This is a genomic window from Ruminococcus flavefaciens (assembly GCF_900116855.1).
Taxonomy (GTDB): domain Bacteria; phylum Bacillota; class Clostridia; order Oscillospirales; family Ruminococcaceae; genus Ruminococcus; species Ruminococcus flavefaciens_R.
This window is the reverse complement of the sequence record NZ_UETD01000007.1, coordinates 115343-158975: the sequence shown is the minus strand read 5'-3', so window position 1 is coordinate 158975 and position 43633 is coordinate 115343. Positions and strand designations below refer to the sequence as shown.

Sequence of the window (43633 nt, the reverse complement as noted above, 5' to 3'; positions counted from 1 at the left end):
GGTCTCTCCTCAAACTCCTCCCCTAAAACTTTCAGCATTTAATTTAGCCCAGACAGGGCGCTCCCAGTATTATACTGGTTTTCACATCTTGTGTGGAGCGCCCTGTCTGGGCTAAATTCAGTTATAAAGTCTTTGGAAAAGGGGTTCGGGGAAAGAACCTTTCCTCAGAAAGGTTTTTCCCCGATAATTTGCTATAATATTCTATATGAGTGTAGCCCTTATGGTACAGCCTTTATTTTTATGCATTCGGGTCAAGAGAAGGTCTCAGGTGGAGAAGATACTCCTGAATAAAGAGGGCGTCATTTGCAGTAAGACCCACGGTGGACTTGTCAACGTCTGCATTGGCTCTGCCAAGTTCTGTAATGGTGTATCTGTTGGGATTGGAGAGCACCTGCATGATGAAGATAGCGTCTGCAAGCTCAACATTGCCGTCAACGTTTGCATCGCCCCACAGCTGAGCTGTTACGTCTTTTGCAGTGGTAGTCGTGGCGGCAGTTGTTGTTGTCGCTGTCGTGGTCGTCTCTACCTGAGACCTCTTTATGACCACATCCGATACAAAATCACCATGAGGGTCGCCAATAGCTGCTGTTCGCTCAAAATAGACAATAACACCATCTTCAGGAGTTACTATCTTACAGTCCTTGAGATCGATCCTGCTGAAACCTGTGACAGCCTCTTGGTTCTTACTGTTGGCATTGACATCTGAATTGATCATATCCAGTACTGCCTTGCGGCTAAAGCCCTCAATTGCACCTGACTGTGCATCGATGACCAGATCTGCGTCTTTTATGTTCACCTCTCCCCATGAACCTATACCAACTTCTCCTGCTAAAACAGAGAGCTTTCCATTAGTTGTCAATGTAATATCGCCGTGATTGTAGATAAACCATGCATTAATACATGAAATAATAGAATCAGCAGCAGTGGTAATTGTAAGACCGTTTATATCATTCTGGATGACCGAAAAGCTTGAATCAGTCTGGTAATTACCCTTTATGGTAAGAGTTTTGGTCTTTTCGTCATAGCTGAAAACTCCGTCCCCCAGTATGTCATCCTTGTTTGAGTCATACACCCTCTGTTCGACGATCTGAAGATCGTAATATCTCTCTATCAATATATCCTGCACATTATTCTTGCCTGCATCGACGATCGAACCCTTTGCGGTTTTCAGGACTGTCCTTTCTCTTGCGTCAGGAACAACAGGCTCACAGCCCACAAAAAGGATATCCTTTTTAAAGCCCGAAACAGCAGACAGCTGCTTGTTTTTCTCGTTCTTGGCTGTAATGTGGGAATCAATGATCTCCAGCGAGCATTCTGTCGGCGGATCCGCTGTAGTATCACTGTCTGTACCGCCGATAGCAGCTGCATTATGGTCTGTATTGGTGTTCAGAGCGTTCAGGGTCGCGTTCTTGACAGTGAGGCGGCAGCTGTTGACCGAGATGGTCCTTATACCGCCTTCGACGTTCAACACTCCCGGACCTGTGATAATAGTATTTTTCATTATCGAAATAACAGGATTGACAAAGGGCTGAGTAAGGGTAGAATCCTTCTCAACGTAGATGGTCAGGTCTTCAATTCCGTCATTTGAAAGGAGAACGGTAGGCATCTTGGTCTTGCATTCAAGGTCTCCCCTGACAGTCAGAGTCTTTGTCTCGTTATCATAGCTTAAATTGCCGTCCCCCATGATATCGGCTGCATTTTCGCTTGTGACCTTTGTTCCGCATAGATACAGCGGATATTCCTCGGCTGCGACCGCTTTCTGCGGCGGCATAAAACCAAATATCACAGCGAGCATGAAAATTGCTGTCAATATGCACTTACATCGTTTTGTCAGCACTTTGATATTGGTAGTTCCGCTTTCCTTCATAATAATACCTCATTTCCCGTATAATATCATATGCAGGTCTGTTCTTCGCAGTCCAAAACAGCACACAGACTGCAAACGCAACTGAAAGCCTGTACTTACGAAAAGTATATCATGAGGCATATTTGAAGTCAATGCAACTTACCACCCGAAAAATGCAGCTTACCTATCCGAAAGCGCAACTTACCCGAGTTTATATGCAAGATGGCTCTCGGAGCCGGTTCCTGCCGATTTTAAGCCTTATCTTGTGGACGACTTGGCATACATGGCGAGTATCTGAGAGGCGTCGACCGCATTTACAAGGTCGTCGCCGCTGACCTCCGCCTTTGCTCTCTGTGATGAACTGAGGGTGTAGGAACGTCCCGACATTACCGACGCATAGTCCTCCAGAACCAGAGAAGCGTCCACGGCGTCCACCCTGCCGTCGCTGTTGACGTCGCCGTAATACTGAACGGAATAGGCTTCGGGGTGGTTGTCGGTAGTGCCGATGAAGTACTGAGTCCAGTAAAGAATGCCCTTGGACTCACACACGCCGACGCCGATATACTGGTAATCAGTGCTGAGGATGTTGGCGCGGTGGCCATCGGATCTCATCCAGCCGTTCACTACAGCCTGCGGCGAGTTATGACCGTAGGCGATATTCTCGCCAATGTGATCCCAGCCTATACCTATCTCATTGCAGACTGTGGAAATACTTCTGCCGTCGGGGCGGACATGGTCCCAGACCACAGAGGTCTCCTGAGCGCGTACCATTGCAGCCTTGCTCAGTCTCGGGAACATTCTCAGCTCCTTCAGACCTCTGCTTGACCTCTCCTTATTAACAAGTCTGACGACCTCGGCTGTAAAGCCTATTGTGTCGGTAGCCGTTACGTTATTATCAGAAACAGGTGAGATGACCATTTCTGTCGAGACCGCTGAAGCTGCTGTGGGAACTGTAAGTGATGCCGCAATAAGAACGGCACTTAGTAAAGCTGTTATTTTTTTCATAGTAAAACCTCCTTGACTCGCAGCATTTCGGCTGCCGCAAGCCTGACGATAGCAAATATCCATCTGAATATATTATAGTATATAGGCAATGCGTTATGCTATAATTTCCCGATCACAGGGCGCAGATCTCTGATCTGCGTATCTGCAAGGGCTTTCAGATAATTTATAATGAATGCTTTGCATTCATTATAGCATATAAGCGCAGCGTTATGCTATAATTTCCCGATTGCAGGGAGCAGATCTCTGATCTGCGTATCTGCAAGGGCTTTCAGATAATTTATAATGAATGCTTTGCATTCATTATAGCATATAGCACTGTGCAAGTCAACAAATGTGATGATTTTGAAACATTTTCCACAAAGAGCAGTAAGACTGCTTGACACAATAGACAAAGGACCGCACCATAGGTACGGTCCCGTCTGAAAACATCAAAGTAATTAATATTACTTGATCTCGATTGTAGCGCCAGCCTCTTCAAACTTAGCCTTGAGCTCGTTAGCCTCAGCCTCAGAAACGCCTTCCTTGATAGCCTTAGGAGCAGACTCAACTACTTCCTTAGCCTCCTTGAGGCCAAGACCGAGAACTTCCTTAGCAACCTTGATAACAGCCATCTTAGCGTCACCGAAGGAAGCAAGGATTACGTCGAACTCTGTCTTAGCAGCAGCAGCGCCGCCAGCAGCAGCGCCGGCAGCAGGAGCAGCATTGATAGCAGCTGTTACGCCGAATTCCTCCTGGATTGCGTCTACAAGCTCAGAAAGCTCGAGAACTGAAAGAGTCTTGATATCTTCAACAAATTTTGTGATCTTCTCAGAAGCCATGATAATAATCTCCTTTTTAATAATATTTGCCCATTGGGCGTTTGATTTAAGCTGCGGAGCCTGTCTCCGCAAATGTGTAGTGAAGGTTCAGGCAGCTATTAAGCAGCTTCCTCTTCCTTCTTCTTGTCTGCAACAGCGTTGAGTGTAGCTGCCAGCTTCTGAAGGGGACCCTGCAGAGAGCCAACGAGCTGTGCGAGAAGGGTATCCTTTGAAGGGATCTTGGAAAGAGCAACAACTCCAGCCTGATCGTATACCTCACCCTCAACGTAGCCAGCCTTGAGATTGAACTTGTCGTCGCCTGCCTTCTCAGCGAACTTACCGAGGATTCTTGCGGGAGCAGTCTGATCGTCGTTAGAAACAGCGAGAGCAGTTGTGCCGTTGAGAGACTCCTCAAAGCCCTCGATACCGCATTCCTTGAAAGCACGGAGAAGCATTGTGTTCTTCTCTACGAAGTAGTTGACACCGGCCTCACGAAGCTCCTTTCTGAGCTTTGTATCCTCCTCAACGGTGATACCCTTGTAGTCAACGAGAACGCCTGAAACGGAGTTCTTGATGATCTCGGCGAGCTTCTCGACCTTAGCCTTCTTAGCTTCGAGTACTGCATTGCTTGGCATAGTGTGTATTCACCTCCGAATGAATTATGATCGTATTCAGAGAGAGCAATAAAAATGCCCATTCCGACAGCGCAGAATGGACAATGATACTTCTATCGATTGCTATTCCTCGGCGGGACTTACTGAGCTTTCGCTCTGCCAGCTGTCTTTAGAATACGATGCTGTTATTTCACAGCTTGATTATTATATCACATAATTTCCCTTTTGTCAAGGGTTTTCTTCAAAAAAAGCGGAGCATTTTCTGCTCCGCTTTACTTTGGGTGTTATTATCAATATACAGCCACAAGCCTCGGATTTCTTGCGCCGCATTTACCGCATATATAGACATCATAGCAGTATATGCGTCCGTTCTGTTTGAAGGAATAGCTGTATGAGTAATTATACCTGTGGTTACCTGCTCCGCAGAACGCTGCGTGTGCGGTAATGGTATTGTTTTTAGCCGACTTTGTATTTGCTGCAGCTGCGCCGCCTGCACCGAGGAGGACTGCTGCCATAGCGAATGCTGAGACTTTTTTGATGATGTGTTTCATTTGTGCCACGTCCTTTACAATATTGAATTTTAAATTTAGATCGGCCAATCTATATATTTATAATATACCGTTAACCACGGTTTTGTCTATGCAATTATTGCGGTCTTACTCCTGTCAAACGACAAAAAACTCCGCCTAACCGTGGTGCTTATATAGCAGCTTATGCGTAATTATGGGGAGAAAACCTTTCTGAGGAAAGGTTCTTCCCCCCATACCCCCTTTTCCAAAGACTTTTAACTGAATTTAGCCCAGACAGGGCGCTTCACGAAAAATGTGAAACCCGATAGTATTACCGGGAGCGCTCTGTCTGGGCTAAATTTAATGCTGAAAGTTTTAGGAAAGGAGTTTGAGGAAGAACCCTTTTTCAAAAGGGTTTTCCTCAATATCACCTATAAAACTGCTGTACGAGTATCACGGTTAAGCGGAGCTTTTATTGTCATTCGATTATATCCGACAGCATTTTGCCGTTTTTTTCCGCATAGATCACAGGGAAGTAATTTCCTATGCTGATGCGCTTGTTTGGCAGGAATGTGTGCTTGCCGGTATGCATCTGTCCGTAATTGTCTGTGAATGAGTAATCGCAGACGCACTGAGTAAATCCGTCTCGTCCGCCGCCCTTGACTGCCACGTTGGTGATGGTACACTGTCCGTGAGTGCCGTTCTTGATGAGATAGCCCTGAACGCCGCGTTTCAGCAGCATCTTTATCACAATAATGATACCTGCGATAAGTGAAGCGGCTGCGCCCAGAAACATAAGTATCGGAAGCAGGTCGTCATCAGGCTCTCTGTACACCTCGAAGGGATTATCCTCATAGACATAGCACTGAACGTGTTCGCCCACGGAAACAGACCTGCTGCCAATTCCGTTGGAAATACGGGCATTTATGGTCTTGCCCTCGGCGTTGACGTAGTCAACATTGACGTCGCTTGTCCTGCCCACTATGACATAGTCCGAGACAACGCAGTCCGTAAGAACACCGCCGTCAGGCACGGTCATTGCATTAAGCACCATGAACAGAAGTGCTCCGGGCAGCAGGACTATAAGGATAAGTCCGACGATAATAGGTCCTGCCAGTGAATCTTTTTTCATATCATTTCCCCCTTGAAAGAAAATAAGATAATTCGGCTTACGCCGTAAACATATTAATATAATACATCATTTAGTGAGATTTGTCAATAACTATTATTATTTTTGTACAAGACGTAAATCATAATTTTGCGGAGCAAAATTATGATTTGAGCCCTTAGCCCTTAGCCATTAGCCGTTAGCCTGATGTAGGGGCGGCGTTCCGCCGCCCGATAATAAAGCGGCGAAGCCGCTTCCTAATGGCTAAAAGCTAAAGGCTAAGGGCTTCGGAATTTAACACCGAAGGTGTTAAATTCCGATTTAGTTCAGCAGTAAAAAAACATAATGCCCCCGGGTGCTATAAAGCACTCAGGGGCAAAACTTTTATATCGGTATCTGTATGAGCCCGAATTGCTCGTATTCTCAAGGACTACTTCTTGAGAGCAGCCTTTACTGTCTTTACGATGTTCTCAGCAGAGAGACCGAACTCCTTGAGCAGGTCTACTGCGGGACCCGAATGGCCGAACTCGTCGTTTACGCCTATCTTTACAACGGGAACAGGACAGCACTCTGTAACTGTCTCAGCAACTGCTGAGCCGAGACCGCCGATAATGCTGTGCTCCTCAGCTGTTACGATGAGACCTGTCTCCTTGGCGCACTTGCAGATGAGCTCCTTGTCAAGGGGCTTGATAGTGTGGATATTTACCACTCTTGCGGAAATGCCCTCAGCCTCGAGAGTCTTTGCAGCCTCTACAGCCTCGTTTACCATAAGACCTGTTGCAACGATGGTAACGTCCTTGCCGTCCTTCATAACAACACCCTTGCCAAGCTCGAACTTGTAGCTTGCAGCGCCATTGATAACGGGCACAGCAAGTCTGCCGAAACGCATATAAACGGGACCGTTGAAGTCCAGTGCAGCCTTTACGGCAGCCTTAGCCTCTACATCGTCGCAGGGGTTGATGATAGTCATGCCGGGAATAGTTCTCATGAGAGCGATATCCTCGTTGCACTGATGTGTAGCGCCGTCCTCACCAACAGAGATACCTGCGTGTGTAGCGCCGATCTTTACGTTGAGGTGGGGATAGCCGATGGAGTTTCTTACTATTTCAAAGGCTCTGCCTGCTGCGAACATAGCGAATGTGCTTGCGAAGGGTATCTTTCCGCAGGTAGCAAGTCCTGCGGCTACGCCCATCATGTTAGCCTCAGCGATACCGCAGTCAAAGAAGCGGTCGGGATAAGCCTTCTTGAAAATGCCTGTCTTGGTTGCAGCAGCAAGGTCTGCATCGAGAACTATCAGGTCCTTGTATTCCTCGGCAAGCTCCTTGAGAGCCTCGCCGTAGCTTTCTCTGGTAGCCTTTTTGATAACATCTGCCATTATATTAGTCCTCCAATTCCTTTAACTGCGCATTAAGCTCTGACATAGCCTGCTCGTACTGCTCCTTGTTGGGAGCTGTACCGTGCCAGCCTACCTGATTTTCCATGAATGAAACGCCCTTGCCCTTAACGGACTTCTGAATGATAGCAACGGGCTTGTCCTTAACAGACTCAGCCTCTGTGAAGGCTCTGTCGATATCGTCGAAGTCGTGAGCGTCCATAGTTATAACGTGCCAGCCGAATGCAGCGAACTTATCTGTGATAGGCTCGGGTGAGCATACCTCAGTGATAGGTCCGTCGATCTGGAGACCATTGTTGTCAACGATAGCAACAAGATTAGTCAGCTTCTTATGAGCTGCGAACATCGCAGCCTCCCAGACCTGACCCTCCTCGATCTCGCCGTCGCCGAGAATAGTATAGACCTTATATGACTTGCCGTCGATCTTTCCTGCAAGAGCCATGCCGCAGGCTGCGGAGATGCCCTGTCCGAGAGATCCGCTGGACATATCAACACCGGGGATATGGATACAGGGGTGACCCTGAAGTAGAGCGCCGATATGGCGGAGCGACTTCAGCTCCTCCTCGGGGAAATAGCCCTTCTGAGCAAGTACCGAGTAAAGTGCGGGAGCTGTATGACCCTTTGAGAGCACAAAACGGTCTCTGTCGGGAGCGTCGGGGTTCTTGGGATCGTTGTTCATCTTGTTGAAGTAAAGGTATGTCAGGGTATCGCTTATAGACAGCGAACCGCCGGGATGACCCGACTTAGCGTTATAGGTTCCCTCGATAACGCCCATTCTAACCTTGCAGGCTGTTTTCTGCAATTCCTTTTTAAGCTTTGCGTCCATATTGACCTCCATGATTTTATTTAACGGCTTCTGCCGCGATCAGTTTGTGTCAGTTGTTAGTTTTTAGTTGTTAGTGCTTAGCTATGCGCTAACAGATAACTACTAACCACTTTTTTATTAAACGAGCAACTTGACGAATAATTATCAGCAATTACCCGTATTAACCAATATAATTTGCTATCTCATCAACATCTGTCATTCCAGATTTCATGCATTTATACACTATTTCAAACGCACTATAAGCTCTGTGAACTTCATAACGACCATTTTTGTTATAAAATGCAGCCACTAAATCTGGGTTGCTTTCTTCAAGAGTTAGTGCATAAGAATTTCGCAGTGATTGATTAGTGCACATTTTGAACTTACTATCTGACAACAAAAACTCGACCAATTTCCTTTTTGATTCGGCTAACAATACATTCAACTTCTCTGTCTGCTCGTTTAAATACCGATTATAGATTTCGTCCGTGTCGTCAGTACCATAAGAATTAACCATTGATATCAACGCGATTTCAGGTTCATTAATTCTTTCTTGTTCTTCTATCCATTTTTCTTCAATGTTAATTGAATAGCAAGAGTTTTCGCACTCTATAAGGCACGTTAATCTACATGGTCTATCGAAATCATAAGATCTTATGCCATCATTGTACTTTTCAATCCGTGCCTTCAATTCATCATCCAATTCAATATCTATTGAATCAATAGTTTCTTCCGTAATAAGATACTTTTCAAAATCATAAAAGAAGTATTTATAAAAGACAATTCCTACATTTTTGATTTTTATAAACTCGACGAACTCGTCCAAGCTTATGTCTAAAACAAATGGTCTGCGGCAGTTTTCATTGTTCAAATAACGGATAGGTATTACATTATTTGAACTGAATACTTCTCTAAGTTTTTCTTCGCTTATCACATAATCACCCCATTGTTTCTCAATATGACTTGACAATCAAGGCTTGGCTCTATGCACTAATAACTAATCACTATCCACTTAATAATTATAGCGCAAAAAAAGTCGCATTGCAAGACTTTTCTTGCTCACTATCTGAATAACATCATCACCAGCACTATCATATAGAATATGAAGAACCCCGTACAAACTATGGCAGGGAATGATATGAGCATCTTGTTCTGCTTTTCGTGGAGAGTTCCTCTTATTCTCAGCGCCTTTATGAGGAAAAGCGCTGCCCCCCACATGGGGAGAGCCCAGACAGCCAGTCCCAGCGTTGCGATGTCGCTGAGGGTAAAGTTTGCCGTGCTTCCCGAGCTTATGCCGCTTACGCTGCTGTATACGAGCAGCGCAAGAAGTCCCAGAGCTATGAGTACTCCGATGACATATATGCTTATTGCCGCCTTCTTTTTCATTGTTCTACTGTTTGCACCTTTCGATTATATAGTCTATGAGCTCCGCGACTGCGCCCTCGTCATTGGTGCGTGAGAGCACAAGGTCTGCCTTTGCCTTTACGGAATCCTCCGCGTTGGCGGGGCAGGCTCCCACATCGGCTTCGACTATCATCTCTATATCGTTGTCGAAGTCGCCGACGGACACGAAGGTACACCCCTCCATGCCTTTCAGTCTGCGGTATTCCGCCAGAGCGGAGCCCTTGCTCACGCCCTGAGGGAGCATTTCAAGAAAAATATCCGAGGACTTTACAAAATCAACGTCCTCATAAGCCAGCTTCCTTGTAAGAAGCTGCATATGCTCCACATCCTCGGGAGCAAGTGAAAAAAGCACCTTCAGCCAGCCGCCGTCGCTGATGTCGGCAAGCTCCGCATAATTGGGAACAATACCACACAGCCTTGTGTGGAGCTGCTGATAATCCGTATTCCTGAAAACATAGGTGCCCTCGGTCTTCAGCACCTCTCCTCCTGCCTGAGGCATGAGCTCCAGAAGCTCCGCCGTGTACTCCTTGGCGCGGAGGGTGAGGGGGTGGGTATAGAGGGTCTCTCCGCTGATATAATCGTGGATAGCCGCTCCGTTGTACATGATTATGGGATATTTCAGCCCGAGAATACTGCGGAACTGGTCAAAGGACTGTATAGTCCGTCCCGTAGCCACAGTGAAGCGCCCTCCCAGCGCCGTAAAACGCTCTATGGCAGAGCGGTCGGCGTCGGTTATCTCCTTGCGGCTGTTGAGGAGAGTGCCGTCCATGTCGCTGAGCAGCACAACTCTCGATATATCTTCAAACAAAGTATCACTCCTACATTTTCTCAAGCTTGTTCAGCACCGAAACGAAGTAATCGGGCAGGTCGCTCTCAAACTCCATGTACTCCCCTGTTGTGGGGTGGATAAAGCCTATTTTACGGGCGTGAAGGCACTGTCCCTCCAGACCCTTGTAGGGCTTTCCATAGACGTCGTCCCCGAGAACGGGATGTCCGATATAGCTCAGGTGTACCCTTATCTGGTGAGTCCTTCCTGTTTCCAGTCTCAGTCTCACATGGGCGTAGCCGCCGTACTGCTTTATGACGCTGTAATGAGTGACCGCATTACGGGAATTCTCCGTGGTCACGCACATCTTCTTGCGGTCGGTCTTATGCCGTCCGATAGGCGCGTCAACGGTACCCTCGGTGTCCTTGAAGTATCCGCAGGCAACAGCCTCGTACTCTCTCGTGAAGCTGTGTACCTTTATCTGCTCCGCCAGTTTAAGGTGGGAAGCGTCGTTCTTGGCGACTATAAGGAGACCGCTGGTGTTCTTGTCGATGCGATGGACTATTCCGGGGCGGATAACGCCGTTTATTCCCGAAAGGCTGTCTCCGCAGTGGTGCAGGAGAGCGTTTACGAGAGTCCCCGTGTAGTTGCCGTGAGCAGGGTGTACCACCATGCCCTTGGGCTTGTTGACCACAAGGAGGTCGTCGTCCTCATAGACGATATCCAGAGGGATATCCTCGGGAACGGCGTCCATGGGCTCGGGCTCGGGAATGGTGACGATGACCTCCTCGCCGCCCCTGAGCTTGTAGTTCTTGCTTATGGCTTTGCCGCCTGCAAGGACCAGTCCCTTTTCGATGAGTCCCTGTACTGCCGAGCGTGTAAGCTCCGCAATATTGTCCGAAATGTACTTGTCTATACGGCTTCCCTTATCCTCGGGAGCAGCCGTGAGAACTGCCTGTTCACTCATTTGTCTCCGCCTTTTCCGCAGCGGCTTTCTTCTTCTTTTCGATCTTCGGGTCGATGAACACCGCATACCACAAAAGCAGCACGAATGCCACGGTAACACAGATGTCAGCGACGTTGAATATGGCAAAGTGGAAAAGCTTTATCTCGAACATATCCACCACATACGCATAGCGGAAACGGTCGATGAGATTGCCTATACCTCCTGCAATGAACAGTGCAAGAGCAACGTCCAGCAGCTTCGAGCGGCGAAATACCTTGATCAGCAGTATCGCGCAGCCTATGACCACAAGGGTGGTGAAGCCGATGAGGAACCATCTCTGTCCCGACATACTTCCGAATATGGCGCCGTCGTTCTCGAGATAGGTAAGATCCACTATCTTATGGCTCCCGAAATGGATAAAGTCCATGGAGCCGACGGGCTTCAGATCATGGACCGCCCAGTATTTCACAAGCTGGTCTGCTCCCACAAGAGCGATGACCAGTACCGCAAGAAATATTGCCATATGGTTTTATCCTTTCAATAAGACTGCCTGCCGACCCGAACAGCCGACAGGCAATATAATTACGTTTTAAGCTTCTACAGCTATTGCGCATCTCTCACAGAGAGTGGGGTGATCGTGGTTGGTGCCGACGTACTTGCTGTAACACCAGCAGCGCTCGCACTTTTCGCCCTCTGCCTTTGCAACCTCGAATGTGGTCTCGACGCCTGCCTTCTCCACCTCAACTCCCGAAACGATCAGGATATCCTTGAGCTGGTCAGCCAGTGAAGCGTATCTGTCATAGTCCGCATCGCTGCTCTTTATGATGATCTTAGCCTCAAGAGACTTACCGATGGTCTTGGCGTTACGAGCCTCCTCGAGAGCCTTGTTTGCACCAAGACGGGTGTTATAGATAAATTCCCACTTGTCCTTGAAGTCGGCACTGAACTCTATACCGCTCTTCTCGGGCATCTGGTTGAGGAATACGCTCTGCTTGTCGTCGCCTGCGGAGTGGGGCATGAACTGCCATATCTCCTCGGCTGTGAATGAAATGATAGGTGCGGCAAGTCTTGTTATCGCACTGATTATGCGGTACATTGCCGTCTGAGCTGCGCGGCGGAGAACAGAAGTCTCCTTCTCGCAGTAAAGTCTGTCCTTGATGATGTCAAGATAGAAGTTGGACATATCGATTACGCAGAAGTTATGGAGAGCGTGAAATGCGATATGGAAATCGAAATCGTCATAGCCCTTCTTAACTGCGTCGATGAGGTTATCCAGCTTCATGAGCGCCCACTTGTCAAGCTCTGTGAGCTGATCGTCGGAAACGCTGTCCTTATCGGGATCGAAGCCTGCACCGTTGCCAAGGTTGCCCAGAATGAAACGAGCAGTATTTCTGATCTTCTTGTAAGCGTCTGAAAGCTGGCTGATAATGGGCTTTGAGATACGGATATCGCTGTGATAGTCAGAAGAAGCTGCCCACAGGCGGAGTATATCCGCACCGAACTGATCGATGATCTCGCTGGGGTCGATACCGTTGCCGAGAGACTTGTGCATTGCCTTGCCCTCGCCGTCAACTACCCAGCCATGGGTGCAGACTGCCTTGTAGGGCGACTGTCCCTTGTATACAACGGATGTGAGGAGCGATGACTGGAACCAGCCTCTGTACTGATCTGCGCCCTCAAGATAGAGATCGGCAGGCCATGAAAGGCTCGGGAAGTCCTCTCCCTCCATTACAGATGTGTGAGAAACACCACTGTCGAACCAGACGTCCATGATGTCGTATTCCTTGGTGAATTCGCCGCAGCCGCACTCGCACTTTACGCTTGCGGGGATGAATTCGCTTGTATCCTTGGTCCACCATGCATCGCTGCCCTCCTTGCGGAAGAGCTCCGAGATAGCGGAGATAGTTTCGTCGTTGCAGATGGGCTTGCCGCAGTCCTTACAGTAAACAACGGGGATCGGAACGCCCCATGTTCTCTGACGGGAGATACACCAGTCGCTTCTGTCGCGAACCATGCCCTTTATTCTGTCCTCGCCCCACTCAGGGATCCACTTGACAGACTCGATAGCCTTGATAGCCTCGTCCTTGAAGCCGTTTACGGAGCAGAACCACTGCTCTGTAGCTCTGTATATGATAGGACTGTTACATCTCCAGCAGTGAGGATACTGGTGGACGATCTTCTGAGTTGCCAGCATAGCGCCCAGCTCTGTCAGCTTTGCAGCGATAGCCTTGTTAGCCTGATCTGTGTCCATGCCCTCGAACTCGCCTGCCTCGGCGGTCTGCCTGCCCTTTGCGTCAACGCATACGATGATGCCGATGTCATCGTAGTTCTTGCATACCTCAAAGTCCTCGACACCGTAGCCGGGAGCTGTATGTACGCAGCCCGTACCGCTTTCAAGAGTAACGTGGTCGCCTACGATGATGGGTGAGAGACGGTCATAGAGGGGGTGCTTGGTCTTCATGCCCTCAAGCTCTGCACCTGTGAAGATATGGTCTGTTGTATACTCGGTGATGCCCGCAGTTTCCATAGTGGTCTTTACGAGCTCCTCAGCCATAACGTAGTATTCATCGCCGACATGAACGAGAGTGTAGTTGTACTCGGGTCCCAGACAGATAGCAAGGTTGCCGGGGATAGTCCATGTGGTAGTTGTCCATATAACGAAATAGATCTTGGAAAGGTCAAGTCCGAGGCCTGTGAAGATGCCCTTGTCGTCGGTGACATTGAACTTGACATAGATAGAATAGCAGGGGTCGTTTGAGTACTCGATCTCAGCCTCTGCGAGAGCTGTATTACAGTCGGGGCACCAGTAAACGGGCTTCAGACCCTTGTACATATAGCCCTTCTTTACCATAGAACCGAATACCTCTACCTGCTTAGCCTCATACTCGGGACGGAGTGTGAGATAGGGGTAGTCATAGTCGCCCAGCGAGCCCAGTCTCTTGAAGCCCTTCATCTGGTTTGCTACCTGTTCCATAGCGTATTCGCGGCAGTGCTTTCTCAGGTCTACCGCAGGGATAGCGCCGTTCTCAACGCCGATGGCTTTCATAGCCTTCAGCTCGATGGGAAGTCCGTGAGTATCCCAGCCGGGAACGTAGGGAGCACAGAATCCGTTCATGTTCTTATACTTCACGATGAAGTCCTTGAGGGACTTGTTGAGAGCGTGACCAAGATGTATCTCGCCGTTTGCATAGGGAGGTCCGTCGTGGAGCACATAGGAGGGCTTGCCCTTGTTCTTCTCTACCATCTTGTAATAGAGGCGTTCATCCTCCCATTTTTTGAGAGTATCGGGTTCTCTCTTGGGCAGGTTTCCTCGCATGGGGAATTCTGTCTGCGGTAAATTAAGAGTACTGTTATAATCCTGTGCCATACTATCTGATCCCTCATTCAAAAGCTCTGAGGGATCCTCCTTTCGATCTTATTGATTATTGATTATTCCTCTGTTTCGGCAGCAACTGCTGCAGCGATCTCCTCAGCTGTCTGGGGCTCGTCAGCGCCTGTTGCTTCTTCAAATGTCTCAGGCATAGAGGAAATGAGCTCGAGGTGGCTCTTGTACATATCGAACAGGCTCTTCTTGAAGTCTGCTACCTGCTGCTGAGCCTCGATGAGGGCTTCCTTCTCCTTAGCGATCTCCTCGCGGTTCTTCTCCATAGCCTCAGCGTGCTGACGAACAGCCTCGTCCTCGAGGGCATCTGCCTTAGCCTGAGCCTCTGCGATGATCTGCTCAGCCTTCTCGTTAGCGTCGTTGAGCACCTGATGTCCCTGCTTCTGGGCACCGAGGAGAGCGTCCTTGAGAGCATCCTCGTCTCTCATGTATTCTCTTACCTTGTCAGCAAGCACCTGAATCTTGCTGTTTGCCTCAGCGCGCTCGCGCTCCATTTCGTCAAGCTCAGCCTCCAGCTGTGAGAGGAACTCGTCGATCTCCTCCTGCTTATAACCAAAAGCTGCCTTTTCAAATCTCTTATTTCTAACGTCCTTTGAAGTTATCATTTCATTCACCTCTAAATATATTTTCTCAGATTAATGTGTATGCGGCCTTTTTTCGTCGAGCCGTCTATACGGGAAAGTACAAACCTTCCGCAGCCTCGGACGGAGAGAATATCCCCCTCCTTCAGTTCATGGGAGACTGAGGAAACTGTAAAATGATTCACATCCACCTTATCGGAGCGGATAAGTACAGCCGCCTTTTCGCGGCTCAGATGAGCTGCGAGCCCCACCGCGCAGTCAAGGCGCAGAGAAGCGACCGTTCCGCTTATTTCCTGAAACTTCTGAGCATTTTCAAGCCTGAACGGCTCATTGTCGGTAAGCTTCACGCCCACTCGTCCTATTTTTGTGACAGAGCTGCCGATGAGCTTTGCGGCAACATCGGTCACGAAAGCCTGAGCAATGCCATCACCCACGACGATATCGCCGATGACCTCGCGTTTGAGCTGCTGAGCCATAAAGGAGCCGAGAAAGTCCCGATGGGTCAGCTTATCCTCGGTGCGGTAGGTAAAGGTAAGGCATTTCATGGGAAAAGCCTCTGTGATATATTCGGCGAAGTAATCGGGATATACAGCGAGGATGCGCCTTCTTGCGTCCTCATATCCGCCGTAGAGCATATACCCGAGGGCTCCTGCATTTCTCCTGCACCAAGCCTCGGCGACGGAGCACTGTCTCTCGTCGAGGAATGAGGAGAACTGAGCCGCTCCGTCCCTTTCACAGAGGGCTGTCATATCCTCGAGCCTTGCGGCAAAGAGCTTATCCGACCTGTCGTCCATCAGATGAATACGCCGTTGTTCTCCAGCTCGCCGACGAGGTCTTCGCCGATAAATCCGACATTATAAGGAGTAATGATATATGTCAGGTTTGCAACGGGCTTGAGGCTTCCGCCGTTTGCATAAGCAACGCCTACGAGGAAGTCGATGATCCTTCTCTTGTTTTCGGGAGAAGCTGTCTCAAGGTTGAGAACTACTGTCTTCTTGGCGATAAGATGATCAGCGATCTGCTTTGCATCTGTGAAAGCTGAGGGCTTTACCAGAACTACCTGAAGCTGAGCTGTAGTCTGGATATTAACGACCTTGTTCCTTCTGCCTGTGCCTGCACTTGCACCCTCGTTAACGGGAGCATCGTCCTGATCGGCAGGCGAGAAGCTGCGCTCACGCTCGTGACGTACCGGAACATCAGCGTCAAAATCGTCGTCCTCTGCAGCAAAGAAAAATTCCTTAATGTTCTCAAAAAGTTTCATCTTAATACTCCTTCTCCGCATTATTTATATTTTATATCTCTTCACAGGATCAATGCGGAGCATCCCGTGTTGATGTTCAGCGTTCCGCTGGAAGTTATTTGGAATAGTCTCTTGCGCCGAAGAGCCCTGTGCCTATGCGCACCAGTGTTGAGCCGTATCTTATTGCTTCGGCGTAATCGTGGGTCATGCCCATGGAGAGGGTATCCATTCCCTCATATTCCGAGGATACACTGTCATAGAGCTCCTTCATCCTTCCGAGGAATAAATCACTGTCGGAAGGGGGCGGGATCGTCATGAGACCTCTTATCCTTATGCCCTCAAGCTCTCTGAGTTCCTCTATAAGCTGTTTCAGTTCCGCAGGAGCGATGCCGCTCTTGGAGTCCTCTCCCCCTATATTTACTTCGCAGAGGATATCCATGACCCTGCCGTTCTTAACGGCGAGGCGGCTGATCTCCTGTCCCAGCCTGAGGCTGTCCACGGACTGTATCATGCTTACGCTATTTATAATGTATTTTACCTTGTTTGTCTGAAGATGACCGATGAACTGCACCTCAGCCGACTTGTCATATGCATCGGCTTTTGAGAGGTATTCCTGCACCCTGTTCTCGCCCAGAAGGTCCAGCCCAAGCTTTACTGCGTGGTTGACGGCTTCTGGAGCCACTGTCTTTGTGACAGCCATAATGCGGATATTGTCGTCGGGACTGCGGTATTTTTCCTTAGCCTCGGCACATCTCTCTCTTATTATGCGCAGATTCTCGTCGATATAAGCGAGATCGTTACTGTTCGTCATCTTTATCGACCTCCTCGATCATGATATCGTCATACAGTGCAAGATAGTCGGGATCGTTGGTGCTTTCCGAAAGCACATAATCGCTTCCCTCATATATGACCTTGATCTTTTTGAATAGGACCTGCTCGCCCTCGCGTATGTAGACGCCCTTGCAGGTGGAGGTCTTCGTCTGTTCATTGCCCTGTTCGTCGGTAACTGTCTCGGTGACGTCCTTGAAGCGTATAGCCTCACGGGGCACCTTCAGTCCCGTATGCTCACCCTTTATGAGCTCAACTCTCTCTGTTCTGTGCTGGACAAGATCGTAATTGAACTTGTCACAGAAGATGATGATGACGCTCTTATCAGCCTTTTCATCGCGGATATCGGTTATCTGTGCAGGATAGGACTCCGCAGCGGAGTCGAACCTGAGCTTCACATATTCGCCGACAGCGTACTCCTTTCGGGAGTTGTCCGCAACGATGGCAAGGTACCAGCCGTAGCCGTCGATGAGCTTGCCCACAACATTGGGCGCTGTGGACTTTCTGTCCTCAGCCTCCTCGATATCAGATGAAGTTATCTTATCGAGGGACGCGGTGGTCAGCTTGTCCTCATAGCCGTCGCAGTAGCTGGCGAAATACGCCGAGCGCGGAGCCTGGATCTGCTCTTTTGATACGACAGACCTTGCGTCAAGCTTGGTTATCTCGGACTGGATATCCGAGATCTTCTGGCTGAAATCCTGTACCTCATTGGTAATGATCTGGTATGTACTGAGCTGTACAAGGAGGTCGTCCTTGACAGTTTCCAGCTCATCGTAATCGCCCATATCCCTGTAATAGATAAGGCTTCGGTAGCTTGTATCGATATTCTCCGACAAGCTTGCAGGCTGAGCGGATTCAAGTGTACCGGGATTCTGTATCTTTTTCAGGATATTAAGTTCTTTTTCCAGCTTAGCCTTTTCGCGCTTGATGCTCAGCTGTTCGTCATCGGGATAGGCTTCCGCGATAATGGTATCGCTTCCCACCTTGCCGCCGTCTGCGACATTGTAGCTGAGGACGCCGTTTCCGCTGTAAAGGACGATCTCCTCGTCCCTGATGAACAAGCCCTTGTACTCCTTTGAGGAGACCGCAGATGCTGTCAGGGCAGTGACCGTATCACTTTCCTTGTTGCGGAAATTATAGACTATGCTGACAAAAACTATCAGAAGCAGCACCAGCACCACATTTCGCAGTGTCTTTACAAGGAAGCTGCCTTCCGACTTGGTAAAGCGCATTCAGATCACCCTTAATCGTTTTTCTCGGAAGCGTCGAGGATAGATACTGCTCTTGCAGGAATGATCGTTGAGATAGCGTGCTTGTAAACGAGCTGCTGCTTTCCGTCGCAGTCAAAGATGGCAACGTAGCTGTCGAAGCCTCTTACCATTCCCTTGAACTGGAAGCCGTTGGTGAGGATGATAGTCACCATGATCTTGTCTTTTCTGCACTGATTGAGGAACACGTCCTGCAGATTGATTGTTTTGTTCATACACATTCTCCTTTTTTATTTGTTTGCGTTGCGAAATCTGTGGGTAAAATGTTTTTCCAAATGTACCGCATAGAAATACACACAGTACATTATATCACATTTCCTTGTATTTGGCTATAGTTTTTTTGCATTTTTCTAATATTTCATTCTTTTTATCAAATCCGTCAAGCATTATCCACTCAATACGGTCATTCCGCCTGAACCATGTGAGCTGACGCTTGGCGTATCTCCGCGTTTCCTGCTTGATAGTGGCAATGCAGTCCGCAAGGTCGGTCTCTCCCTCGAAGTACGGGATAAGCTCCTTATAGCCAATGGCGTTGGCGGCGGTCTTCATGCCGCTCTCCTGCCAGAGGGCGCGTGCTTCCTCCACAAGACCTGCCTTTACCATCTCGTCCACGCGCAGATTTATGCGGTCATAGAGGGTCTGCCTGTCGGTGTAGCCCAGTCCGATAATAAGGGACTCATAGGGACTTTCCACTGTCCTGCTCTCTTTTTTCAGCTCGCTGAATTTCCGTCCCGTAACATGACAGACCTCCATAGCGCGGACCACTCTCACCAGATTATTCGGGTGGATGCCCTCGGCTGCTTCGGGGTCAAGCTCCGCAAGACGGGCGTGGAGAGCTTCGTTGCCCTGCTCCTTTGCAAAGGCGCAGAGCTCCGCGCGGTAAGCCTCATCGCTGCCGCCCTCGGAGAACTGAACATTCTCCAGCAGAGAGTCCACATAGAGACCCGTTCCGCCCACGATAATTGGCAGCTTCCCCCGTGAGAGTATATCCACTATCTTCTCATTTGCCAGCTTCACATAATCGGCTGCACTGAAGCTCTCTCCCCTGTCAAGGAAGTCCATGAGGTGGTGGGGGATACCCTGTTTTTCGGCTTCTGTGGGCTTTGCGGAGGCTATGTCCATGCCCTTGTATATCTGCATGGAATCGGCGGAGATGACCTCTCCGCCGTATATCTTCGCCAGCTCAACGCCCAGCCATGTCTTGCCCGATGCCGTAGGTCCGACCACCGCCAGCACAAAGGGCTTTTTATTTTTTTCGTTCATTATCGACTTCTCCAGATCGTATGTGGTTTATAATTTTCTCATTCCGCCGTTTTCTCATTCTGCCTGCAACAAGCAGTGTCACGATCAGAATTATGATCAGCATGATCCCCAGCGTTATCGAAACAACGATCAATGTCAGCGGCGCTTCTAAAAGCCTGAATTCAAGGCTGCTGCCGTCAGCATAGATGTCGTATCCGGATACCGTAAAAAAGAATGTCTTTGTCAGTGCTTTCTCCGTGACTCCGACAACATTGCCGTCATTATCGCAGTAAGCGATTTTTATACTGCGATAGTTCCTGAAAAGATTCTTGCTGCTTATTTTAAATTGGTATGATACATATTTCCATCGATCGTCAGGTGATAGAGCTGCGCCCTGAAATTCAGCACAGCTATGTCTAAGAAGCAGACTTGTGTAGCCATTTTTGTCATATTTCGCAAGTCCGCAGTCCTTGCCGACTCCAAGAAGTGCGCCGTTTTCCTCATTGAAGTCAATGGCATATTTATCGTGCAATCTGTCCTTTACGAGTATGTCCGCAAACACTGTTCCATCAGGTACCTCTCCGAACTCCACCCTCAGACGATCGGGTTCATGTTTCCGTGCAAAGGCATCGATACCGCCGAAAATGCACATAAAAGCCATACAATATACCGCAATTAGTGCTTTGATTACCCGTTTCATAGTATATTTTACTCTTCACTCTTTGACGTCTTTGCATTTTTGCTCTTTTTAACTGCGATGATGATGGCTGCTATAAAGAGGATACCTCCCAGTATTGCAGGCAGCACAACTCCCCAGAAGAAGGGCAGCTTTATGTGCGTATCAAGTTCCACCTTGCTGCCGTCCGCCTTTATGGTGTACTCAGGTCTGCCGAACAGGGCACTTTTCACCTCAGCCTCATCGGTGATACCGAGGATATTGCCGTCTTTATCGCAGTAAGCAACCTTTATATGGTGAATATGATCAAATATGTCATCATCTCCGCTCATCATTCCGAGACAGCTGTGCTTGTCCGAGACCTCGGGAGACATCTCATGATCTTCCAGTAAAGCCAGTCCCGTCCTCAGGATCATACTTGCATAGCCGTCCTCGTTATACTTTGCGAGTTCGCAGTTTTCATCAAGTTCCAGTGTAGGCGCAAAAGATACATTGACAGCTCCATCAGGGTACCTGTGCCAGTCTTCCTTAACAAGTATATCCGCAAACTCAGTTCCCGCAGGAACCTCGCCGAACTTTATTTTAAGATGAGATGAATCGACAGCATATCCGTCGATGTAGTTCCAGACGCTGAATATTCCCAGACCGATCGCCAGCAATAACGGGATAATAACTTTTACTGCTTTTTTCATATTGTTCTCCTTATGTTCTTTTGAATTGGTGTGAAATATTGCTCTTTGTCATGGTAAACATCACGGGTCTGCCGTGGGGACAGTGTCGTATGCGCTCGTCGAAGTAGACCTGCTCCGCCAGTGATTGCAGCTCCTCAAGGCTGTTCTTGTCGTTGCCCTTTATTGCCGATTTGCAGGCAACTGTGTGGAGCATATCGTCCAGAATATGGGACTGCGGGTCATGACTGTAAAGGCGCAGGTTATTTGCTATCTCTGAGATTATGTCCTCCATGTCCAGCTCCATGATGAAAGTGGGCACAGCCGTTGCCACAACGCATGGCTTCTCGGAGAAATCAAAGGTAAATCCCAAGTCCGCAAGGAGCTCCTGATTTGTTTCGAGGGCGCTGAACTCGTCCCCTGTGAGCAGAACTTTGACCCCCGTAAGGAGCTGCTGGCTGTACTGGCGGCAGTTGCGGCTTTTCAGGCGCTCAAAGATTATGCGCTCATGAGCGGCGTGCTTGTCTATCATTATCATGGTATCGTCGCCCAGCTCCGCGATGACGTAAAGTCCGAAAGCCTCGCCAATGACGCGTATCTTCGGCTTTTCTTTCCACACAGACTCCTCGGGAGCCTTCTCCTCAACAGTCTGCTGTACGGGAGCTGCGGTGAACGCCTGCTGTGTGATGTAGCTGAATCCCTCCACGGGCTTGGGCGGTTCCACAGGCTCGGGTACTCTCTCGGGCTCCCTTACGGGCTCGGGAGCTGTAACGCTCACGGGAGCAGCAGTCTCCGCAGGCTTCTCATAGACGGGAGCGGTGTACTGCACAGGCTCGGGTCTGTCGTAGGCAGGGCTGGCAGTTATATCCGCCGTGTAGGGCTGCTCCTCAGCCGCATTATGCTCCGCCTTTGGAGCCGTATAAACTGGAGCGGAAGTCTCCGCCATTTTCTGCTCTGTCTCCTCTATCTTGTCAACGGGAGTGAACATGAACTCCTGCTGCTTCATCTCCTCCTGCTCGGGAGCGGCTTTTGTCCAGTCAGCATGAGGCTTCAGCTCGAACTCGTAAATGAGACCGTCCTTCATCATGGCGTTCTTCACCGCGAAGTAGATGGCGTCGGAGACGGACTTCTCGTTGGTGAAGCGCACCTCAGCCTTTGTGGGGTGGATATTAACGTCCATAGCGCTGGGAGCCAGATCCACAAGCAGAACGCAGGCAGGGAATTTTCCCGTCATTATCATGTTGGTGTAGGCGTTTTCCAGAGCTGCGGAGCAGAGACGTGAACGGACGTATCTGCCGTTTACGAAGAAGTTCTGGAAGGCGCGGTTGTTCTTGGAGTAAAGGGGCTTTATGACGTATCCGCCAACCTTTACGCCCTCGTACTCATAGTCCACGGGAATGAGGTCACGGGCAAAGTCTCTGCCGTAGACCGCATATACAGCCGAAAACAGCTCTCCGTCGCCGCTGGAGTTGAATTCCGTGCGGTTGTCGCGGATAAAGCGGAAGGCTATATCGGGGTGGGACATGGTTATCTTCTGGAGGATATTGCTGACTGCATTTGCCTCGGTGACGTCCTTTTTCATGAACTTGCGCCTTGCAGGCACGTTATAGAAAAGGTCGCGGATAATTACCGTAGTACCGTCGGGACAGCCGCTCTCCTCGTGGGACTTCTCCACGCTTCCCTCGATGGTGTAGAGAGTTCCGTACATCTCCTCCCGCTGCTTGGTCATTATCTCCACACGGGCGACTGCCGCAACGGAGGCAAGGGCTTCACCTCGGAAACCCAGAGTGATGATATTGTCAAGGTCCTCTTTTTCTCTTATCTTGCTGGTGGCATGACGAAGAAACGCCTTTGGGACGTCCCCGAAGGACATTCCGCAGCCGTCATCGGTGACGCGCATATAGGTAGTTCCGCCGTTTTTTATCTCCACAGTGATATGCCTTGCACCCGAGTCTATGGAGTTCTCCACAAGCTCCTTTATTACCGACGAGGGACGCTCGATGACCTCGCCTGCGGCGATAAGCTCTGATATTTCCTTGCTAAGGACGTTGATAGGGGGCATTGTTTACTTCCTTTCCGAATTGCAGCAGCTCAGACCAGCTTTACCCTTTTGGGGGTGAGAATGACTCCGCCGTATTCGATATGCTCGGCGGTGTAATCGGCTGTGTCCATGCGTCCGAACTGCTTTTCCGATACGATGGCGAATGGACAGGCACTTGGAGCAGCACCGTCCCTGATATCCATTTCGGTGGTGATACCCTCGCCCAGCTCCAGCTCGGTCTGCATTGTGCGGGCCTTGGGGAGTATCCACAGCTTGGCAGCTATTGCTTTCAGCTTCTCGACTGCTTCCTTTTTGTAGGTATCTCCCTCAACGTGAACCTCCTCCTGAGGTATCAGCAGAGTAAAGATATATTCTCCGCGGATGGGCTCCTCATTCATGATGAAGCCGCGTACCTCGGAAAATCCGTCATATTCAAAGCGCATCTGCTTGTAATCGTTGGAAGCGTCCTCGTCATAGCCCAGCTCGAAGTCCTCCTCCAGCTTTTTCTGGTTCCAGTCCATAATGTCCTCCATGGACTCGTTTTCGTAGCCTTTAAGTCCGCCTTTGAATTCAAGCCCTGCGTGCTTGATATAAGCGGTAAGCTCCTTCATATTGTCAAAATCCAGCTCTGCGCGGCTGAATTCCATTGTCATTGAAAAGTATGCAGGCATAATTGTCACCTCAGATTTAATTCATAATTCATAATGCATAATGCATAATTACATTTTCTTTATAACAAAGAAATTAAAAAACAGGCGGCTTTACAGGCAGCTCTGAAAAAACAAGCTTGCAGGTCTCACAGTACCATGCTTCATTTTCCTCTGAAAGCTTAGCTTCATTACGTTTCATTTTTCCAATATCCTTTTCGTCAGTCCATACAAGGTCTGACGCAGCAATTGGATTAAGCAGGCTCGCCTTAGACCTTATCCTGCCTTTTTGCATCTTGTTTCCACAATATCTGCACTCCATGCCGTTCCCTCTTTCTTACGGGCGGATAGTATCCGTCCCCTACTGTATAGCCTTCAGCATATCTCTGAGGAGCTCGCGGCACTCGCCGTCGGTGAGCTCGTCGATATTGGTCTTTTCCAGCATTTCCAGAGCCGCTTCCCTGCCCAGACTGCCGAAGCTTATCTGTCCCGACTCCTCGCGGACCGCCGCAGGGCGCTCGCTCTCGTGAGCCTTTTCCATCTCCTCAAGGAGCTCCTTTGCCCTTGCGACTACCTTTGAGGGCAGTCCTGCCAGCTTTGCAACGTCAACGCCGTAGCTCTCGTCAACTCCGCCGCGGACTATCTTTCTCAGGAAGCGTATTGTGCCGCCGTGCTTGTTTACGGCGATGCTGTAGTTCTTCACGCCCTCCAGCTCGTTCTCCAGACCTATGAGCTCGTGGTAGTGGGTGGCGAAAAGTGTCTTGCAGCCCAGTTTCTTGGAGTTGCAGATGTACTCCGCAACTGCACGGGCAATGCTTACGCCGTCAAAGGTGGAGGTTCCTCTGCCCACCTCGTCAAGGATAACAAGACTGTCCTTGGTGGCGTTTTTCAGTATATCCGAGACTTCGCTCATCTCCACCATGAATGTGGACTGACCTGCGGTAAGGTCGTCCGAGGCCCCCACACGGGTGAATATCTTGTCCACCACGGATATCTTGGCAGAATCCGCAGGCACGAAGCTGCCTATCTGCGCCATGAGGACAATGAGAGCTGCCTGACGCATATATGTGGATTTACCCGACATATTGGGTCCCGTGATGATGGACATACGGTCAGCCTTGTTGTCTATGTAAAGGTCGTTTGGCACAAACATCTCATCGGTGAGCATGAGCTCCACGACGGGGTGTCTGCCTGCCTTTATGTCGATAGCGCCGTCAATGGCGATATCGGGCTTGACGTACTGATTACGCAGGGCGACGTCTGCAAAGGAACAGAGAACGTCCACCGAGGCAACTGCCGAGGCTGTGCGCTGGACAGCTTCCAGCTTGGTGGCGAGGAAGTCCCGTACCTCCGCAAAAATATCCGCCTCCAGCGAGAGAGCCTTGTCCTTGGCACCAAGAATGGCGTTTTCCGCGTTTTTCAGCTCCTCGGTGATGAAGCGCTCGGCGTTGGCGAGGGTCTGCTTGCGTATCCAGCCCTCGGGGATAAGGTCATAGTAGGAACGTGTCACCTCCAGATAGTAGCCGAACACGCGGTTGAAGCCTATTTTCAGATTCTTTATGCCTGTGGCTTCCTTCTCGCGCTGCTCTATCTCGTCGATGATGCTCCTGCCGTTGTTCATTATGTGGCGGAGCTCGTCAAGCTCCTTGTTGAAGCCCTCCTTGATGACACCGCCGTCCTTTACGGAGATAGGCGGCTCGTCCATGATGGCATTTTCCACAAGATTAACAAGCTCGTCAAGGGTGGAGATCTCACTGTTGTACTTTGCCAGCAGCTTTGAGTCGCTGAGCTTTTCCAGCTCCTGCTTTATCAGCGGAAGCTGCTGTGCTGTAGCGGAAAGTGACTTCAGGTCGCGTGGGTTTGCGCTCTTGTACATGACCTTGGTCATAAGGCGCTCAAGGTCGTACACTCTGTCCAGCAGGTCAGTAAGGTCTGCCAGCACCACGCTCTTGCGGTAGAGGGACTCCACCGCGTCAAGTCTCTCGATTATCCTTGCAGGGCTTTTAAGGGGCTGCTCTATCCAGTTTTTCAGCAGTCTCCTGCCCATTGAGGTCTTTGTGGAGTCCAGCACCCACAGCAGCGAGCCCTTTTTCTCCTTGCTTCGCAGGGTCTCGGTGAGCTCCAGATTGCGCCTTGCATTGAGGTCAAGCCCCATGAAAGCGTCGCCGCTGAGGAGCTTCAGCTCCGTAAATCTCGATACCGAGGACTTCTGTGTATCATTGATATAGTCGAAAAGTCCGCATACCGCCGCACAGTCCGCTCCGTCCTCGCTTATCCCCAGCTCTGTCACGGACTTTACGCCGAATACGGCTGCGGTCATGTCCCTTCTTGCGGAAGGAGTGAAGCATATGGTATCGCGGAGAGTAACAGCGCAGCTGAGCCTTACCTTCACGAACTCCGCAGCACTTTTCAGCGACAGGAAGTTCTGTGGAAAGATTATCTCCGCAGGCTGACAGCGGGAGAGCTCGTTGATGACGCCTGCCTCAAGGTCCTTGCCCTCGAAGAAGCTCAGTGCCGCTTCACCTGTGGAAAGGTCCGCAGAAGCCACGCCGCAGGTCTTTTCCTCCTCATCGTAGTATATGCTGCAAATGTAGTTGTTGCTGCCGTCATCAAGCATACTGCTCTCGGTAAGGGTACCGGGAGTAACTACGCGGATAACGTCGCGGACTACAATACCCTTGGTCTCGGCAGGGTCGGTGAGCTGCTCGCAGACAGCCACCTTGAAGCCCATGTCGATGAGCCTCTTTATGTACATATCCGCCGCATGATAGGGGACTCCGCACATTGGAGCCCTCTCCTCCAGACCGCAGTCCCTGCCCGTCAGGGTAAGCTCCAGAGCCTTTGACACCACAACAGCGTCGTCAAAGAACATCTCGTAGAAGTCGCCGAGACGGAAGAACAGCACGCAGTCCTGATACTTGTCCTTGACCTCGAAGTACTGCTGCATCATGGGGGATATTTTACTTCTGTCGATTTCCATTGGTTTTGCTCCTTTACACAGGTTTATAGAATTATTATTTCGGGGCAGCTGCGGCGGTATTTAATTCGCCTCCGCAGACCTGCCCGCGGCTTTTTTATCAGTGGCAGCCTGCACATGAAGCGCAGCTTCCCGAGCAGCCTGCCTCTGGTATCTGGCAGGTATCGGGGTCCTCACCGTTTGCGCAGAGCTGGATTATCTGCTGCATATTTGTGACCAGCTTCTCAAGAGCCTGCTGAGCGCCTGAGAACACCATCATTCTGGGGTTGCTCATTACCTTCTTGTAGACAGCCTTCAGCTCTGAATCAAGAGCCTTTATCTCGTCGGAGTCGGGCTCCTCTGAGCTCATGGCAGTACCAAGATTTATGCGGAGGTCCTCAAAGTGAGCGATGTCCTCCTGAAGCTCTGCATCATTGTCGTTAGCCTGCTTTGCCAGCATATAAGCTGTGTATCTGTCATCCTGCTGGAGAGCCTTTCCCAGCTCTCTTGTCATTTCCATAATATCCATTTCTTTTTTTCTCCTTAAAATTGATTATATCAGGCAGTTGCCTGCCGTTTTGCATTTGTACAGCGCTATCAGCCCATATAGTCGAGATAGAGTCCCTCTTTTTCATCAATGGTACCGTCAGAATGGCAGAACCATGAAGTCACGCCTGTTTCGTAATCCGACTGGTAAGCGGACACATGATCCATGTACTTTATACCCTTTTCCTCCAGAACAGTGTCATAGGAGGGGGTATTCTCGTCCAGTGTGAACTCATAGTTATCCACCGACTTCACGGTGCCGTTGTCCCATTCAAGGTACTCTATATCAGCCGCACCCATGTGTCCCCAGATCATAACGAGCCTTCCTGTATTCTCGTCATATCCGAAGGCGGTATGACCGCCGCCGATAAGTCCGCAGTCCTTTATATTGCCCTCGCTGTCAAGAGTGAAAACATTTACCTGATAGTCCGCCTCGCAGGTGCCGCGCTTGAATATAAGCTCGGGTATTCCGTCAACATCAAGATCACGGAAAGCAAATTCTATGCTTGCGAGGCCGTCATTTTCAGACGCTACCCTGTCAAACTCGGACTTTATGAAGCCCTCATAAATAGCAGGGTACATATCCATCAGTCCCCCTGCGAAAACATTTCCGCCGGGCTCTGTAGTTGTCTCGGCTGCCGTTGTCACCTCTGCTGTGGTCGCCTCGGCAGTTGTCTCTGCGGTTTCTGTAGTTTCAGCGGCAGCAGTGGTCTCCGCAGCTGCTGCAGTCCCGGGCTCCTTTGCCGATGAGCTGTCAGCCTCGGGTTTTCCGCAGCCTGCCAGCACAACTGCTGTCAGGCATAACATAGCAAGTATCTTTTTCATATTATTCTCCTGAAAGTTTTCGTTTTATTCGTAAGACAAAGGGCACCGACGGGCAGCGGTCAGGCTTCCCAGCCAAAAAATTCAAAGCCGAAACCGTCTTTTTCCTCAGTCTTGCCGGTATTGGGATCAATGTATGAAGACTTTATATCGTCACCCTTTCCGACTATGCTGACATAGGGAAGGTATTTGCAGCCGCCCTCTGCCATAACGTCCTTGGTGACCGTATTCTCATCGCGGTCGAATTCAACAGAGTCATCAATGCCGACGCTGCCGTCGGACAGGACGAAATGATGGATACCGATATAATCGTCCATTTCGTATATAAGCGCAAGATCGCCTGCGTCGCTCGTACAGCCCCATGCAGCGGGATCGGGACCGAAATAGCCTACCTCCTGTGCCTCACCGTTCTCATCGCAGGTATACATTCCCAGATTGCCTTCGATCTTTTCTCCCATGTATTCTTCGTCATAGCTCAGCACAAGCTCGGGAACGCCGTCTGCGTCCATATCATAGAGAGCATATGAAACTCTGATCTCGCCGGTCTGATAATCTGCGAGCATATCATATTTATCCTGTATCATATTCTTGTAAGTCTCGGGGTACATAGTCTCTCTGTCCCCTGCGGACGTGCTGTTCTCCGGCTCTGTAGTTGTCTCCGCCTCGGTCGTCACCTCTGCTGTGGTCGCCTCGGCAGTCGCCTCTGCTGCCGTAGTCTCGGCGGCAGTGGCAGTCTCAGTCTTCTTTCCGGACGAGCCCCCCGACTCGTTCTTTCCGCAGCCTGCAAGCAGTACTGCTGCAAGACATGATAATGCGATCACTCTTTTCATAATGAAACCTCCTGTTTATCCCTTTATTTTTCCTGTGACAGCCCAGTTCATAGAGCCTGTTATCTCCACGTCCACGAACTGTCCAATGAGGGAGCTGTCCCCCTCAAATTCAACAATGATGAACTCACTGCTCTTGCCTGTGAGCCAGCCTTTCTTTTTCTTGGCTGTATCGTCCGCAAGGACTCTCATGGTCCTTCCCACAAAGCGCTTATAATGCTCTGTGGACACCTCTCTCTGAACCTCCAGCAGCTTTCTCATGCGCCTGCCCTTTTCCTCCTCGGAGGTTCCGTCAGCCATAGCGGCTGCGGGAGTGCCCGAGCGCTTTGAGTAGATGAAGGAGTAGATATTATCGTACTTCACACGCCTTACTATATCGAGGGTGCCTTGGAAGTCCTCATCGGACTCATCGGGAAATCCCACGATAAGATCGGTGGTAAGTGAAAAATCAGGGTCTCGGCTGCGGATCATGTCCACTATCTCCATGTACTTTTCCACGGTATAGCGGCGGTTCATGCGCCTGAGCACCTCGCTGCTGCCGCTCTGGACAGGCAGGTGCAGGTGCTTTGCCACCTTTTCGCAGTCGAAAATGGCGTCAATGAGCTCCTTTGAAGCGTCCTTGGGGTGTGAGGACATAAAGCGTATCCAGAAATCCCCCTCGATATCGTTGAGACGGCGCAGGAGCTTGGGGAAGTCCACATCGTCCTCAAGGTCCCTGCCGTAGGAATTGACGTTCTGTCCGAGGAGCATTATCTCCTTGTATCCGCTCTTGACCAGCTGACAGACCTCAGTCACTATATCCTCGAGACGGCGGCTGCGCTCCCGTCCGCGGACATGGGGCACTATGCAGTAGGTGCAGAAGTTGTTGCAGCCGAACATTATTGGCACCGAAGCCTTGAAGCTGCTGTCGCGGACCTGCTCCACCACCTCGGAGAAGTCATCGTACTCGCTTATATCCGCCGAGAACTTGGCTCCGTTCAGAGCCTCCAGCAGCAGCCTCGGCAGGGCGCTTATGGCAGAGGTGCCCAGAACGATATCCACCTGCGGATAGGACTTCTTTATCTTTTCCGCGATGTGGCTCTGAGCGGTCATGCAGCCTGCAATGCCGATAATGAGCGAGGGCTTCAGCTCCTTCAGCTTCTTCATGCTGCCCACGATGCCGAAAACTCTGTCCTCGGCACTCTCGCGGACGGCGCAGGTGTTGAGCATTATCAGGTCAGCCTCGTGCTCGTCCTCGGTAAAGGAGTAGCCCATCTGCCTGAGCAGTCCCTTTATCTTTTCTCCGTCGGAGACATTCAGCTGACAGCCGAAGCTCCTGATGTATGCTTTCGGCGATTTTTCGCCGATGATCCTCTTTATTTCGCTGATAGCCGCGGTATTGTCCTTCAATTCGCAGACCATCTCCTTCCGTGAAAATCCTTTAATGAATTATTATACCATATTTTCAGGAACTTTTCAAGTGCGCAGCACTGAGGTTAACAATTAATATTTTTTGAAAAAAAGTGAAACCTTTTCCTCCTCTGCCGTGTATTATATTCAGATAGCCGCAATAGGAGGACTTTTACAATGAATTTACTGAAAAGAGCAGCAATAATTCTTGTTTCCATAGCCGCAGGCATTTGCCTGCTTATACTCACAGGCTTCCTGTCGGACCGTTGGACCATGCATCGTCTGAAGCAGTCCGAAGCCGAAAGAAAAGCTACTCTTGAACTGGCGGAGAAGGCTGTAAACGGTGCCTTTGCCAACATAAAGGACAATGCGGACAGCGGCGAGAGCGAATACTACGCCCCATTCAAGGGTGCCGCCCCTGTTGACGCTGTGTTCACGGAGGAGATCGCCAAAGACGGCAGAGGACCCTATTACACCATATATCTGCACTTCCTTGGCAAGGACAGCGAGGATATCTGCTGCACCATTCATTACTATCCCGTGAAGAAGGACGCCGCCGAGCACAGCTGGTACAGTGAGGAGCATTTTATCCTGCTGGAAAACTCAAGTGAAGAGACCGAAAAGGAGTCCGCGAAGCTTCTCGGCACTGCCCGTTCCGACAAAGCCTACAAGGAGATAGCCGACGGCGCATGGCTCCGCGATTGGAGCCCCAAGAACCCCGATGAAGATGTCATGTATATCATCTCCGTAAAAGCAAAGCAGGATTAAGATTATTTTAAGCTTTCGGGCGTATCATGTAGTATGTGAAAGTGTATTTCGCATTTCCCCGAAAGGAGCGATATCTATGCCCGATTTAAGAAAACTTGCAGCACTTGTGGCTGCCCCTGTTATAGCAGCCGCTTCACTGTTCTCATGCAGCAATGAAAAGCCGCCTGCCGATGCAAAGGAATTCAAGGTAGACTTCATCGATGTAGGAAAGGCGGACGCAATGGTGCTGCAGTCCGAGACAGGAACAGTTGTCATCGACTGCGGAGAAAAAGGCGACGGAAAGAAGATCGCTGCCATACTTGATGAAAGCGGCAGAACATCCATAGATTACCTCATCATCACCCACTTCGACAAGGACCACGTCGGCGGTGCCGCAAAGGTGCTCAACAACTATGAGGTAAAGAACGTACTCACCCCCGACTATGACGGAGCTGCTGACGAATATGCTAAATTCTGCAAGGTGCTGGAAGAAAACGGGGTTCCGCGCACACGGCTCACATCGGATATGTCATTCACTCTTGACGATGTGGACTACACTGTGTACGCTCCGAAAAAGTCCTCATACGGCGACAATGACAGCGACGAGAACGACTTCTCCCTTGTCACCAAGGCAGTCCACCACAAAAACACTCTCCTCTTTACAGGCGACGCCATGGAGGAGCGCCTTGACGAGATAATGGACATCGGCAAATGCACTCTGCTGAAGATGCCCTATCACGGCAGGAAGCTGGACAATCTCGGGGATTTTCTCAAGGCAACCTCTCCCAAGTGCGCGGTGGTCTGCACCGATTCAAGCACTTTCTCGGGCAAGGTGCAGGATATGCTGTCGGATATGAAGATACCCACCTACTCCACATGCTTCAACGGCAATATCACTGCCGTCAGCAACGGTGCCTCCATAGAGTTCACCACGGAAAAGGGCGGAGCAGCGTAAGCTGAGAGTTGAGAGTTACAGCCCGACATGAAACAAACGGGACGCTTTATGGCAGCTCCCTATACAGAAGTTTTGCCCCGAAGCATTTCAAAGCACTTCGGGGCATTATATTTATTAGTATAAATCGGAATTTAGCGCGTATTCGATAAGTTGATAGTTGAAAGTTGAGAGTTGAGAGTTAATGTGTTCGCTTCGCTCACAATATTTAAATATTGTCGCCGCAGGCGACTCCACAACTTTCAACTCTAAACTCTCAACTCTAAACTCAAATCAAAATTCAGCAAAGCTAAATTTTGATTAATGTACTCTTGCATTACTGCTTCATTTATGATATAATAAATTGTAAGTGTGCATTTTTGGCAGTAAAAGGCGCTGCCTGCACAAATATTATTTATGAAAAGAGGAAAACAAATGCCTGCAAATATTGTAGTCGGAACTCAGTGGGGAGATGAAGGAAAGGGCAAGATCATCGATATCCTTGCTTCCCGTGCAGATGTTGTAGTCCGTTCACAGGGCGGAAACAACGCCGGTCACACTGTAGTAAACAACGGCGAGGTCTATAAGCTCCACCTTGTACCTTCGGGTATCCTTTACCCCAACGCCCTCAATCTTATCGGCGCAGGAGTAGTTCTTGACCCCAAGGACTTCATCGGCGAGCTGGATAATCTCGAGGCAAGAGGTATAAAGACTCAGGGTCACCTTAAAGTTGACCCCCGTGCTCAGATAGTTATGCCATGGCATATCGCTCTGGACGGTCTCTCAGAGGCTTTCCGCGGCGGCAAGGACATCGGTACCACAAAGAGAGGTATCGGTCCCACATACATGGATAAGTACGAGCGCTGCGGTATCCGTATGTACGACCTTGTTCACCCCGAGGTACTGGCTGAGAAGATACAGTCCACAGGTAAGCTCAAGAACGAGATAATCACCAAGGTCTACGGCGGCGAGGCTTTCGACCTTGACGCAGTTACAAAGGAGTACACAGAGTACGGAAAGAGACTCCTCCCCTACATGGACGACGTTTCCGTTCTCACATTCGAGGCTCACAAGGCAGGCAAGACTATAATGTTCGAGGGAGCTCAGGCTACCCTTCTTGACATCGACTTCGGTACATACCCCTATGTTACCTCATCGCACCCCCTGTCAGCAGGCGTGTGCGTAGGCACAGGCGTTGGTCCCAAGGTCATCACAAACATCATCGGCGTTGCCAAGGCTTATACCACCCGTGTAGGCAAGGGACCCTTCCCCACAGAGCTTGACGACGCAACAGGCGATCAGATCAGAAACGTAGGCGGCGAGTTCGGTACCACCACAGGCAGACCCAGAAGAACCGGCTGGTTCGACGCAGTTATCGTCCGCCACTCAGTAAGAGTAAACGGCCTTGACAGCCTTGCTATCAACAAGCTGGATACTCTCGCTAACATCGACACTCTGAAGATGTGCGTGGCTTACAAGAAGCCCGACGGCAGCGTTATCAAGGAGTTTCCCCCCACACTGGAGGAGCTTGAGGGCTGCGAGCCTATCTATGAGGAGTTCCCCGGATTCAGCGAGGACATCTCAAAGTGCACAAGCTTCGATGAGCTCCCCGCAAACTGCAAGAGCTACATCGCCCGTCTCGAGGAGCTGGTAGGCTGCCACGTAAGCATGGTTGGTATCGGCCCCGACAGAGCACAGATACTGGAAAGATAAAGGAATATGACCGTTCAGCCGCTTCGGCGGCTGTTCGTTTATAATGTAAGAACAGGGGGGGTACACCATGAAATTCAGAAAAACCACAGTTGCGGCTGTTATAGCAGCTGCCGCCATATGCTTGACCACAGCCGCACCCGTAAGTGCCGCCACCGTCACAACGCTTCCGTCAGCCGTGCAGGTCACAGCCGAGGAAGACATCCCTTTCCTCACCACGGAGGAAGCTGAAAAGTACTTCCGCCAGCAGGTCAAGGCACATACTGAGCATATCGAGCTCGTCATCACCGACTATGAGGGCGAGGATTATCAGGACATAGAGGACAGGCTCAATAACGCTCTCCTCGAGTTTACGGGAGATCCCACCGAAGGCGCTTACCTTGCTTTGCAGTCAAACAAGAACGATGGCACCATTTATCAGGTGGTCGAGGGCATCTACTGCGATTACCACTTGGAATATCTCACCACCACAGAGCAGGAAGCAGAGGTCACCGCAGAAATGGCAAAGCTCCGCGAAACAGACGGCTTCAGAAAAGCCGCTGACAGCAGCGTTTACGACAAACTCCTCTGGGCATATGACTATCTTATAGATCAGATGGTCCTCGACAGCGATCTTATCGATGACAGTCTCAGTTCCGCGTACAGCGCTCTTATCGGCAGGAAGGCAAACGAAGCAGGACAGATACACCTGCTCATCAGGCTTATGGAGGAGCTCGGCGTTGAGCCCATGATCTATATGTCCAACTTCAATTCCCTGACCGATGAGGAGGTGGATGTACATTACCTCTGCATGGCAAAGATCGACGGGACGTACTACTTCCTCGATCCCATATGGGACAAGAAAATGGGCGGAAACGCTCACAGGTTCTTCCTCAGGGGCTACAGTGATCTTGACAGCGAAAGCGACGGCTCCGAGGAATTTACCCATGTACACATCTTCTCCATTCTCGGCATAAAGCCCGAAGATGCTTTTGCCGACAGCGAAATCTCCGCCTCGGCATATCCTGCTCCCGAGGTATCATATGCCCTCGGAGATGTGACAGGTGACGGTGCCGTCAACTCAATAGACGCATCAAACGTCCTTGCCGAGTATGCAAGGCTCTCATCGGAAAGCGGAAAGGGAGTATTCACCGCAGCACAGAATGCTGCGGGCGACGTTGACAAAAGCGGTCAGATAGACGCAGTTGACGCCTCAAAGATACTCTCATACTACGCTTATCTCTCCACCACCAAGGAGCCGATGGGGATAACAGAATTCTTAGGCGCATAAACAACGGCTTCCGAAAGGAGGTATCTCATGAATATCAGGGCTGTCATAGCCTCCGCCGCAGCCGCTCTCGCTCTGCTGACAGCCGCTTCGGCACCATATAACGCACACGCGGTCACACCGTCGGGACAGCTTATATCCACCCATTATATTGCTCAGAGCAAGGAGGAAGCTGCCGCAGCTGTACGCAGCAATCTTAAGCAGAGGATCACCAACTTCGATGTACAGATGCCCCTTGACGGTTATTCGATCACGGATATAGGCGCACACACCATCTACTGTGCCTGTGAGGAAACAGGCATCGGGACCGAGGGCGACTATCTCAGGTTTTCCATAAAGGGCTATAAATGCAGGGCACAGCTGAACGCGGACGAGATCAGCTGCACCATCAGTTACAATGTGGACTACTACACCACCGCCGAGGAGGAGAAAAAGCTCACCGAGGAGATAAACAGGCTCACCGAGGAGCTCAGCCTTGATAAATTCTCCGACTTCTCAAAGATATACCTGCTTTACAGATACGTTGCCTCAAATACCACCTATTCCGAGGACATCTCTGACCCGTATGTATATACGGCATACAGCGCGGTAATGGATCACCATGCAGTTTGTCAGGGCATTACACAGCTGCTGTACAGACTCTACAACGACAACGGCATAACCTGCCGCATAATCGCGGGAAAATCCCGTGACAACAGCGTTTTCCCTGCCTCTGAGGGATATCATGTATGGCTGATGGTAAAGCTTGACGATAAGTATTACCTCATGGACCCCACATGGGATATGAAGTTCAACGGCGACAGCTTCCACTATTTTCTGAAGGGGAGCAGCGACCTTGACTCGGATTTCCCATTCCTTCAGCACATCCCTCAGAATGACAACGGACTCTCCTTCCCCGACTACAACTCGGACGAGTTCAAGGCAAAGTACCCTGCTGCACATACAAAATATCACGAGCCCTCATATACTCTCGGCAATATCAACGGAGACTCCAAGATCGACGCTGTGGATGCTTCCATGATCCTGTCCGAGTACGCACGGATATCAGGCTCAAAAATATCAGGACTGACCATATCTCAGTCACGCTACGCCGATGTAAACCATGACGGTGTCATCGACGCAGTTGACGCTTCAAATGTACTGGCATACTATGCCGCGCTATCCAGCGGCGCAGAAACGACATTGTCTGCTTTTATGAAATCTCATTGAACGAGGTGTTTATTATGTACGATGAAAATAACCCTGCAGGCGGACTGCCCGAGGAGATAGACTATACCCCGAGCACTCCGAAAAAAGAAGGTCCCACAGGAGTTTCAGCTCCTGTGCTGGACGATTTTGAGTATGTTGCGCCGTCTTCCAGAAAGGACGGTCCCACAGGAGTTTCAGCTCCCGTACTGGACGATATGGACAGCTATGCTCCCGAAAACGGAAAGAAGGGTGCTCCCACAGGAGTTACCGCACCCGTTCTTGACGACGATATGTCCTACACAAGTGAGAGAAAAGGCGCTCCCACGGGAGTTACCGCACCTGTGCTGGACGACAATGCCCCCTACACTCATGACAAGCTCGTGCTCTCCGACGAGGATATAATCAGCGGACTCACTCCCGAGCTGAAAGCAAGATTTGACGCTCTGCCGCAGGATAAACAGCAGCAGATAATCGACATGAGAAGAACTCAGCTGGGCGCAGTAGCTCCCCCTGTTGAAATAAAGGCTCCCGTACTGGACGAGGACAACTACACTCCTCCTCCGAAAAAGGAAGAGCCCAAGCAGCCAGAGGCTCCCATAACCGCACCTATACTTGACGATGAGCCCGAGCTCCCCAAGTATCAGGCAAAGTACGTTGACGAGGACCTCGAGAGAGCAAAGGCAGAGGCTGCAAAGAAGGCAGTTTCCTCACAGCTTGTCTCCGAGCAGAAGGACGCAAAGGAAAGCCTGCGAATGATGCTTGAGCTGAAGGAGCAGGCAAGACAGGAAAGTGCCAAGAAGGGCTTTAAAGTAACCATAATCATTGCCGTACTGGGTGTTATAGCCGCTGTTGTATTCTTCCTGCTCTATTCGGGACAGCTCGGTCTGGGATACAAGAACGGTCTTGACGGATTCAGCGGAGTCATCGAAGGCTCTGCAATATACATCGCAGTTGCAGTCGGACTGTTCTCGCTGCTGCTCATGACAGGCGTGGGTGTATGCAAGTCACTTGCCACATTGGTACTGCTGCTGTTCGGCATAGTGCAGGTATTCCCAGGACTGACCATGATACCCCAGCACAAGGGCAGCACAGTGCTGGCAGGAGTGCTCTACGGCGCAGCTCTTATATGCACGGTGGTATGCTTCTTCCTGCTCTGCGGAAGCGAGGACGTAGGCAACTTCTTCAACAGGAACAAGGACATCAATTCAAGACACTCTTAATTAAGCTTGGATAAATCATAATCTTGCGGAGCAAAATTATGATTTGAGCCATTAGTCCGTAGCTGTTAGCTAATGTAGGGGACGCCGCAGCTAACAGCTGCACGTACCCTCTGTCAGCTTTGCTGACATCTCCCTACACCGTAGGGAGTCACTCGGCGTCCCGCGAGATATATTACACGCCCAACGGGACGCCGAGGGTGACTCCCTATAGTATAGGGAGATGTCCGAAGGACAGAGGGTCGCGGCTCCTGTTGGGAGGCGTCCCCTACAAATGTAAATTTTGATTTATCTTAACAAAAAAGCCCCTGAGTTCATCGCTCAGGGGCTTTTCACTTATGCTTCTTCTTTTTTGATGCCGAAAATGGCTCTCAGCAGCCCCGAGATGAACTTAGGGCTTCTTATGACAACTATCTTCAATATGTACTCCCTCCTTTGATGAACTATAATATTATATTCATCAGAGGAGCTTTTGTTACTTCTCCTTTTTGGGAGTCAGTATCACAAGGGCAAGACCGTCCTTAATGCGGAGGGAAGCCTCGCCTGCTGTTATCTCGTTGCTGACGCCTATGGGGAATGACTGCACCATGCGGTAGTCCTCAAGAGGGTACTTGACGCCGCGGAGGTACTCGATACCCACGCTTTCGGTCAGCGCGAAAACAGAGAGATACAATCCGCCCTCGGGACTCTTGTATGTGACCTCGCCCTCGTCAGCCTCCTGCACCAGCATCCTGCTGCTGCCCTTTATCTCAAGGCTGCATCCCTGCTGGAGAGCATATATCATAGTCTGGATATTGGCGAAGCTGTGCTCGGGACGGCTGCCGCCGAGAGCTCCGTAGAGGTCGATATTGGTAAAGCCCAGTTCAATGGCTTTCTTTACTGCCATGAGGGTGTCTGTGTCGTCCTTTTCGGGGACGCTTCTGAGCACCTCTACCCCCACAGGCAGCTCCTCGCCGTAGGAATCGAAATCCCCCACTATCAGGTCGGGGAGTATACCCAGCTTTACAGCGTGTCTGTAGCCGCAGTCGGCACAGATGAAATAGCTGTAACTTGCCCAGAAGGCAGAGTCCTTATACTCATTCAGGTCGGGCATATCGCCGCCTGCAAATATGGCGCATCTGTTCATTTCAGCTCCCACTCCTTCAGCTGTTTAGCTTCTTCATACATAGTCTTGTAGCTTTCGTGGCGGCTGCGGGATATCTCTCCGCGCTCCACCGCCTCAACTACGGCACAGCCCTTTTCGCAGAGGTGTGCGCAGTCTCTGAAACGGCATTCATCCGTAAAGGGAGCGAACTCGCGAAAACAGCCTGCAAGCTCCTCCTTGCGGATAATGTCGTATCTGTTTGTCTCAAATGTGGAAAAACCCGGGGTATCAGCGATATAACCGCCGCCGCTGAGCTTATAGAGCTCCGCATGGCGTGTAGTATGTCTGCCCCTGCCAAGCTTTCGGCTTATCTCACCCGTAGCGATATTCAGTGACGGGTCCACCGCGTTGAGCAGTGTGGACTTTCCTGCGCCCGAGTTGCCCGTAAAGGCGCTTATCTTTCCTCTGAGGAGCTGCCTTACAGTCTCCACGGAGTCATCGTCGTCGTAGTTCACCTCAGCCACCTCTATGCCGATACCGCCGTATATCTCATGGACGGGACGGCTGTCGCCCAGATCAGCCTTTGTGATGACCACCACAGGGGTTATGCCCTTGTACTCGGCAATGGCGATGAACTTGTCCAGAATGAGGTAATTAGGGGCAGGCTCACAGGTCGAGACGATGAAAATGAGCTGGTCAAGATTGGCGAGAGGAGGTCGAATGATACAGTTTTTGCGCGGAGCTATCTCTGTGATGACGCCGTCCTCGAGGGTGACGTTGTCTCCCACGCATGGACTGATACCTCTGTTGCGGAAAACTCCTCTTGCCTTGCACTCGCATATACCGTCAGGGGACTCTACTGTGTAGAGTCCCCCTAAGCATTTTATTATAAGTCCGCTGTACTTGTCTGACATCAGTTCCACCAATGCCAAGTCGTACTTCCGTCTTCATTAGTCTCCCAGTTTCCATTTGCACCGGGAGCATAGTTTTCCCAATAGGAGCCACCTTGTCCATCAAGTCTCCACTCACCATCTACACCGGGTGTTGTAGCTGGTTCAATTGGTGGGTCTGTATTAGGCTCAGGCTGCGTCTGAGGTTCTTCCTGATGCGGAGGATCGGTCTCAGGCTGCGGGAATCCGTTTACTGCCTGGAATGCACCGTAGATATCCTCGGATTCTGTGGTGTACTTTCCTGTTGCGAAGTTAAAGGTGTATGTTCCGAGAACTGCATTCTGCTGTGTGCTGAGGTTTGTAAGACGTGCTCTTACGGATACGTTCTTTCCGGAACCGTCAAGGGTCATGGGAACACTGCTCATATCAGGACAAATGATATTTCCTGATGACTGTGCTGTGGTCTTGCCCTTTTCGTCTGTGAGGATGAAGTCGATGCTGAAGCGTCCGTTTGCGTCCGAAGGAAGCGGTATAGTGATATCTACCTTACCGTCGGGGATAGTACCATCGCTGACATAGAGCTTGATGGAAGAACCGCCCTCGATCTTTGTGCCCTTGGGAGGGTCCTGCTCTACGACCTTATCCTTCTTCTCATATGAGGGGATAAGCTCTGTCTCGACCTTCAGGTTCTTATAGCCTGCTCTCATTGTAGCGTCGTCGATAGTAAGACCAACGTAGTCCTCCATCTCGAACTGCTCTGCGTTAGCGCCCATGCTGACGTAGAGTATAACAGTTGAACCCTTGTGTACTTCCGTACCCTCCTCGGGCTCAGACTTGATAACGTAATTGGGTTTGACATTTGCGTCGGATTGTTTTCGTATATCCGCCACGATGCCTCGCTCGGTGAGCTGAGCCTTGGCAAGCTCGACATTGAGGTCCTTTACACGGGGAACTTCCACAGTCTCCATACCCATACTGAGAGTTACCTTGCAGACATCGCCCTTGCTGAATACATCGCCGGGCTCAATGCTCTGCTTAATGATGGTATTGGGGTCAGCCTCGTTGTACTCGGTACCCTCTACCTCGAACTTGATGGTATTTCCGTAAGCGGAAAGAGCCTGCTGATAGTCCCAGCCGTAGAGGTCGGGCATTGACTTGTCGCCTCTGCTGCCGCCGTTCTTGAGGAGACCGCTGAGGAGAGTAACTACGAATATTACCGCAACGATGATAACGACCACGACAACTGCGGTAAGAACAGGGACAACCAGTGACGAGCGCTCCTCCTCTTCCTCATCGTCCTCATCGTCGTAATCCTCGTCATAATTCTCGGGATATGCGTCGTTGTATCTCTGCGATACGGCACCTGCTGAGGAACCGCCGCCGGCTGCCATAGCAGCTGCACCTGCGCCCGCACCCACTGCCGAAGCAGCCTTTGCGGCATAGGCATTAGCCACCTCCTGACGGCTCTCTGACTGTACCTCTGTGCCTGCGGACTGGTCGAGGATCTCATCGTTAGCGTCCTCGTCGTCCTCTGTATAGTAACCGAAAGTGATATGGGGATCAGCCTTGAAGGCTTCGATATCGCTTATCATCTCGGCTGTGGTCTGGTATCTGTCCTCGGGAGCCTTTTCCATAGCTCTGAGGACAATCTCCTCAAGGCCGTCAGGGATATCGGGGTTGATAGCTCTGGGGCGCTCGGGGATATCGTGCATATGCATAACTGCGATAGCAACGGGGTTATCGCTGTCGAAGGGCTTTCTTCCCGTGAGCATCTCATACATCATAGCTCCCACGGAGTAGATATCGCTCTTTGCGTCGGTAACATTGCCGCTTGCCTGCTCGGGGCTGATATAGTGAACGCTTCCGATGGCCTGATCGGTAGCGGTCTTGCCTTCCTCACGCGCGAACTTGGCGATACCGAAGTCCATGACCTTGATAGTGCCGTCCGTGAACATCATGATGTTCTGGGGCTTTATATCGCGGTGAACGATGCCCTTATCGTGAGCGTGCTGGAGTGCGCGGAGTATCTGGATGACGAAATGCACCGTATCCTTCCATGTGAGGACCTTTTCCTCCTCGATGTACTCCTTCAGCGTGATACCGTCGATGTACTCCATGACGATATACTGTATCTTCTCGGAGAAGCCCACATCGTATATCTTTACGATATTCGGGTGGGAAAGAACTGCAATTGCCTTGGATTCATTTCTGAAGCGGCGCAGGAACTCCTCGTTCTCAGCGAATTCCTTCTTCAGTATCTTAATGGCAACGGTTTTGTTGTCGATAACATCGACGCCCTTGTACACTTCAGCCATGCCTCCGACGCCGATAAGCTCGGTTATCTCATATCTTCCGTCGAGCTTTTTGCCAATATTCTTATCCATTTCCTTTCCTCCTGCGTTAGTCAGAAATTACCGCGACAGTCACATTATCGCGGCCGCCCTTGCGGAGCGCTAATTTAATAAGTTCGTCTGCAACATCATCAAAATCGGAATTCAGTATGACGCTGTATATTTCATCGTCGCTGCAGTAGCCCGAAAGGCCGTCCGAGCAAAGCAGCAGACTGATCTTGTCCTCATAGTCCAGCATAAAGGTGTCCGTCAGGACGGTCTTTTCGACGCCGACCGCTCTCACGAGCATATGCTTCTGAGGGTGTACCTCCATTTCCTCCTCGGTTATCTTGCCCTGTTCAAAGAGCACCGAGGCGACATTGTGGTCAGTTGTGATCTTAACAAGTCCCGTATCGGTGATGAGATAGGCTCTGCTGTCACCGACATTGGCAATGAAGGCGGTTTTCTTGTTGACGAAGGCAGCTACGCAGGTGGTGCCCATGCCGAAATTCTTGAAGTCGAATCTCGCCCGTGTATAGATCACGGAATTTGCTGCCGATATCGAGGAGATAAGGAGCTTGCGGATATCCTCATCGCTGAGACTTTCCTTATAGTCAGCCGAAAAACGCTGGAAGAATTCTTCTATCGCGAGCGCACTTGCTTCCTTGCCTGCGCGTTCGCCCCCCATGCCGTCGCACACGACAGCGAGAACATTGTGGCCGAAGTATTCGCATCTTACCGCGTCCTGGTTTTCTTCGCGTTTAAGACCGATATCCGTGCCATAGCGAAATCTCAAGTATCCGCACCCCCATTCTTTTTGTTCTGTTCAGCCGCGTCGCGTCTGAGCTGACCGCACGCAGCTTCGATATCGCTTCCGAGAGTTCTTCTCACGGTAGCGTTTATCCCCCGTCTGCCCAGCTGCTTGGCAAATTCAGCAACACCTGAGCGGACTGTCCGATAATTTCGTTCCCTTACCTTATTGACGGGAATAAGGTTCACATGGCAGTTCATACCGCGGAGCAGAGCCGCAAGAGTGTCGGCGTCCGCAGGTGATGAATTGACGTTGTCGATAACGGCGTACTCAAAGGTTATGCGCCGTCCCGTCTTATCTATATAGTATCGGCAGGCTTCCATAAGGCTGTCGATATCATATTTTCTGTTTACGGGCATGATCCTGCTCCGTCCCTCGTTGTCCGCACAGTGGAGGGACACCGAAAGGGTCAGCTGGAGCTTTTTGTCTGCCAGCTCATATATCCGCGGAACTATTCCGCAGGTGGAAAGCGACACATGACGAAGGCTCATATCGTTGCCGTCCTTGTGGGACAGCAGCGTGAGGAACTTCATGACGTTGTCGAAGTTATCGAGGGGCTCGCCTATTCCCATAAGCACCACTCCCGAGACCTTTTTCCCTGAATCACGCTCGGCCTCGTAGATCTGCATAAGGATCTCCGAGGCAGCAAGATCTCTGACGTAGCCTGCGATGGTCGAGGCACAGAAATTACAGCCCATTTTGCAGCCCACCTGAGTGGACACACAGATGCTGTATCCGTAGCTGTACTCCATGAGCACAGTCTCGACAAAATTCCCGTCAGAAAGCCTATAAAGATATTTTACCGTATTATCTATAGCAGATTCAAGCTTTTTCTGTATAAATAGTCCATTTATACAAAATTTTTCTTTCAAAGCGCCGCGCAATTGGACAGATATATCAGTCATTTTATCAAAATCGAAGACCCTTTTTACATGAAGCCACTGGAATATCTGCTTCGCGCGGAATTTTTTCTCGCCCATAGCCAAAAGGGCTTCCGTCAGTTCTTCAAGATCGAGACTGAGAATATCGACTTTTTCCAATTTATCACCTTACTTTTTCCTGAATTTTGCTATAAAGAAGCCGCTGCCGAAATCAGGCGGCATAAGTGTAGCCATAGTGCCGAAGCTCCTGCCCAGCATGGGCGGCAGCTCC

Annotated in this window: 44 protein-coding genes (1 of these 44 only partly in view); 6 read left to right on the top strand and 38 right to left on the bottom strand. The window is 50.3% G+C overall.

Going from position 1 to position 43633, the window contains the following annotated elements; translation table 11 throughout:
• Nucleotides 1–238: 238 nt before the first annotated feature.
• The 31 genes from DSZ37_RS08770 to miaB all read right to left on the bottom strand — a co-directional run bounded on the left by DSZ37_RS08770 (nucleotide 239) and on the right by miaB (nucleotide 30306).
• Nucleotides 239–1867 (bottom strand): hypothetical protein, encoded by a 1629-nt coding sequence (locus DSZ37_RS08770; protein WP_109726528.1) that lies wholly within the window; start codon nucleotides 1865–1867, stop codon nucleotides 239–241.
• A 237-nt stretch (nucleotides 1868–2104) separates the two neighbouring features.
• Entirely contained in the window at nucleotides 2105–2851 is a 747-nt protein-coding gene (locus DSZ37_RS08765; RefSeq protein WP_181380282.1) for a CAP domain-containing protein, read from the bottom strand.
• A gap of 443 nt (nucleotides 2852–3294) precedes the next feature.
• Nucleotides 3295–3669, bottom strand: coding sequence for a 50S ribosomal protein L7/L12 (gene rplL / locus DSZ37_RS08760; protein WP_109726526.1), 375 nt, complete (start codon nucleotides 3667–3669; stop codon nucleotides 3295–3297).
• 98 nt (nucleotides 3670–3767) lie between these two features.
• Nucleotides 3768–4283 (bottom strand): 50S ribosomal protein L10, encoded by a 516-nt coding sequence (gene rplJ / locus DSZ37_RS08755; protein ID WP_109726525.1) that lies wholly within the window; start codon nucleotides 4281–4283, stop codon nucleotides 3768–3770.
• 269 nt (nucleotides 4284–4552) lie between these two features.
• Nucleotides 4553–4813: a hypothetical protein gene (locus tag DSZ37_RS08750; protein WP_109726524.1), complete on the bottom strand. Its 261-nt coding sequence runs from the start codon at nucleotides 4811–4813 to the stop codon at nucleotides 4553–4555.
• Nucleotides 4814–5249: 436 nt separating this feature from the next.
• Nucleotides 5250–5903: a hypothetical protein gene (locus DSZ37_RS08745; RefSeq protein WP_109726523.1), complete on the bottom strand. Its 654-nt coding sequence runs from the start codon at nucleotides 5901–5903 to the stop codon at nucleotides 5250–5252.
• Nucleotides 5904–6309: 406 nt separating this feature from the next.
• Nucleotides 6310–7254 (bottom strand): transketolase family protein, encoded by a 945-nt coding sequence (locus DSZ37_RS08740; RefSeq protein WP_109726522.1) that lies wholly within the window; start codon nucleotides 7252–7254, stop codon nucleotides 6310–6312.
• 4 nt (nucleotides 7255–7258) lie between these two features.
• On the bottom strand, nucleotides 7259–8098 hold the full coding sequence (locus DSZ37_RS08735) for a transketolase (RefSeq protein WP_109726521.1): 840 nt from the start codon (nucleotides 8096–8098) through the stop codon (nucleotides 7259–7261).
• A 160-nt stretch (nucleotides 8099–8258) separates the two neighbouring features.
• Nucleotides 8259–9011 (bottom strand): hypothetical protein, encoded by a 753-nt coding sequence (locus DSZ37_RS08730; RefSeq protein ID WP_109726520.1) that lies wholly within the window; start codon nucleotides 9009–9011, stop codon nucleotides 8259–8261.
• Nucleotides 9012–9139: 128 nt separating this feature from the next.
• Nucleotides 9140–9463: a hypothetical protein gene (locus DSZ37_RS08725; protein WP_109726519.1), complete on the bottom strand. Its 324-nt coding sequence runs from the start codon at nucleotides 9461–9463 to the stop codon at nucleotides 9140–9142.
• A 4-nt stretch (nucleotides 9464–9467) separates the two neighbouring features.
• The gene (locus DSZ37_RS08720) at nucleotides 9468–10289 is read right to left on the bottom strand and encodes a Cof-type HAD-IIB family hydrolase (protein WP_109726518.1); all 822 of its coding nucleotides are present in this window, start codon (nucleotides 10287–10289) and stop codon (nucleotides 9468–9470) included.
• A gap of 10 nt (nucleotides 10290–10299) precedes the next feature.
• Entirely contained in the window at nucleotides 10300–11214 is a 915-nt protein-coding gene (locus DSZ37_RS08715; protein WP_109726517.1) for an RluA family pseudouridine synthase, read from the bottom strand.
• On the bottom strand, nucleotides 11207–11716 hold the full coding sequence (lspA, locus tag DSZ37_RS08710) for a signal peptidase II (protein WP_109726516.1): 510 nt from the start codon (nucleotides 11714–11716) through the stop codon (nucleotides 11207–11209). The genes DSZ37_RS08715 and lspA overlap by 8 nt, the downstream gene beginning before the upstream one ends.
• Nucleotides 11717–11782: 66 nt before the next feature.
• Nucleotides 11783–14560, bottom strand: a complete 2778-nt coding sequence (gene ileS / locus DSZ37_RS08705) for an isoleucine--tRNA ligase (protein WP_109726515.1) — start codon at nucleotides 14558–14560, stop codon at nucleotides 11783–11785.
• A 62-nt stretch (nucleotides 14561–14622) separates the two neighbouring features.
• Complete coding sequence (locus DSZ37_RS08700) at nucleotides 14623–15180, bottom strand: DivIVA domain-containing protein (protein WP_109726514.1); 558 nt, start codon at nucleotides 15178–15180, stop codon at nucleotides 14623–14625.
• 11 nt (nucleotides 15181–15191) lie between these two features.
• Nucleotides 15192–15950, bottom strand: a complete 759-nt coding sequence (locus tag DSZ37_RS08695; protein ID WP_109726513.1) for an RNA-binding protein — start codon at nucleotides 15948–15950, stop codon at nucleotides 15192–15194.
• Nucleotides 15950–16417, bottom strand: coding sequence for a cell division protein SepF (locus tag DSZ37_RS08690; protein ID WP_109726512.1), 468 nt, complete (start codon nucleotides 16415–16417; stop codon nucleotides 15950–15952). The genes DSZ37_RS08695 and DSZ37_RS08690 overlap by 1 nt, the downstream gene beginning before the upstream one ends.
• A 94-nt stretch (nucleotides 16418–16511) precedes the next feature.
• Nucleotides 16512–17207, bottom strand: a complete 696-nt coding sequence (locus tag DSZ37_RS08685) for a YggS family pyridoxal phosphate-dependent enzyme (RefSeq protein WP_109726511.1) — start codon at nucleotides 17205–17207, stop codon at nucleotides 16512–16514.
• Nucleotides 17194–18456 (bottom strand): HlyD family efflux transporter periplasmic adaptor subunit, encoded by a 1263-nt coding sequence (locus DSZ37_RS08680; protein ID WP_109726510.1) that lies wholly within the window; start codon nucleotides 18454–18456, stop codon nucleotides 17194–17196. Before DSZ37_RS08680 ends, DSZ37_RS08685 begins: the two co-directional genes overlap by 14 nt.
• An 11-nt stretch (nucleotides 18457–18467) precedes the next feature.
• Nucleotides 18468–18707, bottom strand: coding sequence for an RNA chaperone Hfq (gene hfq, locus DSZ37_RS08675; protein ID WP_019679069.1), 240 nt, complete (start codon nucleotides 18705–18707; stop codon nucleotides 18468–18470).
• A gap of 94 nt (nucleotides 18708–18801) precedes the next feature.
• Nucleotides 18802–19755 carry a tRNA (adenosine(37)-N6)-dimethylallyltransferase MiaA gene (gene miaA, locus DSZ37_RS08670; protein ID WP_109726509.1) on the bottom strand — a complete coding sequence of 318 codons (954 nt, stop codon included), beginning with the start codon at nucleotides 19753–19755 and terminating at the stop codon, nucleotides 18802–18804.
• Nucleotides 19739–20434 carry a hypothetical protein gene (locus DSZ37_RS08665; protein WP_109726508.1) on the bottom strand — a complete coding sequence of 232 codons (696 nt, stop codon included), beginning with the start codon at nucleotides 20432–20434 and terminating at the stop codon, nucleotides 19739–19741. Before DSZ37_RS08665 ends, miaA begins: the two co-directional genes overlap by 17 nt.
• Before the next feature lie 8 nt (nucleotides 20435–20442).
• Nucleotides 20443–21102, bottom strand: coding sequence for a hypothetical protein (locus DSZ37_RS08660; RefSeq protein ID WP_109726507.1), 660 nt, complete (start codon nucleotides 21100–21102; stop codon nucleotides 20443–20445).
• A 10-nt stretch (nucleotides 21103–21112) separates the two neighbouring features.
• Nucleotides 21113–23140 carry a DNA mismatch repair endonuclease MutL gene (gene mutL / locus DSZ37_RS08655; RefSeq protein ID WP_109726506.1) on the bottom strand — a complete coding sequence of 676 codons (2028 nt, stop codon included), beginning with the start codon at nucleotides 23138–23140 and terminating at the stop codon, nucleotides 21113–21115.
• Nucleotides 23141–23169: 29 nt separating this feature from the next.
• Nucleotides 23170–23790, bottom strand: coding sequence for a hypothetical protein (locus DSZ37_RS08650; protein ID WP_109726505.1), 621 nt, complete (start codon nucleotides 23788–23790; stop codon nucleotides 23170–23172).
• A 73-nt stretch (nucleotides 23791–23863) separates the two neighbouring features.
• Nucleotides 23864–24088 (bottom strand): PF20097 family protein, encoded by a 225-nt coding sequence (locus DSZ37_RS08645; protein WP_024861647.1) that lies wholly within the window; start codon nucleotides 24086–24088, stop codon nucleotides 23864–23866.
• Between the two features lie 39 nt (nucleotides 24089–24127).
• Nucleotides 24128–26746: a DNA mismatch repair protein MutS gene (mutS, locus tag DSZ37_RS08640; protein WP_109726504.1), complete on the bottom strand. Its 2619-nt coding sequence runs from the start codon at nucleotides 26744–26746 to the stop codon at nucleotides 24128–24130.
• 97 nt (nucleotides 26747–26843) lie between these two features.
• Complete coding sequence (locus DSZ37_RS08635) at nucleotides 26844–27251, bottom strand: YlbF family regulator (protein ID WP_028519577.1); 408 nt, start codon at nucleotides 27249–27251, stop codon at nucleotides 26844–26846.
• A 68-nt stretch (nucleotides 27252–27319) separates the two neighbouring features.
• A complete protein-coding gene (locus DSZ37_RS08630; protein ID WP_109726503.1) occupies nucleotides 27320–28093 on the bottom strand; it encodes a hypothetical protein in 774 nt (257 codons plus the stop codon).
• A gap of 59 nt (nucleotides 28094–28152) precedes the next feature.
• The gene (locus DSZ37_RS17700; protein WP_109726502.1) at nucleotides 28153–28920 is read right to left on the bottom strand and encodes a hypothetical protein; all 768 of its coding nucleotides are present in this window, start codon (nucleotides 28918–28920) and stop codon (nucleotides 28153–28155) included.
• Between the two features lie 15 nt (nucleotides 28921–28935).
• Nucleotides 28936–30306: a tRNA (N6-isopentenyl adenosine(37)-C2)-methylthiotransferase MiaB gene (gene miaB, locus DSZ37_RS08620; RefSeq protein WP_109726501.1), complete on the bottom strand. Its 1371-nt coding sequence runs from the start codon at nucleotides 30304–30306 to the stop codon at nucleotides 28936–28938.
• A gap of 177 nt (nucleotides 30307–30483) precedes the next feature.
• On the opposite strand from miaB, the gene DSZ37_RS08615 reads away from it, so the two are divergent.
• From DSZ37_RS08615 to DSZ37_RS08590, 6 genes are all read left to right on the top strand, one after another.
• Nucleotides 30484–31074 (top strand): hypothetical protein, encoded by a 591-nt coding sequence (locus DSZ37_RS08615; protein ID WP_109726500.1) that lies wholly within the window; start codon nucleotides 30484–30486, stop codon nucleotides 31072–31074.
• A gap of 76 nt (nucleotides 31075–31150) precedes the next feature.
• The gene (locus DSZ37_RS08610; RefSeq protein WP_109726499.1) at nucleotides 31151–32008 is read left to right on the top strand and encodes a ComEC/Rec2 family competence protein; all 858 of its coding nucleotides are present in this window, start codon (nucleotides 31151–31153) and stop codon (nucleotides 32006–32008) included.
• 411 nt (nucleotides 32009–32419) lie between these two features.
• A complete protein-coding gene (locus DSZ37_RS08605) occupies nucleotides 32420–33697 on the top strand; it encodes an adenylosuccinate synthase (protein WP_028519582.1) in 1278 nt (425 codons plus the stop codon).
• Nucleotides 33698–33764: 67 nt separating this feature from the next.
• Nucleotides 33765–34964, top strand: coding sequence for a dockerin type I domain-containing protein (locus tag DSZ37_RS08600; RefSeq protein WP_109726498.1), 1200 nt, complete (start codon nucleotides 33765–33767; stop codon nucleotides 34962–34964).
• A 27-nt stretch (nucleotides 34965–34991) separates the two neighbouring features.
• A complete protein-coding gene (locus tag DSZ37_RS08595; protein ID WP_109726497.1) occupies nucleotides 34992–36170 on the top strand; it encodes a transglutaminase domain-containing protein in 1179 nt (392 codons plus the stop codon).
• Between the two features lie 14 nt (nucleotides 36171–36184).
• A complete protein-coding gene (locus tag DSZ37_RS08590) occupies nucleotides 36185–37369 on the top strand; it encodes a DUF4064 domain-containing protein (protein ID WP_109726496.1) in 1185 nt (394 codons plus the stop codon).
• Nucleotides 37370–37702: 333 nt separating this feature from the next.
• On the opposite strand, the gene spoVM is transcribed toward DSZ37_RS08590, so the two are convergent.
• The 7 genes in view from spoVM to rsmB are tightly spaced (at most 55 nt apart) and all read right to left on the bottom strand, a layout consistent with a single transcriptional unit that may run on beyond the window.
• On the bottom strand, nucleotides 37703–37786 hold the full coding sequence (gene spoVM, locus DSZ37_RS18220) for a stage V sporulation protein SpoVM (protein ID WP_366558616.1): 84 nt from the start codon (nucleotides 37784–37786) through the stop codon (nucleotides 37703–37705).
• 55 nt (nucleotides 37787–37841) lie between these two features.
• The gene (locus DSZ37_RS08580; RefSeq protein ID WP_109726494.1) at nucleotides 37842–38492 is read right to left on the bottom strand and encodes a thiamine diphosphokinase; all 651 of its coding nucleotides are present in this window, start codon (nucleotides 38490–38492) and stop codon (nucleotides 37842–37844) included.
• A complete protein-coding gene (gene rsgA, locus DSZ37_RS08575; protein WP_109726493.1) occupies nucleotides 38489–39364 on the bottom strand; it encodes a ribosome small subunit-dependent GTPase A in 876 nt (291 codons plus the stop codon). Before rsgA ends, DSZ37_RS08580 begins: the two co-directional genes overlap by 4 nt.
• Nucleotides 39364–41724 (bottom strand): Stk1 family PASTA domain-containing Ser/Thr kinase, encoded by a 2361-nt coding sequence (gene pknB, locus DSZ37_RS08570; RefSeq protein ID WP_109726492.1) that lies wholly within the window; start codon nucleotides 41722–41724, stop codon nucleotides 39364–39366. The genes rsgA and pknB overlap by 1 nt, the downstream gene beginning before the upstream one ends.
• Before the next feature lie 16 nt (nucleotides 41725–41740).
• Complete coding sequence (locus DSZ37_RS08565; protein ID WP_109726491.1) at nucleotides 41741–42466, bottom strand: Stp1/IreP family PP2C-type Ser/Thr phosphatase; 726 nt, start codon at nucleotides 42464–42466, stop codon at nucleotides 41741–41743.
• Entirely contained in the window at nucleotides 42463–43521 is a 1059-nt protein-coding gene (gene rlmN / locus DSZ37_RS08560) for a 23S rRNA (adenine(2503)-C(2))-methyltransferase RlmN (protein ID WP_109726490.1), read from the bottom strand. Before rlmN ends, DSZ37_RS08565 begins: the two co-directional genes overlap by 4 nt.
• Nucleotides 43522–43530: 9 nt before the next feature.
• Nucleotides 43531–43633: the final stretch of a 16S rRNA (cytosine(967)-C(5))-methyltransferase RsmB gene (rsmB, locus tag DSZ37_RS08555; RefSeq protein WP_109726489.1), read on the bottom strand. It continues 1190 nt past the right edge of the window; only the last 103 of its 1293 coding nucleotides appear in the window; its start codon lies off the right edge, out of view; its stop codon occupies nucleotides 43531–43533.

Bases quoted from the DNA above. Each gene is read 5' to 3' on its own strand.
- DSZ37_RS08650 (WP_109726505.1), bottom strand. From the start codon at position 23,790: ATGCCTGCATACTTTTCAATGACAATGGAATTCAGCCGCGCAGAGCTG.
- DSZ37_RS08750 (WP_109726524.1), bottom strand. From the start codon at position 4,813: ATGAAACACATCATCAAAAAAGTCTCAGCATTCGCTATGGCAGCAGTC.
- DSZ37_RS08665 (WP_109726508.1), bottom strand. From the start codon at position 20,434: ATGAAACGGGTAATCAAAGCACTAATTGCGGTATATTGTATGGCTTTT.
- lspA (WP_109726516.1), bottom strand. From the start codon at position 11,716: ATGGCAATATTTCTTGCGGTACTGGTCATCGCTCTTGTGGGAGCAGAC.
- DSZ37_RS08635 (WP_028519577.1), bottom strand. From the start codon at position 27,251: ATGGATATTATGGAAATGACAAGAGAGCTGGGAAAGGCTCTCCAGCAG.
- DSZ37_RS08680 (WP_109726510.1), bottom strand. From the start codon at position 18,456: ATGCGCTTTACCAAGTCGGAAGGCAGCTTCCTTGTAAAGACACTGCGA.
- DSZ37_RS08610 (WP_109726499.1), top strand. From the start codon at position 31,151: ATGCCCGATTTAAGAAAACTTGCAGCACTTGTGGCTGCCCCTGTTATA.
- DSZ37_RS08615 (WP_109726500.1), top strand. From the start codon at position 30,484: ATGAATTTACTGAAAAGAGCAGCAATAATTCTTGTTTCCATAGCCGCA.
- rsgA (WP_109726493.1), bottom strand. From the start codon at position 39,364: ATGTCAGACAAGTACAGCGGACTTATAATAAAATGCTTAGGGGGACTC.
- pknB (WP_109726492.1), bottom strand. From the start codon at position 41,724: ATGGATAAGAATATTGGCAAAAAGCTCGACGGAAGATATGAGATAACC.
- DSZ37_RS08695 (WP_109726513.1), bottom strand. From the start codon at position 15,950: ATGGACGACAGGTCGGATAAGCTCTTTGCCGCAAGGCTCGAGGATATG.
- DSZ37_RS08580 (WP_109726494.1), bottom strand. From the start codon at position 38,492: ATGAACAGATGCGCCATATTTGCAGGCGGCGATATGCCCGACCTGAAT.
- DSZ37_RS08735 (WP_109726521.1), bottom strand. From the start codon at position 8,098: ATGGACGCAAAGCTTAAAAAGGAATTGCAGAAAACAGCCTGCAAGGTT.
- DSZ37_RS17700 (WP_109726502.1), bottom strand. From the start codon at position 28,920: ATGAAAAGAGTGATCGCATTATCATGTCTTGCAGCAGTACTGCTTGCA.
- DSZ37_RS08765 (WP_181380282.1), bottom strand. From the start codon at position 2,851: ATGAAAAAAATAACAGCTTTACTAAGTGCCGTTCTTATTGCGGCATCA.
- miaA (WP_109726509.1), bottom strand. From the start codon at position 19,755: ATGAACGAAAAAAATAAAAAGCCCTTTGTGCTGGCGGTGGTCGGACCT.
- hfq (WP_019679069.1), bottom strand. From the start codon at position 18,707: ATGAACAAAACAATCAATCTGCAGGACGTGTTCCTCAATCAGTGCAGA.
- mutS (WP_109726504.1), bottom strand. From the start codon at position 26,746: ATGGAAATCGACAGAAGTAAAATATCCCCCATGATGCAGCAGTACTTC.
- DSZ37_RS08715 (WP_109726517.1), bottom strand. From the start codon at position 11,214: ATGAGTGAACAGGCAGTTCTCACGGCTGCTCCCGAGGATAAGGGAAGC.
- ileS (WP_109726515.1), bottom strand. From the start codon at position 14,560: ATGGCACAGGATTATAACAGTACTCTTAATTTACCGCAGACAGAATTC.
- rplL (WP_109726526.1), bottom strand. From the start codon at position 3,669: ATGGCTTCTGAGAAGATCACAAAATTTGTTGAAGATATCAAGACTCTT.
- DSZ37_RS08770 (WP_109726528.1), bottom strand. From the start codon at position 1,867: ATGAAGGAAAGCGGAACTACCAATATCAAAGTGCTGACAAAACGATGT.
- DSZ37_RS08600 (WP_109726498.1), top strand. From the start codon at position 33,765: ATGAAATTCAGAAAAACCACAGTTGCGGCTGTTATAGCAGCTGCCGCC.
- DSZ37_RS08740 (WP_109726522.1), bottom strand. From the start codon at position 7,254: ATGGCAGATGTTATCAAAAAGGCTACCAGAGAAAGCTACGGCGAGGCT.
- DSZ37_RS08595 (WP_109726497.1), top strand. From the start codon at position 34,992: ATGAATATCAGGGCTGTCATAGCCTCCGCCGCAGCCGCTCTCGCTCTG.
- DSZ37_RS08590 (WP_109726496.1), top strand. From the start codon at position 36,185: ATGTACGATGAAAATAACCCTGCAGGCGGACTGCCCGAGGAGATAGAC.
- DSZ37_RS08630 (WP_109726503.1), bottom strand. From the start codon at position 28,093: ATGAAAAAGATACTTGCTATGTTATGCCTGACAGCAGTTGTGCTGGCA.
- DSZ37_RS08660 (WP_109726507.1), bottom strand. From the start codon at position 21,102: ATGAAAAAAGCAGTAAAAGTTATTATCCCGTTATTGCTGGCGATCGGT.
- DSZ37_RS08690 (WP_109726512.1), bottom strand. From the start codon at position 16,417: ATGAAACTTTTTGAGAACATTAAGGAATTTTTCTTTGCTGCAGAGGAC.
- DSZ37_RS08685 (WP_109726511.1), bottom strand. From the start codon at position 17,207: ATGACGAACAGTAACGATCTCGCTTATATCGACGAGAATCTGCGCATA.
- DSZ37_RS08605 (WP_028519582.1), top strand. From the start codon at position 32,420: ATGCCTGCAAATATTGTAGTCGGAACTCAGTGGGGAGATGAAGGAAAG.
- DSZ37_RS08725 (WP_109726519.1), bottom strand. From the start codon at position 9,463: ATGAAAAAGAAGGCGGCAATAAGCATATATGTCATCGGAGTACTCATA.
- DSZ37_RS08645 (WP_024861647.1), bottom strand. From the start codon at position 24,088: ATGGAGTGCAGATATTGTGGAAACAAGATGCAAAAAGGCAGGATAAGG.
- DSZ37_RS08745 (WP_109726523.1), bottom strand. From the start codon at position 5,903: ATGAAAAAAGATTCACTGGCAGGACCTATTATCGTCGGACTTATCCTT.
- rplJ (WP_109726525.1), bottom strand. From the start codon at position 4,283: ATGCCAAGCAATGCAGTACTCGAAGCTAAGAAGGCTAAGGTCGAGAAG.
- mutL (WP_109726506.1), bottom strand. From the start codon at position 23,140: ATGCCCCCTATCAACGTCCTTAGCAAGGAAATATCAGAGCTTATCGCC.
- DSZ37_RS08700 (WP_109726514.1), bottom strand. From the start codon at position 15,180: ATGATAACTTCAAAGGACGTTAGAAATAAGAGATTTGAAAAGGCAGCT.